The following is a 57,671-nucleotide window of genomic DNA, read 5'->3' on the forward strand; positions in this document are numbered from 1 at the left end:
CTACCCGGAACGCTTGAGAAGTCAAGCACTTGATGATGAGTCAGTCGACTGCCTCTAATCATCATCAAGCGGTGAGGAGCGTTGCTCGATCACCTGCTCCGTAAGGAGTGCGGCGTATTCTAGCGAATCGCCCGCGATTGTCAATCGATGAATTCGAAGCAGACTTCAAAAACATCAAGTAAAACAATCACCTGCAAACCTCTTTCACCGCTGGTAACGCCATGCGTCCCCGGCAGCGGATGCGTACTTTACGCACGAACCGCCGTGAGGGCAAGGGCTTTTTCAAGAGATTGTCATCAGGGTGTCATGCATCTCGTACACCTCCCATCACCTTGGTGCCGATGCTCTATCGACCAGACCGAGAATCGATTGATAGCTGAGCCCGGAGTGCTCACTCAGCCCTATCTCGCAGGTGCGCGAATTGGAAACTCCGTAGTCGCAATCGGCCACTACCTCCTTCAGCCCCTTCAATGCCGAAGCATTAAGCTCCGGGGTACTGAAGCCCTTGTCGCCGGCGAAGCCGCAGCAGGTGATCTCTTGCGGCACGACGACTTCACTGGCGCACTGCCGCGCCAGCGCCACGAACTGCTCCGCCAGCCCCATTCGGACACTGGAGCAGGTGACATGCACCGCGACTTTCGCCTTGAGCGGTGTGATCGAGAGATAGGGCAATAGATAGTCGAGGACCAGCTGCACCGGCTCGACCAGAGTCAGCGACACTTCAAGATGCTCGCGCGCATAGGCCTGAGCCTGTGCCAGGCACGGGCTGGTATCACAGAAGATCGGCAGCCGTCCGCCGTCACTCGCCTCCACCAGCGCCGCTGCCAACTCGGCGGCCTTGGCATCTCCCGCCTCGAACTGCCCCTTGGACTGGAAGGCCATGCCACAGCACAGCGCTTCCCCCCCTTTCGGCAGCACGACCTCGAAGCCTGCCTTGTCCATCAAGGCCAGCGCCATCTCGGTGACACTGCGCGGATCGCGATCATCAGTAGCGACCCCGAAGACACGCGTGGCGCAGGACGGAAAATAGACGACGTGCCCATTCGGCGCCTCACTGCGACCCAAGGGTTGTGCCAGGCGTTTGAGATACGGGCGCGGCGCGGCCGCCGGCATACTGGGAGACCATTGCTGCACCCTGTCACCGGACACCTTGCGAGCAGCCCGGGTCAGGCGACGCATGTTGCGCGTACCGACGACGCCATGCAGCCCATCCGCCAGCCTGAGCACCCCACGCATGCCACTGGTGATATGAGTGAAGTGCTCTCCGGACCACTGCGCCACCTTCACCTTGCCTGGATGATCGGCACCGGCGTTCTCTTCATGACGCAATCCCCGGATCAGATCACCGGTATTGATACCGACCGGACACTGGGTCGCGCACAGGCCATCCCCCGCACAGGTCTCCATGCCCTGATAGGCGTATTCCTTCCTGAGCGCTGCCAGCTGGTCGCGCTGTGCATCATCCGGTGACTCAAGCGCAGCCAGGCGTGCGATCTCCCGACGGATGACGATGCGCTGGCGCGGCGTCAGGCTCAGATTCTTCGACGGACAGACCGACTCACAGAAACCGCACTCGATGCAGCGGTCCACCAGCGGGTCCGCTGCCGGCAGTGGCTTGAGGTTTTCCAGATGCAGGCGAGGATTGCGCGTCAGGATCACTTCCGGGTTGAGCAGGTTGTCCGGATCGAAGACCTCCTTGATTCGCCACATCAGGGCATAGGCATCCTTGCCCCACTCAAGCTCTACATAAGGCGCCATGTTGCGACCGGTGCCATGCTCGGCCTTGAGCGAGCCACCATATTCCTGCCCCACCAGCTGCGCGACGTCATCCATCAGCGCCTGATAGCGCTCCACCTCACCTTCGCGCTCGAAGCCTTGCGGGAAGACGAAGTGAAGATTGCCCTCCAGCGCGTGACCAAACAGGATCGCCTGGGAGTAACCATGCCGCTGGAAGACCTCCGTCAGCGCACCGACGCCTTCCGCCAGCCGCTCGATGGGGAAGGCGACATCCTCGATGATCACGGTAGTCCCCAGATCACGCACTGCGCCGACAGCCGGGAACAGGCCCTTGCGGATCTTCCAGTACAGCGCATAACGCTGCGCATCCTGAGTGAAGGCCCACGACTCGCAGGTTTCGATGCCTTCCAGCACGCGGCCCACCTCGGCCATGCGCGCCTCCAACTCCTGATGATGCGCGCCCCGCACATCCACCAGCAGCGCGACCGCCGCTTCCGGCAGGGTGCGCAACTCGTCCGGCATGCCCGGTGCGTCCTCGACGGAGCGCAGCGCCGCGCGGTCCATCAGCTCCACCGCCGCGACCGGCGCCGTCTTCAGCAACATGGTGGCGCGACAGGCTGCATCGATGTTCGGGTAGTACACCAGCGCCGCTGCCTTGTGCGGCTCCTCGATCACGGTGCGATAGGTAATGGAAGCGATGAAACCCAGCGTGCCTTCCGAACCGATCATCAGATGCTTGAGGATCTCGAGACCATCGGCATAGTCGACCAGTGCATTGAGGCTATAGCCGGTAGTGTTCTTGAGCCGGTACTTGTGGCGGATGCGCTCGGCCAGCTCGGGGTCGGCGCGCACACTGGCCGCCATGCGCTCCAGCTCCGCCAGCAGGCCACCATGGCTGGCACGAAAGGCCTGCACACTCTCCGGCGACGCCGTATCCAGGCAGGTGCCATCGGCGAGAATGACGCGCAGGTCCTCGACGGTGCGATAACTGTTGTGTGCCGTGCCGCAGCACATGCCGGACGCATTGTTGGCCGCGATGCCGCCGATCATGCAGCTGTTGATCGAAGCCGGGTCCGGGCCGATCTTGCGCCCGAAGGGGGCCAGCAGCTGATTGGCACGCGCCCCGATCACCCCCGGCTGCAGGCAGATGCGGCTGCCCTGCTCCAGCACCTGCGCCCCTCGCCACTCGCCGCCCAGCTGGATGAGCACCGAATCCGTCAGCGCCTGCCCGGACAGCGACGTCCCTGCCGCACGGAAGGTCACCGGCAGCTTGCGCGTCCGGCACTCGCGCAACACATGCCCCAGCTCCTGCTCGTCATGCACCCGCACCACCAGCTGCGGCACCAGCCGATAGAAGCTGGCATCCGTGCCGTAGGCCAGGGTACGCAGCGGATCATGGATCAGGCGCTCACCGGGAATGTGCTGCGCCAACGCCTCGCGCAGGGCGTCGTAGGCAGCAGCGCGCGCCTGGGGTGAAGCATGCCCGCACATGGCAGGGTGAGCAGTGGAGTCAGGGGCAGCAGCGACGGTCATGGCCAGTCTCTTTATCAGTCAGGATATCTTTCAGGGTATCAGTCAGCACGGATCACGCTTACGGCAGCAGCGGATCACTCAGACCCACCAGATGGAACGCCAGAATGCCCAGCACGCCGGAGGCCAATAGATAGTAGGCGGTCGGAATCGCCGTCATGCGCAGGGTACGTCCCTCACGCCCCAGCAGACCGACGGTCGCCGAGGCCGCCACGACGTTGTGGATGGCGATCATGTTGCCGGCCGCGGCCCCGACCGCCTGCAGCGCCACCATCAGCGCTCCCGACAGCCCGAGCTGGGCGGCGACATTGAACTGGAACTGGGACAGCATCATGTTGGAAACCGTATTGGAGCCGGCGATGAAGGCGCCCAGCGCGCCGATGCCCGAGGCGAACAACGGGTAAGCCTGACCGAGGCTGTCAGCCACCACGTCCGCCATCACCACCGGCATGGACGCCAGATCGTTCAGATTGACGCCGGAGTTGATCAGGATGCGCACCATCGGAATGGTGAACACCAGCACGAAGCCGGCGCCGACCAGTGTGCGCCAGGATTCGCTGGCCGCCGCCACCAGCTGGCGAGAGGCCATGCGATGCAGCAGCAGCGTGATCAGGGCCACGAAGACCATGATGCCGCCCGGCAGATAGAGCGGCTGTATCGCGCCGGAGATGCCGCTGGCACCCAGCAGGTCAGTGGCACTGAATTGCACGCTGACCAGCCAGCCCTTGAAGTCACTCGATACGCGCGAGGCGACCAGTAGCAGCGCGATCAGCCCATAGGGCAACCACGCCAGCCACAGAGGCAGCGGCTTTCTGCCCGCTGCGGCGGCCTCGACATCATCACGCTCCAGCGTCAGGTCGCCCAGCCAATGCCTGGGCCACTCGGCCTCGGGCGGAAAATCCCAGCTGTCCTTCGGCAATAGAAAGCCGGCACGCGCCGCTGGCACCACGAGGATCAAGCCGACCAGAGCGCCGATCAGTGACGGGAACTCCGGGCCGAGGAAGATACCTGCCGCCACGTAGGGCAGCGTGAAGCACAGGCCGGCGAACAACGCGAACGGTGCTATCGACAGCCCCTCGCTCCAGCTTTTCTTCGCTCCGAAGAAGCGCGTCATCATCACGGTCATGAACAGCGGCATCAGCAGGCCGACGATGCCATGCACGATGGCGACTTCCGAGGTGATCAGCTGCAGGAAGGCCTCCCAGCTGGAATGGTTCGCCAGCAGCTGCTCACCGAGATTGGCCTTGTCGAGGCCCGCATTCACGCCGATCACGATCGGCGTGCCCACCGCCCCGAAGGATACCGGCGTCGACTGGATCATCATGCCCACCATCACCGCCCCCAGCGCCGGGAAGCCGATGGCGACCAGCAACGGCGCCGCGATGGCCGCAGGCGTCCCGAAGCCGGAAGCCCCCTCGATGAAGCTGCCGAACAGCCAGGCAATGATGATGGCCTGTACGCGGCGGTCGGGACTGACGGTGGTGAAGGCGCCGCGGATTACCGCGATCGCCCCGGAATGCTTGAGCGTATTGAGCAGGAAGATGGCGCCGAAGATGATCCACAGCACCGAGACGGTCACCATCAGCCCCTGCAGCGTGGAGGCCAGAATGCGCGTCAGCGACATCTGCCACACGAAATAGCCGATGGCAGCGGTGACGAGGAAGACCAATGGCATGGCGCGACGCGCGGGCCATTGCAGACCGACGAGCAGGATGCCTGCCAGCAGGATAGGGGTGAAGGCCAGCAAGGCCAGCAGTGGCTCGGACATGACGGAAACTCCGCGGGCGGATTGTTGTGATTGTTGTCTGGCACGGCAGTGAAGGACTCGGGGTTGGCGCACCCTTGGGTCAGGCCTTTCGATAAATTGGTCATACCAATTTACCCTGACGTGCTTCGGCATAATCTAGGCGTCGCCTCGAAAGGGGTCAAACATCATGTTGCATAGGGCATCTAGACATTGGTCAAAGCATCTCCATTGCGTAAAATTGGTCTTACCAATTATTGATAGTCCTCATCTCCCACGCGAGGCGTGGTTATCACACATATTGGTAAGACCAATGTCGGCTGTGGCGTGGAATGCCCACGGGCCACACTGATCATCGGCAGCGCCGCAAGCGCCCCTCTCTTGCATGCCGCACTCTGGCCTTCCAGCGCTCGGCGCCGCCTTTCACCTTTGCCGCAAGGACACTTCCATGCGTTACGCCCCCGTCCGCCAACCCCGTATCGCCGATGTACTCACCGAGCGCCTCGAAAGCATGATCATCGAAGGCAGCCTGAAACCCGGCGAGCGCCTGCCACCGGAGCGCACCCTGGCCGAGCAGTTCGAAGTCTCGCGCCCCTCCGTGCGGGAGGCTATCCAGAAGCTGGCCGCGCGCGGACTGCTGACCTCACGCCAGGGCGGCGGCACCTATGTCTCTGAAGAGCTGGCGCGCGCCTGGTCGGACCCGCTCAGTGCACTGCTGGGTCGCCACGGTGAGTTCAATCTCGATCTGCTGGAATTTCGTGATGCGCTGGAGGGCATCAGCGCCTACTACGCCGCCATGCGCTCCACACCTGCCGACAAGGCAATGCTGCGCCAGCGCTTCGAGGACCTGGAGAAGAGCTTCGAGGGACGTGACCCACAGCGCGAGGCCGGTGCCGATGCCGCCTTCCACCTCGCCATCGCCGAGGCCGCGCACAACGTGGTGCTGCTGCATTCCATGCGCAGCCTGTTCCAGCTGCTGGAGAAGAGCATCGTGGCCAACCTGCGCCACCTGTTCGAGAAGCCGGAATCACGCCCGCGCCTGATCCAGCAACACCGCAGCCTGTTCGAGGCGATCATGGAAGGCCGCGCCGAAGATGCGCGCAACGCCGCCCATGAGCATCTGGTCTTCGTCGAGGATTCACTGCTGGAACTGGAACGCGCCGAGACTCGTGCCCAGCGCGCCTTGCGCCGTGCCCAGGCGGCGCCGGATGGCTCATGACGCTCAGTCATGACGCCCTGGCTGAACATGAAGCTCCGGATAAGCAGAGCTTGAGATGAGGGCCTGAACATGAAGGCTTGCCGATGAAGGACACGCGCCTGCCGCAGCTGTGGCGTCTCGTACTGGCGGTCGTGTTACCGCTGGGGCTGATGCTGTGCGTGTGGCAGGCGGTCTCGATGGCGCGCAGCCAGGGGCTGGAGCGCCTGGGGCATGAGGCAGACAACGAACTGCGTCTGACTGCCGCCAGCCTGCGCGGCCAGTTGAATCGACACGCCTATCTGCCCAGGCTGGTGGCAGAGAATGACCAGCTGCGCGACTTTCTGGATCACCCTGAAGATCTCAGCGCGGAAGTGGCGCTCAATCAGCGCCTGGACCGCATGCGTGAGCTGGCCGGCATCTCGGACCTCTATCTGGTCGATGACACCGGCACCACCATCGCCGCCAGCAACTGGCGCTCCGCCAACACCTTCATCGGCCAGAACTACCGCTTCCGCCCCTACTGGCAAGACGCCATCAATGGTGGTGAAGGCCGCTTCTACGGGCTGGGCACCAGCTCAGGAGAACGCGGTTACTTCTTCAGTGCCGCCGTCACCAGCCCCCAGGGGCGACGTGGCGTGGCCGTGGTCAAGGTGCAGATAGAGGCGCTGGAGGCGGCATGGCTCGACCAGAATGCCGACATCATGGTCACTGATCCGCATGGCGTGATCTTCATCGCCAGCCAGGCGCAACGGGTGCTGCGCACGCTGGAGCCACTCAGCGAGGAGACACGCAACCGACTGCTCGATACCCAGCGCTATGCCAATCAGCGCCTGCGTCCGCTGCGCCTGCATCATCGCGAGGCGCTGCCGGAGCTGCTGGGCTCGCCCCTTGAGTCGCGCCGCGACACGACCTCCATCGAATTGTTGCAGCTGACACCGGGGGATCTCTGGCAGCACGCCTGGTTGAGCCTGTCCCAGCCACTGCCGGATATCGGCTGGCGCCTGCATGTACTCAAGCCACTGGCTCCGCTGCGCAGCGGTATCTGGCAGACGGCTGGTCTCGCGGCCGGTGGCTATGCCTTGCTGTGTCTGCTGGCAGGGCTGGGCTGGCAGCGACTGCGCATCCTGCGTGAGCGTCGCCTGTTCGCCGAGCGCGAGCGCCAGAATCTCGCCAGCAGCCAGCAACGGGTGCGCGGCATCATCGACCGCACTCAGGCTGGCCTGTGTATCCTCGATGAGCGGGTGCGGCTGGTGTATCTCAACCCGACGGCCATCGCGCTGTTCGGCTCGCCCTTGAGCGCCGACACCTCACCGGACGACTCAACCCGCCAGCCCAGCGCCCGCGAGGGGCGTGATCTGCGCGAGCTGTTCCTGCCGGCCGAGCGCCACCTGCTGGGCCGCCTGACCCAGGACCGCGCCGTCGGGCCGCTGGAAGTGCATGGCCTGCGCGAGGGAGTCGCGGTGCCACTGGAGCTTTCCTGCTCGCCACTGCCCAGCCCCCATGGTCCACGATGGCTGGTCACGGTCTTCGATGTCAGCGAACGCCGTGCCCAAGCCGAGCAGCTCGCTCAGGCACGTGATGCCTTCGAGCAACGGGTGGTCGAGCGTACCCGCGACCTCGCCGCCAGCAACACGCGCCTGAGTGCCGAAGTCGAGGAACGCACCCGCGCCGAACGCGAGCTGCGCGAGACGCGTGATGAATTGATCCAGACCGCCAAGCTGGCGGTGCTGGGGGAGCTGGCCGCCGGCATCAATCACGAGCTCAATCAGCCTTTGGCCGCCATCCGCGCCTATGCCGAGAACGCGACCGCCTTCCTCGCTCGCGCCCAGACCTCCCAGGTCGAGAGCAACCTGCACCAGATCACCGAGCTGACCCAGCGTATGGGCGAAATCAGCGCGCAGCTGCGTCAGTTCTCGCGCAAGAGCGGTGACCGCCTGGAGGCCATCGACCTCACCACCAGCCTCGACTACGCCCTGCGCCTGCTGCATGCACGCTGCGAGGCGCTCGGCGTGACCCTCATTCGCGAAGCGGGTCCAACGCTGGCCCGGGTGCGCGCCGAGCCGGTACGTCTGGAGCAGGTATTGGTCAACCTGATCGGCAATGCACTGGATGCGCTTGCCGACATGCCCCCCGAGCGCCCGGAGCCCCCCAGCATCCAGCTCAACCTGCATGAGAAAACGGGCAGCGCCGGTGATCAGGTCGTGCTGGAAGTCCACGACAACGGCCCCGGCCTCGAGCCATCGCAACTGGTGCGCGTGTTCGAACCCTTCTATACCCAGCGCGCCGACGGCCAGGGACTCGGGCTGGGGTTATCGATCAGCGCGCGTATCGTCGCCGACCTCGGCGGCACCCTCGAGGCGCACCCCTCTCCACTGGGTGGCGCACTGTTCCGGCTAACGCTGCCGGCGCTCTCGATGCCCTCACAATCCCCGATGCCACCCACCGCCAACCCTTCACAGGAGCCGTCATGAGCGACGTCACGAATACCGACATGCAGGTGCTGGTGGTGGATGACGAACCGCACCTTCGCGACAGCCTGAGCCAGAGCCTGATGCTGGCCGATTACCGCACTCGCCCGCTGGCCAGTGCCGAGCAGGCGCTGGAAATCCTGCGCGCCGAAGCGCCCTTCGAGGGTGTGGTGATCACGGACATTCGCATGCCGGGCATGGATGGCCTGAGCCTGCTGCACGCGGCGCATGCCGTGGATGACGAGCTGCCGGTGATCGTGATGACAGGGCATGGCGACATCGACACCGCCGTCGCGGCCATGCAGGCCGGTGCCTGGGATTTCATCGAGAAGCCCTTCGATCGCGAGCGCATGCTCGATGGCGCGCGGCGCGCGGTGGCCGCTCGCAGGCTGGCGCTGGAGAACCGCTCGCTGCGCGAACAGCTGGATACCCAGCGCAACAGCGCCGGCCCCAGACTGGTGGGCAGCAGTGACCTCATGCAGCGCCTGGATGCTCAGGTGTCACGCCTGGCGGCAGTCGATGCCGACACCCTGCTGTATGGAGAGACCGGTGCCGGCAAGGACCGTGTCGCCCGCTGCCTGCACGAGCGCAGCGCCCGCGCCAGCAAGCCCTTCGTGGCGCTCAACTGTGGCGGCATGCCGGAGACGTTGATCGAGTCGGAACTGTTCGGCCATGAGAAAGGTGCCTTCACCGGTGCCAGCGAGCGCCGCATCGGCAAGCTGGAACACGCCGACGGCGGCACCCTGTTCCTCGATGAGATCGAATCGATGCCGATGTCGTTGCAGATCAAGCTGTTGCGGGTGCTGCAGGAGCGCAGTATCGAGCGGCTCGGCAGCAATACACCACGCCCCATCGACATCCGCGTCATCGCCGCCACCAAGCGGGACCTGCGCGAAGCGGCCAGCGCCGGCGAGTTTCGCGAAGACCTCTACTACCGCCTGAACGTGGTCACGCTGTATCTGCCACCACTGCGCGAGCATGCCGAGGATATCCTGCAACTGTTCCGGCACTTCGCGATCCTGGCCAGCGAACGCACCAGCCTGGAAGTCCCGCCGCTGGACGCCACCACCCTGCAGGCGCTGCTGGCGCATGACTGGCCGGGCAACGTGCGTGAGCTGAGAAACTGTGCGGAGCGCCATGTGCTGCTGGGCGGGCTGGAGGGCAACATCGGCGACAGCATGGCGGAAGGGCGGCCGCTCACCGCGGGCACGAGTGGCACGGCCGTGGACAGCACGAAAGCCACAGGAGAGGCGGACAGAGAAGACATCACCGCCGGCACGGGCGAGCTGGGGAAACTGGAACACAACGTGAAGGCAGCCACGCAGGCGCAATCGCTGCCACAGCGCATGGAGGCGTTCGAGGCCGCGCTGATTCGCGAGGCCCTGGCGACCAGCAAAGGCCAGGTGGTGATGGCCTGCGAACGGCTGGGGCTGCCGCGCAAGACGCTCTACGACAAGCTGAAGAAGCATGGCCTGAGCGCCGAGCCCTATCGTGGTTGAGGCACCGTGGTTGAGGCACCGTGGTTGAGGTATCGTGCCTGATGCACCACAACAGAGGCATCAAAACCAAGGCATCACGACCAAGACAACGCAACGGAGATTCACGCCGACCTTCAGCCAGACAGCATCAGACGCCTGCCATCAGCCGCGAAAGACCTTCGCCGAACACTGACAGCGGCCCCTGTAGATGCATGATGTCCACCAGCACCGATACGGGCGGCAGCCAGGGCGTCATGGCAGCGATCACCGCCACCATCGCCAACGAGTTGCCCGGCTCACGATAATCGAACAGCTTGAAGGCGGTGCCGAAGCTGCGCTTGAGGCGTGCGCCGACCATGTCGACGCTGTACATCTCATCGAGCAACAGGTGAATCATGGCGCCGAACAACAGGGCCGCGCCTTGCCACCAGGCCTGTTCTTCACTCTGGCCCAGCACATGCAGGCTGGCGGCCGTCACGCCCAGCGAGCACAGCAGTGATGCCAGCAGCGAGTGCCAGATGCCGCGATGGACGGTGAAGCGCTTGAAGATGGCGCTGGCCACATAGCGCACGCCCAGATAGGTGGCGCCGCCCGCCATCATCAACGGCCCCGCCAGCAGGCGGTCCTGCAGCAGCAGCACGCAGGCCATGGTCGCCAGTACCGCGAACAGCGTGAACAGGATCCGGATGGCGCGCGAGTTGTCTGAGTCGATATCCGGCAGGATACCGCCGAAGGTGGTCAGACTCGCCAGCGGAACCCCCTCCGCCAGCGACCACAGGCCGCCCTGCCAGCCCGCCGCCGCGACGATGCCGCCGGCAAAGGCCGCTACGGTGATATGGGTACGAAAATTGGCCATGAAATACGGGTCGCGAGCCCTCGACGATGTCACTGGACCAGACGCCACACGCCGGCACTGGATATACGTCCAGATTATGACGCAAGCATTTCATGAAAAACAATGGCTTGTCCTGGTTTGTGCGCGCCACTGCCATCTCTGCCTTCTAAAGCTCGTGGAAAATCCGCCCCTGGCTTGCGGAAAATTCGACCCTGACTTGCGAATAATCCGGCTCTGAAACGAGCACTCCCCCGCTGGCCTGAGCCAACGGGGGAGTGATCATTGCTGCGTCTGCCGCTCTGTGCGAGGGAGATTCAGTCGGCGTAGTCTTCGGCCAGATGCTGATCCTTCAGCTTGACGTAGTTCACCGCCGAATAGGTGAAGAACTCACGCTCACTGTCCTTGATCGGGCGCAGTGCCTTGGCCGGGTTGCCGGCATACACATGCCCGCCCTCGAGACGCTTGCCCGGTGGCACCAGCGCCCCCGCCGCGATGATGACTTCATCTTCCACCACCACGCCGTCCATCACGATGGCGCCCATGCCGACCAGCACGCGGTCGTGAATGGTGCAGCCATGCAACACGGCCTTGTGACCGATGGTGACGTCATCGCCGATTTCCAGCGGATAGCCACCCGGATTGAAATCACTGGCGTGAGTGATATGCAGGACCGCGCCATCCTGCACACTGGTGCGCGCGCCGATGCGGATACGGTGCATATCGCCGCGAATCACCGCCAGCGGCCATACCGAGCTGTCATCCCCGAGGGCGACATCACCCAGCACCACACTGGCCGGATCGACGAAAACCCGCTCGCCCAGTCGCGGCGTCAGGCCCTTGAAGGATCTAATGCTCATGCCTTACCTCCTGAATTAGGCACCCAGCCTACTGCGCCAAACACCGGGATGCCAATAGCGCAACGGCCTGACTCGCGTTGCGATGTTTTCGCCCCCCCGTCCCGACGCCCCGCTTTCAGGTTCGACATGCCCCTCGTATCGCCCCACGCCTGTCGCCGACTCAACGCCAGATTCACGTACCGATGGCACAAGCGGGCTTACTTGAAGAAGCTCCAGCCCAGCACGACGACGACCAGCGGAATCGAGACCCAGCGCAGTACCCAACGCCAGGTGCGGAAGAAGCCACGCGATGTGCCGAGGCCAGCCAGCGCACGATTCTGCGGCATCACCCAGGCCGCGAAGATAGCGATCAGCAGCCCGCCGATCGGCAGGAAGAAGTCCGGCGGAATCGTCGTCACCGCATCGAAGACATTCATTTCGCCCAGCACGTGCACGTCCTTGAGGCTCGAGAAGGACAGCACCGACAACAGCCCCATCGCCCACACCGAGACACCGACCGCCAGTGCCGCGTGGCGACGCTTGAGGCCCCAACCCTCCAGCACCTCGACGATGGGCTCGGCGATGTTGATCGAGCTGGTCCAGGTCGCCAGCAGCAACAGCAGGAAGAACAGCGCCAGCAGCACGCTGCCGCCCGGTAGATTGGCGAAGGCGATCGGCAGGCTGACGAACATCAGGCCGGGGCCGGAGGCCGGGTCCATGCCCTGGCTGAAGACCGCCGCGAAGATGGCGATACCCGCCAGCAGCGCCACACCGATATCCAGCGCCGCCACGGCGATCGCGGCCGTCGGCAGACTCTGGCGCTCCGGCATGTAGGCGCCGTAGGCCATCAGAGCACAGGCGCCGACCGCCAGCGTGAAAAAGGCATGTCCCATGGCATTGAGCATCACGTCCAGCGTGATGGCGCTCGGGTCGGGCATGAACAGCCAGCTCAGCGCGGGACCGAAGCCGGGCGTACTGATGCTGTAACCGGCCAGTGCCAGCAACAACACGTAGAGCAGCGGCATCATCAGGTTGTTGAGGCGCTCGAGCCCGGAAGAGATACCGGCGGCCACCACGCTCATCGTCATCAGCATGAAGACGGTGTGGTTGAAGGTCATCGTGACCGGGTCTTCCAGGAAGGCGCCGAAGGAAGCGCCGATCTCCGGTGGGCTCATGCCGCTGAAGTCACCCTTCAGCGAATCGACCAGATACTCGATCGACCAGCCCGACACCACCGAATAGAACGACAGGATGAAGAACATGGTGATGGCGCCGAACAGTCCCAGCCAGCGCCAGTGCGGGGTGCGGCCACCGCTGACGGCCAGATGGGCCAGCGCCTGCATCGGTCCGCGACGTCCGGCGCGCCCGATCATGATCTCGGCCATCATCACCGGCAGGCCCAGCAGCAGCACGAAACCGATATACAGCAGCAGAAACGCGGAACCGCCGTTCTCGCCGGTCATGTAGGGGAAGCGCCAGATGTTGCCCAGCCCTACGGCGGCGCCGGTCACGGCCAGAATGAAGGCTCGGCGACTGCCCCAGCGTTCGGTGGTTTCGCTCATGTCTGCTCTCGTGGTCTCGGTACGGGGGAAGGATACAGGCCCCACTCGGGGGCCAAGGCCAGCAAGATAGCAGCCGTACCGGCCTCGGCCAATGCGACATGCGCGTGGCAGCGCCCGCCTATCGAGGCGATAGATTGAATAACACGCGCCGAGGCCTCACATTCTTGGTATCACCGCGGCAGCGGTGACGCCGTTTTCACGGCGCAATCGATGCGCAAGTTCTCCTTTATCGCTCACCGCTGCCGCCCACCCGAATGACGCGAGGTACATGATGTCGATCAATCCCCTGCTGGAACGCAACACCCTGCCCCCCTTCGACACCCTCAAGGCCGAGCACGTCGAGGACGCGATCAGCGAACTGCTGGAGCACAACCAGCAGGAGATCGAGCGCCTGATCGAGGCCACCCGCGATGACACGCGCTGGGACAACTTCGCCGCGCCGCTGGAAGCGCTGGGTGACCGCCTGAGCCAGGCCTGGTCGCCGGTCTCGCACCTCAACTCGACCATGAACTCGCCCAAGCTGCGTGAGGCCTATCAGGCCTGTCTCGCCAAACTGTCGGCCTACTCCACCTGGGTGGGTCAGAACAGCGACCTGGCCGCGGCCTATCAGCGCCTCGCGGACAGCGATGAGTTCGCAAGCCTCGAGGAAGCCCAGCAGAAGGCGATCACCAACAGTCTGCGCGACTTCCGCCTCGCCGGTGTCGACCTGCCGCAAGACAAGAAGCAGCGTTACGGCGAGATCCAGGCGCGCCTGTCCGAGCTCTCCAATACCTTCTCCAACCATGTGCTGGATGCCACCCAGGCCTGGCACAAGGATGTCGACGAAGAGGCACTGGCGGGCATACCGGAAAGCGGCCTTGAAGCGCTCAAGGCCAATGCCGAAGCCAAGGGCCTGGATGGCTATCGCATCACCCTGGACTTCCCGAGCTTCTTCCCGGTGCTCAGCTATGCCGACAACCGCGAGCTGCGCGAGGAGGTCTACACTGCCTTCGTCACCCGCGCCTCGGAGAAGGGCCCCAACGCCGGTGAGTTCGACAACGGCCCGGTGATCGAGGAGATTCTAGCCCTGCGTCAGGAGCTGGCCGCGCTGATCGGCTTCGACGACTACGCCTCGCTGTCACTGGCGACCAAGATGGCCGACTCGCCGGCGCAGGTCATCGCCTTCCTGGATGACCTCGCTACCCGCGCCGTGCCGCAGGCGCGTGAGGAGTTCAACGAGCTGGCGGCCTACGCCACCGAGAGCCTCGGCATCGACGACCTGCAGCCGTGGGATGTCGGCTATGCCAGCGAGAAGCTGCGCGAGTCGCGCTACGCGATCAATCAGGAGCAGCTGCGCCCCTACTTCCCGGCGCCGCAGGCCATCGACGGACTGTTCGAGGTCGTCAACCGCCTCTACGGCATCACCTTCAAGCAGCGCGACGTGCCGGTCTGGCACGAGGACGTCAGCTACTACGAGGTGATCGAGAATGACACCCCGATCGCCGGCTTCTATCTCGATCTCTATGCGCGTGAAGGCAAGCGAGGCGGTGCCTGGATGGACGAGTGCCGCGTCCGTCGTCGCCGCGAGGATGGCAGCCTGCAGTTGCCGGTCGCCTACCTGACCTGCAACTTCACCCGCCCGGTGGGCGATCGCCCGGCGCTGCTGACCCACGATGAAGTGGTCACGCTGTTCCACGAGTTCGGTCACGGCCTGCATCACATGCTGACCCGTCAGGAAGTCGCCGAAGTCTCCGGCATCAACGGCGTGGCATGGGACGCCGTCGAGCTGCCCAGCCAGTTCATGGAGAACTTCTGCTACGAGCGTGAAGGGCTGGATCTGATCGCACGTCACGTGGACACCGGCGAGCATCTGCCCGACGACATGCTCGAGCGCCTGCAGGCAGCCCGCAACTTCCAGGCGGCGATGACCATGGTCCGCCAGCTGGAGTTCTCGCTGTTCGACTTCCGCCTGCATCATGAGCTCGACAAGCCGTCTGCCAGCGATGTCCAGGCGCTGCTCGACGAGGTGCGCAGCAAGGTCGCCGTGGTGCCGGCGGTCGAGTTCAATCGCTTCCAGAATGGCTTCAGCCATATCTTCGCCGGCGGATACGCCGCGGGTTACTACAGCTACAAGTGGGCCGAGGTGCTGTCGGCAGACGCCTTCAGTGCCTTCGAGGAAAGCGCGGTCTTCGATACCGCCACCGGCCAGCGCTTCCGTGACGAGGTACTGGCACGCGGTGGCTCGCGTGACGCCGCCGAGCTGTTCCGCGCCTTCCGTGGCCGTGACCCGCAGGTCGATGCCCTGCTGCGTCACTCCGGCATCGGTGCCCAGGCGGCCTGATCTCGCCCCGTCTCGTGATGGCGCAAGCCTGACCACGAGCCGCTGACCATGCGCCCCTGACCTTTACCGGTCGGGGGCGTATCATATGGCGCATCATCCGCCCGAGGCGGGATTGCCAGACCTACCCTGACCCTGACTGGAGGCACCATGTCTACCATCAAGCGCTTCATCGCCGGTGCCGTCTGCCCGCGCTGCGGAGCAATGGACCGCCTGCGCACCTGGGAGCAGAACGAGACACGCTACCGTGACTGCGTGTCCTGCGACTTCTTCGAACAGCAAGCCATCGAGGAGCCGCCGACCCTCGCCGAGATTTCCACGCGCGTGAGCGAGCCCCGCGAGACGCCGGCGGGCGATGAGGTTCAGCCGGTGCGCATTCTGGACCCGGGCAAGCTGCACTGATATCTGCTGTATCACTGCGACATGAAAAAGCCCCGCCAATTGGCGGGGCTTTTTCATGTCATCCCGGCAGGATGATCAATCGACCACGCCGCAGGCGACGCGCGAGCCGCCACCGCCCAGCTTGGGCGTATCGGTGTAGTTGTCACCGCCGGAGTGGATCATCAGCGCATGGCCGCTGAGATCGCTTTCCTTGAGGCGCGGTGCCAGCACCGGCAACGAGATCTTGCCATCGGCATCGACACTCAGCGCCGGAAGATCACCGAGGTGGCCATCACCGTAAGGGCCCTGGTGGGTACCGGTCTCTTCTGGATCGAAGTGGCTACCTGCCGCGGCGGCGGCGACGGTCTCGCCATCCTTCTCGGCCGGTTCGCAGCTGGCATTGGCATGCAGGTGGAAGCCGTGGATGCCGCTCTCGAGCCCCTCGATCTTCGGCGTCAGCAGCAGACCGTCATCGGTATCCTCGGCCATGACACTGCCGACGGACTCACCGACGCCATCACTGCTGACGCGATGCATTTCCACCTCGGTGGCGGCCTGGGCGACGCCGCCGAACAACCAGGCGCCGAGCGCCACCGTCGCGGCGGTCTTGAGGGGCTTTCTGGAAGAGGGCGTAAAGGATGCCGTGTGCTGTGTCTCGTGATTCATGAGCAATCTCTCCATCACTGAGGCCGGCGTCACTGCCGACGCCTTGAGTGGCTTGCGGGCCGCTGTCACGAGCGGCTACCCATCAGACCTCAGGGCGAGCGACGTCACATTCAATGCCGCTCTTCCAATGACTTGCCGTGCACGCCCGGCACACGTGACTCAACGAGAAGCGATACCCAGATTCTCCAGCACCTTCAGACACGGCTCGGCCTGGTTGAGGGTATAGAAGTGCAGGCCCGGCGCGCCGCCATCCAGCAGACGCTGACTCATGCGCGAGATTACCTCGGTGCCGAAGGCCTGAAGGCTCTCGCTGTCATCGCCATAGCTCTCGAGCTGCCGGCGGAGCCAGCGCGGGATGTCCGCACCGCAGGAATCGGAGAAGCGCGCCAGCTTGGTGTAGTTGGTGATCGGCATGATCCCCGGGATGATCGGCTGCTCGATGCCGGCGGCACGCGCGCGCTCCACGAAGTGGAAATAGGCATCGGCATTGAAGAAGTACTGGGTGATGGCGATATCGGCGCCGGCCTGCATCTTGCGCGCGAAGTTCTCGAGATCGCTGTGGTAATTGCCGGCCTGTGGATGGCACTCGGGATAGGCCGCCACCGCGATCTCGAAGTGTTCGCCCGTCTCCTCGCGCACGAATTCGACCAGCTCGTTGGCGTAACGCAGCTCACTGCGCGAGCCCATCCCGGAGGGCAGGTCCCCGCGCAACGCCACCAGGCGCTTGACGCCCTGCTCGCGGTATTGCGCCAGGATCTCACGCAGCTCACCGCGGTCACTGCCGACACATGACAGGTGCGGCGCGGTGCAGATCCCGCTGGCGCTGACCGACTGCACGGTGTTGAAGGTACGCTCACGCGTGGAGCCGCCCGCGCCATAGGTGACGGAGAAGAACTCCGGCTCCAGCGCCGCCAGCTGATCGCGAACCCCCTTGAGCTTTTCACGCCCGGCCTCGGTATTCGGCGGGAAGAATTCGAAGCTGATCCCTAACGGATGTTCGCTTGCACTCATGGGGCGGCCCTCGTGGTCGTCGTGTCCGGCATTGATGTCGTTATCGCCGCACACTTCGCGGTGTGCGTGCAGCAATACACGTCCGGCGCGTCACGCCACCGCCCCTGTACTGCATGTCGAGCATTCTGACCGCCGCCGACGACCCCGGCCAATGAAAGGTTTTCGCCTCAACTTCAATGCCATTCATATAAGAAAGTGCGTGTTTATAACCATTGCTGACAGTGGCGTCCTGCTCCTCAGTCCTGCGCCCTCACCAGCCGCGCAACCACGCGACCCAAAGCCTGATGCGCGACCCAAAGCCTGATGAAGGAAAGGCGCAATGAGTGGCATTCATGGGATGACGCTGACAGGGGCCACACGGCATGATGAGCCAAAAGGACAATGACGCTTCACAAGGAACCGTGATGGACCACATCGATCTGCAGCAACCGCTCTGGATGCTGATCACCTTCGTCGCTCTCGGCGCCCTCTGTGCACGCCGCCTCGCGATCGACCCGCGCCCCATCGCCACCTTGCTGATCTATGTGATCGCGCCGCTGACCTTCTTTCGCGGCCTGGTGCTCGGCGAGCCATCGCTGAGTGATCTGGGCCTGACGCTGGGGCTATTCTCGCTGGCCAGCAGCATCTGCCTGCTGGTGCGCCCGCTGGCCGCGAGGTTCTTCCCGCCGCAGGAAGCCGCCCTGCTCGCCTTCTCCTCGGGAACCGGCAATACCGGCTACTTCGGCCTGCCGGTCGCGATGCTGTTGCTGCCGCCGGAAGGCGTGACCCAGTACCTGTTCTGCCTGCTCGGCATCACGCTGTATGAATTCACGCTGGGCTTCTACGTCAGTGCGCGCGGGCAGTTCTCGATGCGCGAGAGTCTGGTCAAGATCGTGCGTCTGCCGCTGATCTACGCCTTTCTGGCCGCTCTGCTGGTGGGGACACTGGGCCTCGAGGTACCGGGGGCGGTGATGGAGGGACTCGACTACTTCAAGTACAGCTACACGGTGCTGGGCATGATGATCATCGGCATGACGCTGGGCGGTGTCAGCCTGCGCGAGATCGACCCGCGCTTCATTCTGGCCGCGACCGCCCTGCGCTTCGTGATGTGGCCGCTGATGAGTCTGGGCAGCGTGATGTTGCTGGGCAGCCTGTTCGCCCTCGACCCGGTGCTGGCGCAAGTGTTGCTGCTGCTGGGCGTGGTGCCGATGGCCGCCAATGTGGTCGTGCTGGCCATCGAGCTGAATATCCAGCCGGCCAAGGGCGCGATCGCGGTGATGCTGACCACCCTGGCAGCGCCGCTGATCATCCCGCTATACCTGTCATGGATGCTGGCGATCAGCGGCCTGGGGTGAGGCTCAGGCGCCGGCCATCTCGGGCGTGACGGCGTCGGGCGTCGCGGCCGGCACCGGACGCGGCATCAGATGGCGCGGCGCCGTCTCGAGGATCTGACCCTGCCAGTCGATCAGGTGCAGCGCGCCTTGGGCATCTTCCGCCAGCGCGGTGCAGTGCTCGACCCAGTCACCATCGTTGCAGTAGAGCACGCCTTCCTCGACCCGGAAGCCCGCCTGGTGGATATGCCCCCCGACATAGCCATCCAGCCCTTCGAGGCGCGCCTGACGCATGGCGGCTTCCTCGAACTGGGCCACATAGCGCTGGGCGGTGCCGCTGCGCCGCTTGAGCGCGCTGGCCAGCGACCAGTACGGCAGCCCGAACATGCCACGCGCGCGATTGCACCAGCGATTGAGCGACAGGATGAAGCCGTGCATGCCATCGCCCAGCTTGAGCAGCCACGGCGCGATGCGCACATGGGTGTCGAATTCGTCACCGTGGGAGACCAGCAAACGACGACCGCTGCCGGTGGTATGGATCGCGCGCCGCTCGATGCTCACGTTGTGCAGCTTCAGGCCGCACAGGCGCCGGAAGGCGGCATCATGATTGCCGGGAATGTAGATGACCTCGCAGCCGCTGCGCGCCAGACGCAGCACCCGCGCCACCAGCGCCTGCTGGTCCTTGTCGAGCACCGCACGCTTGCGCATCGCCAGCAGGTCGACGATATCGCCGACCAGATACAGGCGTTCCGGGCGCACGCGACGCAGCAGCTTCGCAAGCAGCGCCGCCTGGCAGTCCGGAGTCCCAAGATGCACGTCGGAGATGAACAGCGTACGAACCTGACCGAGAGCGTCGGAAGCAGGCGGCATTTCAGCATGGGGAGCCGATTGCAAAGCGGTCATGTCAGTCACCTCCGGGTTGCCAGGCGGAATCGACAAGCGAGGCCCAGATGGCCCCTGTCGTTGCCCAGCAAGACTGAGGGGAGGCGATGACATACCCGTAACAGCAACATGAAAAAGCGATGACAGCCATTGCCGTCAATCACTTGCGGCATGAATGAAGGGAAGATTGCGGGCTTTCTCACGCCTGAGGGTCGTTGGCCCCCGCCATGGCCCGCCGCCGAGCGCGCTTCTGACGATACATGCGGTCATCCGCGATATGGATCAGATCATCGACATCCACATCTGCCTGCAATACCGGGTCGTGGGTGACACGCCCGATGCTCACCTCGACCGGGAAGGGAATTTGCTGCTCCAGGCGTTGCTCCTGAAGATGGCGCATCAACTGGGTCGTCGCCTGCTGGCTGGCCATATCACAGGCACCGGGCATCACGACCAGGAATTCATCGCCGCCCAGACGGCATGCCAGCCCGTCGTCACCGGCCGCCTGGGCGACGCTCCGGGCCACCAGCTGGATCAAGCGATCACCCTCGGCGTGCCCGAAGCTGTCGTTGACGTGCTTCAGGCGATCGACATCCACGAACAGGATCGACATGCATTGCCGAGTGCTCGTGCTCTCGGCCAGCATCCGCTCGAGAAAATCCAAGCCGAAACGGCGATTGGGCAGCCCCGTCAGCAGATCGTGATTGGCACGGTATTCCAGCTCATGCTGCTGCGTGAGCAGCTGCTGATTCATGTGACTGAGCTCGGCGTTGCGCACTTCCAGTGCCCGGCGCAGCTTGACGGTGCGCTGGAAGGTGGAGCTGCGGGCGTGCGCCAGTGCTGGAGCAATGATCATCGTCGCCAGCGTATATGTTCCGCCGGCCCCGACAAGATCCGTCAATTGCAAAGGGCTCAGCCACAGGAAGATGGGGATGTAGCAAAACATCAACGGCAAGCTGCTGGTCAACTGATAACGCCAGCCCCAGACCAGCCATGCCGGCATGGCAATCAGCATGCAGGTCGAGAAGCTTAGATTCCATAGCGACAGCGTGATGGCATCCTCGATCATCGATGCCCCGAAACAGAAGTACAGATTGGCGCAGACGGCGCCGAGCAATGCGATATCATCTGGTCGCTGGGGATCGTTCCTCAGCAGCGCGAGGCATATCAGGCACACGCCGAGCAGCAGGAATCGTCCGACCCAGAGCGTCGGCCAGGCATTGGGGACCTGGAAATAATCAAATAGCAGAAAACACGACAGCCCCGCCATGGCGAACAGCACGAAGGTGTAGTTGAGGCGCGCACGAAAATGGCGTGACTCATCATCCTCGGTTTCACGTCGGGACAGCAGACGCTCCTGAAGCGACACGGCACTTCCTCTCTGGCAATCAAGGCACCTGCTCATGCTACACCGCGTGGTGGCCTCGCCGTACTGGTGCAGAGGGTTGATCTATAAACGCTACTTCGGTGCAGGCCCCCGCCAGAGTTGTCAGACATGGCGCCATCACGCGCCATGGTGCCGATGATACGCCCCGCCAACACCATCACGATGGGGCCGGAGCCGTGCAGCGCCGAGGCCAGCGCGTAGCCGCCCAGTACCAGCGCCAGGCTCAGCATCACCTCGACCTGACACTGGTCGATGCTGCGCATCAGCTGGTAGACCAGCGCGCCCAACGCCAGCCCGAGCAGAATGCCGCCACCGGCTTCCTCGAGGAACAGAAGCCCCATGTGACCGAGCTCGACCTCGCCACTGCCGGCCGAGGCTGCCCAGAGCGGCTCATGGCTACCAGAGATCGCCGTGGCGTTCACGGTGGCAGAGATAGAGGCGCAGCTCGAACTCACGCTGATGATACTCCGGCTGCATGTGGCAGCAGAGTCGATAGAACGCCTTGTCGTGGGCCTTCTCGCGCAGATGCGCCAGCTCATGCACCACGATCATGTTGAGCAAGGGTTCGGGCAGGCGTCGGAACAGCGATGAGATACGGATCTCATGCTTGGCCTTGAGCTTGCTGCCCTGCACCCGCGACACGAAGGTATGCAGCCCCAGGGCATTGTCGATGACATGAATCCGGTCGTCATAGATCACCTTGCTGATCGGCGCCGAGCTGCGCAGATACTGATTCTTCAGCGTCATGGCGTAGTCATGCAGCGCCCTGGCCCCCTGCAGCTGATGGGGCTCGGGATACTTGCCGAGAAAGAAGTCGGCCGTACGCCCCGAGGCCAGCAGTTCACTCGCCTGCTGCTGGATCTCGGGGGCGTAGCCCTTGAGATAGCGTAGATCAGCCACTGGGCATCTCTCCTGTTGTTGTCCGAAGGAGGGCCAGAGACAAGAAAACCCGCCGAGGCGGGTTTTCTTGTCATGGCATCGAAAGGCGAGGGGCGAGACGTCCGCCACCTGCCAGGCCTGTCGAGCTGGCGGATTTACAGGCCAGCGGCAGCCTTGAGACCAGCGGCACGATCGGTCTTTTCCCACGGGAAAGCGGTGAAGGTTTCGGTCTTCTGCTCGCCGCTCACGTCGGTCCAGCTGTAGCTGTGCTCGAACGGCTCACGACCGAAGTGGCCGTAGGCAGCGGTCAGCTGATACATCGGGTGCGCCAGGTCCAGCATGGTGGTGATGGCGTACGGACGCAGGTCGAAGTGCTCGCGCACCAGCTCGACGATCTTGGCATCGCTGATCTTGCCGGTGCCGAAGGTGTTGATCGAGACGGAGGTCGGCTCGGCGACACCGATGGCGTAGGAGACCTGGATCTCGCACTTGTCGGCCAGGCCGCTGGCGACGACGTTCTTGGCCACGTAGCGACCGGCATAGGCGGCGCTGCGGTCGACCTTGGACGGGTCCTTGCCGGAGAAGGCACCACCACCGTGACGCGCCATGCCGCCGTAGGTGTCGACGATGATCTTGCGACCCGTCAGACCACAGTCACCCACCGGACCGCCGATGACGAAGTTGCCGGTCGGGTTGATGTGGTATTCGGTGGTCTCGGACAGCCACTCGGCCGGCAACACCTGCTCGATGATCTCGCGCTTGACCATCGCGCGCAGGTCTTCCTGGGACACTTCCGGGTCATGCTGGGTGGACAGCACGACGGCTTCGACGGCGACCGGCTTGCCGGCTTCGTCGTAGCGGAAGGTGACCTGGCTCTTCGCATCCGGACGCAGCCACGGCAGCATGCCGTTCTTGCGCAGTTCCGCCTGACGTTCGACCAGACGGTGAGCGTAGTGGATCGGCGCCGGCATGAAGGAGTCGGTCTCGTTGGTGGCGTAGCCGAACATCAGGCCCTGGTCGCCCGCCCCCTGATCTTCCGGCTTGGTGCGATCGACGCCCTGGGCGATATCGATGCTCTGCTTGCCAATCAGGTTGAGGACACCACAGGTCTCGCCGTCGAAGCCGACGTCGGAAGAGGTATAGCCGATATCGGTGATGACACGACGTACCAGCTCCTCGAGATCCACCCACGCGCTGGTGGAGATCTCACCGGCCACGATGGCAACGCCTGTCTTGACGAGCGTTTCGCACGCGACGCGTGCCTGCTTGTCGCGCGCGATGATGGCATCGAGCACGGCGTCGGAAATCTGGTCGGCAATCTTGTCCGGATGCCCCTCGGACACGGACTCGGATGTGAAGAGTGAGTATTCGCTCATTGGTCCTCGACCCTCTTTTCGGATGCGGGGATGATTCGGCCACTGACGGCAGACTGCGTTGACGACCGAGTAGAAACACGCTTGCGGCGCACGATGAGGCTCAACACGGGCGGTTGAGCCTCGGGGGGGCGAGTTTACACGCCACTTATGTGAGTTCCTAGCGCAATGGGGCGCGTGGGGGCGTCCAATCGAGACCTTTTTGCGACAAGCGCTGCATACAGGGTAATAAGCCGTTGCCACCTTTGGACGAGCACACATCCCGGATGCGATTTGCCGCGCCCTGTCATCTCGGTGACAATACCCGCCCGGAGATCACGCTCGGACGCGAGTCCGCGCGTACAAGGTTCACGCGACGCACTGTCCTTTCCGGCGCACTGTTTTCAGGCGCACAGTCCTGAAGGAGACCCAGGCAGCAGCATGCCCTGGCTCTCGGGAGGCACTGGGCGCCCGGCTCAGCACGCCGTGATTCATTGCCCCACTCTTGACGCCCGCAGGCGAGGAGCTACTGCATGCCTTCCCGTTTAGACCTGGCCAACGCCATCCGTGCACTTTCCATGGACGCCGTTCAGAAGGCCAAGTCCGGCCACCCCGGCGCCCCCATGGGCATGGCCGACATCGCTGAGGTGCTCTGGAACGACCACCTCAAGCACAACCCGGCCAACCCGAACTGGGCCGATCGCGACCGCTTCGTGCTGTCCAACGGCCACGGCTCCATGCTGCTCTACTCCCTGCTGCACCTCACGGGCTATCAGCTGAGCCTTGAAGATCTGCAGAACTTCCGCCAGCTGCATTCCAAGACCGCCGGTCACCCGGAATACGGTTATGCGCCGGGCATCGAGACCACCACCGGCCCGCTGGGCCAGGGTCTGGCCAATGCCGTGGGCATGGCGATCGCCGAGAAGACACTGGCGGCGCAGTTCAACCGTCCGGGTCACACCGTCGTCGACCACACCACCTGGTGCTTCCTGGGTGACGGCTGCCTGATGGAAGGCATCTCCCATGAGGTCGGCTCATTGGCCGGTACCCTGGGTCTGGGCAAGCTGATCGCCCTGTATGACGACAACGGCATCTCCATCGATGGCGAAGTCGAAGGCTGGTTCACCGATGACACCGCCAAGCGTTTCGAATCCTACGGCTGGCACGTCGTGGCCAACGTCGACGGCCACAAGCCGGAAGAGATCAACGCCGCCATCGCGCTGGCCAAGAGCCACGCCGACAAGCCGAGCCTGATCATCTGCAAGACCGTGATCGGCTTCGGCTCCCCGAACAAGGAAGGCACCGAGTCCTGCCACGGCGCGCCGCTGGGTGACGACGAAGTCGCCGCCACCCGCGAGAAGCTGGGCTGGGCCCACGCGCCCTTCCATATCCCGGAAGACATCTATCAGGGGTGGGATGCCAGCGAGCGCGGCGCCAAGCTCGAGAGCGACTGGGATACGCGCTTCGCCCGTTACGCCGAAGCACACCCGGAACTGGCCGCCGAGTTCACCCGCCGTCTGGAAGGCAAGCTGCCGCACGCCCTGACCAGCGAGAAGATGATCGAGGATGCCCAGGCCGCCGGCGACAGCCCGGCCTCGCGCAAGGCCTCCTTCGAGTGCCTGAACCAGCTCGGCCCGCAATTGCCGGAACTGCTCGGCGGCAGTGCCGACCTGGCCCCGTCCAACCTGACCTTCTGGAAGGGCGCCCAGGCGATCACCCGCGAAGACTTCAGCGGCAACTACCTGCACTACGGTGTGCGTGAGTTCGGCATGGGCGCTATCATGAACGGTGCCGGTCTGCACGGCGGCTTCATCCCGTATGGCGCGACCTTCCTGATCTTCATGGAATACATGCGCAACGCCGTTCGCATGGCCGCCCTGATGGGTCAGCAGGCCGTCTACGTCTTCACCCACGACTCCATCGGTCTGGGCGAAGATGGCCCGACGCACCAGCCGATCGAACAGCTGACCAGCCTGCGCACCACGCCGAACCTGTCCACCTGGCGTCCGGCGGATGCCGTGGAGACCGCGGCGGCATGGGATGCGGCCATCAAGCGTCACTCCGGCCCGACCGCGCTGATCCTGTCGCGTCAGAACCTGCCGCATCAGAACCGTGACAAGGCTCAGCTGGCCAACATCAGCCGTGGTGGTTATGTGCTGAAGGACGCCGCCAACGGCCAGCCGGAAGTGATCCTGATCGCCACCGGCTCCGAAGTCGGTCTGGCGATGGATGCCGCCGCCGAGCTGGAAGCCGCCGGTCGCGCCGTGCGTGTCGTGTCCATGCCAGCCACCGACCTGTTCGATGCGCAGGACGCGGAATACCGTGAATCCGTGCTGCCGTCTGCCATCACCGCGCGCGTGGCGATCGAAGCCGGTCATCGTGACTACTGGTTCAAGTATGTCGGTCTGAACGGCGACATCATCGGCATGGAGACCTTCGGGGAATCCGCGCCGGCCGGCGACCTGTTCAAGCACTTCGGCTTCACGGTCGAGAACGTGGTCGAACGCGCCAACAAGCTGCTGGGCTGAACACCGCCTGACCCACTTCGTCGATGACGGAGTGGGATGAAGATCGACGCCGCCGCCTCCCGCTGGGAGCGGCGGCGTTTTCGTCTGTGCGACACTCGAGGAGTCCTCAAGCGTCACCGGCTGTCGCCTGTAGTCGACGTGGCTGACACGAGTCGCGGCTTGATGACACGATTCATCTTGCATGAACGGTCATTCTCCAGCGACCGTGCCCATGAAAGACAGCGCAGACGGCGACTACACAACCCCACCAGTTGGGTAGTGTGACTACGCGTCCTTAGACGAAAAAAACCAGAAATCAGGCGCTTGCGCGCCTTTCGCTCTCTCCGCCCAGCAAAGCGATGCGCTACCATGGACCCCCTGAAAAACACTCGGAACACGACATCCTTGAACCACCAGCCGCCTCTGACCACCGCCGACGCCCCCCAGGGAGACAAGGCGTCCCGACGCCAGGGAAATCCTCCCTTGCGAGTGGCCATCAATGGCTACGGACGCATCGGTCAGTGTGTGCTGAGAGCGCTGGTAGAACGTGAAGCACGCGGTGAGTCACTGCCGCTGGAAGTGGTCGCGATCAACGAGCTGTCAGATCTGGACACCATCACCTATCTGACCCGCTACGACACCACCCACGGCCGCTTCCCCGGCACGGTGGAACAGCGCGACGGCCAGCTGGTCGTCAACGGCCATGCGATCAGCATCCTGTCCGAGGCCAATCCAGATTGCCTGCCCTGGCGGGCATTGGGGATTGACCTGGTGCTGGAGTGCTCCGGCAGCTTCAAGGACCGCGCCACCGCCGAGCGGCATCTGGCGGCAGGCGCCGGACGACTGCTGTTCTCCCAGCCCGGCGATACCGACGCCGATGTCGATGCCACCATCGTGTGCGGCATCAACCAGTCGGCGCTGGCCCCCGCCGAGGCGGGGCAGGCAGGCAGCGGCATGCGCATCGTCTCGGCGGCCTCGTGCACCACCAATTGCCTGATTCCGATTCTGACGGTGCTGGAAGAGGCCTTCGGTCTGGAGCGCGGCGTCACCACCACGGTGCACTCGGCGATGAACGACCAGCCGGTGATCGACGCCTACCACCAGACGGACCTGCGCCTGACGCGCTCGGCGATGAGCTCGATCGTGCCGGTGGATACCGGCCTGGCCAAGGGCATCAACCGCCTGATGCCGCACCTGGAAGGACGCTTCGAATGTCTGCACCTGCGCGTGCCGACCATCAACGTGTCCTGCATGGACATGTCCATCGAGGTGAAGCGTGACGTGAGCGCGGATGAGGTCAATGACCTGCTGCGCGAGGCCTGCGCACGACGCCTGCAGGGCCTGATGGGATTGAGCGAGGAGCCGACGGCTTCCATCGACTTCAACCACGATCCGCGCTCGGGTATCGTGGATGCAACCCAGACCCGTGTTGCCGGCGGCCGGCTGATCAAGATGCTGTGCTGGTTCGACAACGAATGGGGCTTTGCCAATCGCATGCTGGACGTCGCCACCCATTGGCACGCCTGCGAGATGACAACGCCTCTGGCGAGGGAAGCTCTCTCCACCGATTCACGACCAAGGAACCCGTCATGAACGTGCAAACGATGACCGCCCTCGACCTGTCCGGAAAGCGTGTGCTGATCCGCGAAGATCTCAACGTGCCGATCCGCGACGGTCAGGTGACCAGCGACGCGCGTATCCGTGCCAGCCTGCCGACCATCAAGGCGGCACGTGACGCCGGCGCACGCGTGATGCTGATGAGTCATCTGGGCCGCCCCACCGAGGGTGAGCCGGAAGATCAGTTCTCGCTGGCACCGGTCGCGGCACATCTGGGCGAGCTGCTGGGCAGCCCGGTGCGCCTGATCAACGACTATCTCGACACGGCACCGGATATCGCCGAAGGCGAGGTCGTGCTGCTGGAGAACGTGCGCTTCAACAAGGGCGAGAAGAAGGACGAGGAATCCCTGTCCCGCGCCTACGCCGCGCTGTGCGATGTCTACGTGATGGATGCCTTCGGCACCGCGCACCGTGCCCAGGCCTCGACCCATGGCGTGGCACGCTTCGCGCCAAACGCCTGCGCCGGCCCGCTGCTGGCCGCCGAGCTGGAAGCCCTCGAGAAGGCACTCGCCGCACCGCGTGCGCCGATGGTCGCCATCGTCGGCGGCTCCAAGGTCTCCACCAAGCTCGACGTACTCAAGGCGCTGTCCGACAAGTGCCATCAGCTGATCGTCGGTGGCGGCATCGCCAATACCTTCATCGCGGCGGCCGGTTACAACGTCGGCAAGTCCCTCTACGAGGCTGACCTGCTCGATACTGCTCGCGCGCTGATGGACAAGGTCGAGATTCCGCTGCCGACCGACGTCGTCGTCGCCACCGAGTTCTCCGACAAGGCTGAAGCCGTCGTGCGCGCCGTCGCCGACGTCCAGGACGACGAGATGATCCTGGATATCGGTCCGGAGACCGCATCACGCTTCGGTGCGCTGCTCAAGGATGCCGGCACCATTCTCTGGAACGGTCCGGTCGGCGTGTTCGAGATCGACCAGTTCGCCAACGGCACCGAGCAGCTGGCGATGGCCATCGCCGAGAGCGACGCCTTCTCCATCGCCGGAGGTGGCGACACCCTGGCGGCCATCGACAAGTACGACGTCGAGTCGCGCGTCTCCTACATTTCCACCGGTGGTGGCGCCTTCCTCGAATACGTGGAAGGCAAGGTACTGCCGGCCGTTGCGGCATTGGAAGCCGCAGCAAGCTGAACCCGCCTGTGTCCTCATTGGCGCAGGCTTAGAGTCACGGCCACAAGGTCGCCCCCCGTCAGCAGACGGGGGGCACCTGACGCTTCTCCACTCGATTCCTCAAAAAGACAGGTGATGTCATGGCATTGATCAGCATGCGCCAGATGTTGGACCACGCAGCCGAGTACGGATACGGCATCCCGGCGTTCAACGTCAACAACCTCGAGCAGATGCGCGCCATCATGGAAGCCGCCGACCACACCGATTCTCCGGTGATCGTCCAGGCCTCCGCCGGCGCACGCAAATACGCGGGCGCGCCGTTCCTTCGCCACCTCATCCTGGCTGCGGTGGAAGAATTCCCGCATATCCCGGTGGTCATGCACCAGGATCACGGTACCTCGCCGGCAGTCTGCCAGCGCTCCATCCAGCTGGGCTTCAGCTCGGTGATGATGGACGGCTCGCTGGGCGAAGACGGCAAGACCCCGACCAGCTACGAATACAATGTCGATGTGACCCGTCGCACCGTCGAGATGGCCCACGCCTGTGGCGTGTCCGTCGAAGGCGAGCTGGGTTGCCTCGGCTCGTTGGAAACCGGCATGGCCGGTGAAGAAGACGGCATCGGTGCCGAAGGCAAGCTGGACCACGACCAGATGCTGACCGACCCGGAAGAAGCCGCCGACTTCGTCAAGAAGACCCACGTCGATGCCCTGGCCATCGCCATCGGTACCTCCCACGGCGCCTACAAGTTCACCAAGCCGCCGACGGGTGACACCCTGTCCATCCAGCGCATCAAGGAAATCCACGCCCGCATCCCCGAGACTCACCTGGTGATGCACGGCTCTTCCTCCGTGCCGCAGGACTGGCTGGAAATCATCAACGAATACGGCGGCAAGATTCCGGAAACCTACGGCGTGCCGGTCGACGAGATCGTCGAAGGCATCAAGCACGGCGTGCGCAAGATCAACGTCGACACCGACCTGCGCCTGGCCTCTACCGGCTCCATCCGTCGCTTCATGGCCCAGAACCCGTCTGAATTCGACCCGCGCAAGTACCTGAAGGAATCCGTGAAGGCGATGCGCGACATCTGCATCGCCCGCTACGAAGCCTTCGGTGCCGCCGGTCATGGCAGCAAGATCGACCCGATCAACCTCGAAGCGATGTTCGAGCGTTACAACCGTGGCGAGCTGGACCCGAAGATCAACTGATCGGGCGGCCCCCGCCAAGGTATCCCTGCCAGCCTGTCCGCACGCGAGCAGGCAGGGAGTGAAGAGAAAGGCGACCCTTCGGGGTCGCCTTTTTTATACGCCTCAGGGTGCCAGCCTCTCGCGCACGCAGGTATCCTTTCGAGATTCCGTTTGGCATTGATCATTCATCACCGTATCGCAGGAGACATCATGGCCTCGCTCAAGGATCAACTGTCCGGGCTTGTCTATTCCACCGAACATGGCGCAACCTGCCCTGAGTGTCGGCGTGCCGAAGCCGAGTGCGAATGTGCCGACCTCGCCGAGCGTGAACGCCTGGCAAGCCTCGATGGCGTGGTGCGTATCCGGCTCGAGACCAGCGGTCGCAAGGGCAAGGGCGTGACCACCGTGAGCGGGATTCCGCTCGCCGAGAAGGAACTCAAGGCCCTGGCCAAGACTCTCAAGCAGCGGTGCGGCACTGGCGGCAGCCTCAAGGATGGCATCGTGGAGATCCAGGGCGATCACCGCGAGACGCTCAAGGCGGAACTCACGCGGATGGGCTATACCGTCAAGCTGGCCGGTGGCTGAACGCCCGCTGCGCGCACCACTGCCTTCCATCTCGCTGCACAAGGGATTTCCATGCTGAACTTCATCACGCCACGCCGGCTTTCGGCTCGCACGCTCTCGCTCTCTGGCCTGCTGCTGGCCACGCTCGGGCTGGGTGGCTGCATGACCGGCCCGGACTTCACGCAGCTGCAGGCGCGCGTGGTGCCGCAGCAGGCCTTCACCGCACCGCCGGATGCGATGCTGGAAGTGCGCCTGGTGGATGTCTCCCGCGCCGACGCCGAGGCTGGACTGATTGCCAGTACCCGCTATGGCGGCCTGCGTGAAGGGCCTTTCCCGGTCAGCCTGCAGTACGATCGCAATGCCATCGAGGAAGGCCATCGCTACGCGCTGCAAGCCGATGTGCGCAGCGATGGCCGCCTGTATTGGATCAATGACAGCGCGGTGCCGGTGCTGGGTGACGCCAGCACCTCACAAGGCGAGGGCGAGGGCGAGGTCGAGATCCCGCTCACGCCGCTGCCGCGGGCACTGGGGCATTGAACATGCCCTCCCTTTCCTTCAGATAGGACATCCCGATGGATTGGCTGGAATACCTGTTACCCGTCTTCTTCCTGACCCCACTGGGTGCCATCGCGCTGGTGGTGCTGGGCATGCGCGGCCTGCATGAGCGGCGCATCCAGTCGCCACTGACCCGCCGTCAGCTGCGCGAACCGGGCCAGAGCCTGCGCGATCGTCTCGATGAGGCCTTCCAGGCGCTGTTTCTCGACGGGGCGCTCGGGCCGCTCATCACCTTGAGCCCGCTGGTCTACGGCATGGGGCGCATGGTGTTCGGTGAAGAGCAGAACTGGCTTGAGTGGGCCGCCTACGGTCTGGCCTGTGCGCTGCTGGTGCTGGTGTTCGCGCTGCGCCTGACGCGGCACTTCCAGCGTATCCGCAAGCTCAAGCTGGGGCTGGCCTGCGAGCTGTCCATCGGTCAGGAGCTCGACCAGCTCATCCGCCCGGAACAGCTCACCAGCATGGTCTATCACGACGTGCCGGCCGATGACTTCCATATCGATCATCTGGTGGTCACCCCCGCCGGGGCCTACGCCATTCGTACCAAGGCGCGCTCACGGCCGCTGGATGCACTGGGCGCACTCAAGGATGAGGTCAAGCTCAAGGATGGTCGCCTGTACTTCCCGGGCTATCGCGAGCGCAAACCGCTGCGCGAGACACGTACCGCACGCGACTGGACGGCCGCCTGGCTGAAGCGTGAGTGCGGTGTCGAGGTTCCGGTGCAGGGGCTGCTGGCCCTGCCGGGCTGGCAGATCGTGCGCGAAGGACCCCAGCGCGAGAATGACCCCGAGGTCGTCAATGGCGAGGGCCTGGCCGAGTGGCTGAGCACCCATTGCATGGCTCCCGAAGAGGGTTGCCCGACCCTGGATGACGCCCTCAAGCAGCGCATCAACGAGGCGATTCTCGACCGCGTTCAGGCCGAGCGCCTCGCCACCAACTGACCCTCCGCCATGCTCCGGCCCCTCGGAGCATGGCAGCGCCAGACAAAGGCTTGCCAAGGCAACCCGCCCGGCGTTAAATACGCGCCGGTCCAGCCTTGGCAACCTTATCGCGCTATCGCAATGATGGCGCTCCTGGCGACATATCCCACATGAAACTCATCACCTTCGACGCTTTTCGCACCCTCGGCATCCCCGGTGTCCGGTATATCAAGCCGGAGCGCATGCTGGATCACCTCGACGAGATCCGCGCCGCCGACATCCTGCTGTTTCCCGAATACTGGCAGATCACCACTCTGGTCTACGGCCTCGGCAAACGCATCTTCCCCAGCCTGCCCAGCTACGCGATCGGCCACGACAAGGTCGAGCAGACGCGCGTCTTTCAGGCCATCTGCCCGGACAATGTGCCGCCGACCGAGATTCGCGGCGCCAGCCGTCAGGCAATCGATGATATCGAGGCGCGCTTCGGCTACCCGCTGATCGTCAAGGAAGTCAAAAGCTCGATGGGTGTCGGTGTGAAGCTGATCCAGTCGCGTGGCGAACTGGAAGAGCATGCGGCGGAGCATCCGGTGCTGTATGCCCAACCGCGCCTGGAGATCGACCGCGACCTGCGCATCGTGGTGGTAGGTGGCGAAGTCATCACCGCCTACTGGCGCGTCACGCCGCTGGGCGGCTATCGCTCCAATGTCAGTCAGGGTGGCGAGACGTCCTACGACAATATCCCGGCCCCCGCCATCGCCCTGGCCCTGCAACTGGCCGAGGCATTGGGTGTCGACCATGCCGGCTTCGATATCGCGATGGTCGATGGCCATCCCATCGTGTTCGAGTTCAATCGTCTGTTCGGCAATCAGGGCATTCCGGACAGCTCGCGTCGCATCGGTGCCGCCATTCGCCGTCATCTAGCGCTCGACAACAGCGACAACGATCCGACACCCCCGCAGCTGACACCGCCCCGCAGGCGCCGCGAGACACTGCTGGAAGCCGGCTGAGCGCTGACCGTTCTGAACGACAGCCCTGAACGACAGCCCTGAACGACAGCCCTGAACGACAGAACGCCGCCCGATGGGCGGCGCTCTGTCGTCTGGTCGCGGCCATTCGACTGGCCAGCTGGCTCATTTCCTTACAGGCGCGAGGGGCGGCTGTGCGGGTCGCCTTCGACATGATCCTTGGGCGGGTCCTGCCGCGGCTTGCCTGCTGCCGGCACGTCCTCGTCGGGGATTTCCCAGGTGCCTTCTTCAGTCCAGGGGTCATCTTCCGGGAATTCCTCGATATTGATTTCCTTGACCGTGTAATCCGGCTGGTAGCGCAGGTCATAGTGCGCGGCACGCACGATGGAGATACACAGCATCAAGGCCACTGCCAATAGCGGCACACCCCCGATGATGGAAGCCGTCTGCAGGGTCTCCAGCCCGCCGATGAACATCAGCACGATGGGCATGAATGACAGCGCGAAGGCCCAGAACAGGCGGTTCCAGCGCATCGGCTCTTCGTCGACTTCCTTCTGGACCACAGCGGCCAGAATGTAGGAGATGGAGTCGAAGGTGGTTGCGGTGAAGATCAGTGCCAGCAGCGTGAAGGCGAAGATCACCACGTAGTCCAGCGGCAGCGTGTGCAGCATCGCGAAGATGGCCGCGGTCGGGCTCTGGTCATTGAGGATGGTGACCACGTCCAGCTGACCGGACAGCTGCAGGTAGAGGCCGTAGTTGCCCATCACCATGAAGAACAGGAAGCAGCCCATGGTGCCGAAGAACATCGAACCGGCGACCATGGCGCGGATGGTGCGGCCCCGCGAGATACGCGCGATGAAAAGCCCCACGCTGGGCGCGAACACCAGCCACCAAGCCCAGTAGAAGATGGTCCAGTCCTGCGGGAAGTGCGTGTCCTCGAAGCCCTTGAACTCGGCGAACGGCTCCAGCCAGGTGGCCATGAGGATCAGGTTGCTCATCACGCGGCCCAGCGCATCCAGACCGGTATTGGCCATGAACAGGGTCGGCCCCACGATGAAGATGAACAGCAACAGGCCGACCGCCAGCCAGAAGTTGATGTCTGACAGCAGCTTGATGCCCTTCTTGAGACCCACGTAGGCGCTGTAGCCGAACAGGGCGGTACACACCAGCAGCACCACGATCTGCGTGGTCAGCGACTTGGGTACCCCGAACAGCTCGTGCACCCCCTCGTTGATCATCGGTGCCGCCAGCCCCAGGGTGGTCGCTCCGCCGCCCAGCATGCCGAAGACGAAGCTGATATCGATCAGCTTGCCCAGCCAGCCATGCGCCAGCTTTTCGCCCAGCACCGGCATCAGCGCTTCGGAAATCTTCAACACGCTGTGGTGACGCACGTAGTAGAAGTAGGCGATCGGCACGGCGGGGATCAGGTAGATCGCCCAGGCCAGCGGGCCCCAGTGGAAGATGCCGTAGGCCGCGGCCCATTCCGCTGCCTCCGGTGTCTTGCCTTCCACATGGAACGGGGGCGACTGGTAGTAGTAGACCCACTCGATCATCGACCAGTACAGGATGGAGGCCCCGATCCCGGCACAGAACAGCATCGCTGCCCATGAGACGATGGAGAATTCGGGCTTCTCCTCGGCATCACCGAGCTTTATCTGACCGATGTCGCTGAAGATGATGTAGATCATGAAGCCGCCGGCCCCCACGCCGAGCAGCAGATAGAGCACACCGAGCTTGCTGGTGACGAAGTTCTTGGCCGCCGATACCCACATCGCGCCCTGCTCGGGGAAGATGACCAGGGGCAGCGTCACTGCCAACAGCAGGAAGATCGAGCCGAAGAAGGTCGGCTTGTCGATCATGTCGAAGGCCTTTTCCGGCCGATCCCCCGCCGTCTTGGCCGATACCGTTCGGGTTTCCTTGCTCATTTATAAGCCTCATTTATCGTTATTGCTGTGCATAATAACAGCTTATCATGGTTGATTGCGATACACGCATCTCCACTGCGTACAATCCTAGTACAACGATCCAAGCGCCTACGTAAAGATAATTTAACGCATGCAAGTCATTCATTGACGCGCGGAGGGCCTTGGCGCCTAGGGCCCAGAGAGGAACAGGAAGCACGACGACAGACTGACAGCGACAGGCAAATCAGCAGGGAAGACACAGCCAGAACAGGCAGCGCAGAGGTGGGCAGCCACAGAGGGGTAAAACGCAAGGAAGGCGCAGCAAAGGCAGCAGATGTCAGGCCGGACAGCAGGCATCCGCCAGGAAACAGCACGGCACCGCTGCCGCTCCCCGGCGGGTAATGATGAGGCTGAAAGTGATGAAGCCTGCAGTGATCAGGCTTTAGATGATCGGGCTGATGGCGCCTCGCTCTCAGTCGCCGCGCAGGCGCCCGCCCATCTCCTGGGCGAGATCCACCGCGAAGTGGTCCGTCATGCCGCCGATGAAGTCGAGCATGCGCCGATAGCTGCGGTAGAGATCCCAGTCCTTGGTCGGCGTGTTCTCGCCGATCAATGCCAGCACACGTTGATGCTTGAAGCTGGAACGTCCCTTGGTATGCAGCTCATGCGCAGCGCCGATGAAGGCCTCGAGCAGGATACCCAGCGTGGTGTAGGCGCCTATCTCCAGCTTGGCCTTGCGCTCGTTGCGGAAGATCTTCTGGCGCGCCAGATTCTTGGCTTCCCGCACGCCCCAGCCAAGGTCGGGGTGGCACAGGTCGAGCAGGTCTTCGCTGAGCGTACCGGCCAGCAGTTCCGTCTCGCGCTGGACGAAAGCCTCGGCGACATCATTGACGGCACGCTCCATCGCCGCGCCTCTCAGCGCCGCCACCTTACGCCGCTGGGAAGTGCCGCGGGCGACCATCTCCTGATATTCGCGCGGCTCGCCACCGCTGATGCCGGTGAGAATCTCGAACACTTCCTCGAACTGCAGGATGCCCATCTCGAGGCCATCTTCCAGGTCCAGCAGCGCATAGCAGATGTCATCGGCGGCCTCGACCAGCCACGCCAGCGGGTGACGGCACCAGCGTCCATCGGCCCGTGCCAGCAGACCGCAACGCTCGGCGACCTGATCCAGCAGCCCACGTTCGCTCTGATAGCAGCCGAATTTGCCGCCCGCCGTGGCGTGCTCCACCGTCCACGGGTACTTGAGCAGCGTGCCCAGCGTCGCTGCCGTCAGGCGCATGCCGCCATGGAACTGGTTGTATTCGATCTGGGTGACGATGCGAAAGCCCTGGGCATTGCCTTCGTAGGTGAGCAGGTCCTCGCGCTCGGCATCGCTCAGCCCGGCCAGCCGACCGTTATCACTGGCGGCCTCGGCGGCGAACCAGTCACGGATGGCATACTCCCCGGCATGCCCGAAGGGCGGGTTGCCGATGTCATGTCCCAGGCAGCCGGTCTGGACGATGACGCCGAGATCCGACGGCGTGATCCAGTCGGGCAACTGCTCCTTGAGCTTCTCGCCGACCATCATGCCCAGCGAGCGACCGACGCAGCCGACCTCCAGCGAGTGGGTCAGGCGCGTGTGGATGTGGTCGTTGTCGGTCAGCGGATGAACCTGGGTCTTGCGCCCCAGGCGACGGAAGGAACCCGCGAACACGATGCGGTCGTGGTCCTTGTGGAAGGGAGTCCGCCCCATCTCACGCGATACGGTGCCCGGTGCGTCATGCAGGCGACTCGGTTCCAGCAGTCGCTCCCAGCTCATCGATGACATCAGGCAACTCCTTGGCAGGCGCCGAGCACTGGCGCCGGCGAGCAGATAACAGGTGAATGACGCGCATGAAAAAGAGAACAGGGATTGTGGCACCCTGTTCTCCTTGTCTCCAGCCCGCTCAAGTCATCCTCAGCTCGCCAAGATTACCCTCGACCCCGCTCAGGCAGTCCTCAGTCCTCGGCCAGCGCCGGCAGCAGCACCTTGAGCTTGCGGGTCAGGGTGTTGCGTCCCCAGCCCAGCAGCTCGGCGGCTTCGCCCTTGCGACCACCGGTATGCTTGAGGGCCGTCTCGATCAGGATGCGCTCGAAGTCGGGCACCGCTTCTTCCAGCAGATGGGTATGACCGGCGGCAAGTGCGCGGTCTGCCCACTCGCGGAAGGCACCACGCCAATCGCCGGAGGCCGCCTCGGTGCCGCTGGCATCGCGCAGCTCCGGCGGCAGGTCCTCGATCATCACTTCTCGCCCCGAGGCCATCACCGTCAGCCAGCGACAGGTGTTCTCGAGCTGGCGCACGTTGCCCGGCCAGTCGAAACGCGTCAGGTGTTTCTCCGCGGCCTCCGTCAGCACCTTGGGCTCGGTCGACAGCTCACGCGCGGCCTCGCCCAGGAAGTGGCTCATCAGACGCGGGATGTCTTCGCGGCGCTCAGACAGGCGCGGCAGATGCACGCGAATCACGTTGAGGCGGTGGAAGAGATCCTCACGGAAACGCCCATCCTCGACCAGCTTTTCCAGGTGCTGGTGCGTCGCGGCGATAATGCGCACGTCGACCTTGACCGGCGTGATGCCACCGACACGATAGAACTCGCCATCGGCCAGCACACGCAGCAGGCGAGTCTGGGTCTCGGCGGGCATGTCACCGATCTCATCGAGGAACAGCGTGCCGCCATCGGCCTGCTCGAAGCGCCCGCGGCGCAGCGCCGTGGCGCCGGTGAAGGCGCCCTTTTCGTGGCCGAACAGCTCCGATTCCATCAGGTCCTTGGGAATCGCGGCCATGTTGAGTGCGATGAACGGCTTGCCGGCGCGCGGCGAGTGCTGATGCAGCGCCTGGGCCACGCGCTCCTTGCCGGTACCGGACTCGCCGTTGATCAGGACGGTGATATGCGACTGTGACAGGCGGCCGATGGCGCGAAAGACTTCCTGCATCGCCGGCGCTTCGCCGATGATTTCCTTGGTCAGTCCTTCCGGCACGGCGGCGGGTGCCTTGGACTCACGGGCATGTGCCACGGCGCGCCGTACCAGCGCCAGCGCTTCATCCACATCGAACGGCTTGGGCAGGTATTCGAAGGCGCCGCCCTGATAGGAAGCCACGGCGCTGTCGAGGTCGGAATGCGCCGTCATCACGATGACGGGCAGGTCCGGGTACTTCTCGCGCACGCGCGCCATCAGGTCGAGGCCATCGGTGCCGGGCATGCGGATATCGGTGATCAGGACATCCGGGCACTGACGCATGATGCTGGCTTCGGCCTGATCAGCACGCTCGAAGGTTTCCACCTCGAGGTCGGGTTGTGCCAGAGCGCGCTCCAGCACCCAGCGAATGGCGCGGTCGTCATCGACGATACAGACGCGGGCAGTCTCGCTCATGTGTGATCTCCAGAAGTGCCGGCTAGCGGAATGAGTAAACGGAATTCGGTATGCCCGGGGCGCGAGTCACACTCGATCAGCCCCTGATGCTGGTGCAGGATGCCCTGGGCGATCGACAGCCCGAGCCCTGAGCCTTCGGCGCGCCCCGAGACCATCGGGTAGAACAGCGTCTCGCGCAGGCTCTCCGGGATGCCGGGGCCGTTGTCGATGATCGCCAGCTCGCACACCAGTCGGTGGCGCTCATGGCCCAGCGTGAACTGACGACGAGCGCGGGTCCGCAGCGTGATCTCCCAGGGCGCCTCTTCGCCCTCGTGCGTATCCGGACGGGGCTGCTCGTTGAGCGCCTGGGTGGCGTTGCGTGCGATGTTGAGTACCGCCTGGATCAGCTGGCCTTCGTCGCCGATCACCTCCGGCAAGCTCGGGTCATAGTCGGCCGTCAGCTTGATGTGATGCCCTTCCGCCGCCAGCAGGGAGCGCACCCGCTCGGTCACCGAGTGGATGTTGACCGGTGACTGCAGCGGTGGCCGGTTCGGCCCCAGCATGCGGTCGACCAGATCCCGCAGGCGGTCCACCTCCTCGATGATGATGCGCGTGAATTCCACCATCTGCGGTTCGGGCAGGTCACGCTCGAGGAGCTGGGCAGCGCCACGAATGCCGCCGAGCGGGTTCTTGACCTCATGCGCCAGCCCGCGTGTCAGCACCTTGACCGCCTCCTGGCGGGCGATCAGCGCTTCTTCGCGCGAGATCTGCATCAGGCGGTCACGCGGTTCTATCTCGACCAGCAGTTCATTGGCGCTGATGGGCGTCGCGGTGAAATCCACCGTCAGCGCTTCATTGGCTGCGTTGATGATCTCGGCCTCACGCTGGGTGTAGGGATGCTGTTCCTCCAGCGCCTTGCGCAGCACATTGACCAGGGTGTCATCCAACCCCGGCATGTTGTCGGGCGTACTGCCCTTCACGCGCACCAGACTCACCGCCAGCAACGTCTCCGCGGCGGGATTCATCCAGACCATCTGCAGTTGTGAGTCCAGCACCACCACGGCAGTGTTGAGGTGTTCGAGCAGTCGTTGATGCATGGGTTTGTTCGCCATCTGCAGTACGTCTCCCTGTTCTGCAATAACCGCGCCAGTCTGGTGCAGGCACCGAAAACACGGCGTCCGATGCTGTGCAACCATTTCTGGCCCCTCATATTGGCACCAAAATGGTGCAGGCGAGAAATCGCGCTCGAGCTCGTGTTGCTTCACTCCGCCATCAGGCAACCCGATATCGACTGGCCCAGACACGAAAAAGCCGCCCGAGGGCGGCCTGTCAGCGAAGGTGAAACGCGCGATGAAAGAAGGCCGCCCAGACGCTGCTAGCCTCCGCCAGCATTGGCAGGATTGTTCGGGTTACGAGGCAGATTGACGCTGGCGCGTTGCACATAGACCACCTTCGGCTCGCTGGTCTGGCGTACGCGACCGGTGGAATCCAGCAACTCCGCCTGGATGACATGCTTGCCACGCTCCAACGCCGGCACCATGAAGACGGTACTGTGCATGGCGGATTGAGACGGCGCGCCATCCACGGTCACGCGCACCTTGTCTTCCGGACGCAGCTTGGGCTCGATCCCCAGGCGTACCGCCAGATTGCCCGCCTGTCCGGTCTGCAGCGTTTCCTCGTTGGACGGGCTCTGGATGGTGAAGGTGGTATAGCCACGGAAAGCCACATCCACCGCAGGCGCCCGGGTGCTCTCGCTGGATGAGGAAGAACTCACGCGCGACGGCGTGCTGCGCCGCGGCGGCAGGGATTCCGTCGATGGCACCACGCTGAGCGGCGTCAGCTGCACCTTGCTGCCGCCCGCAGGCTGATCACTGAAGACCACGTTGCCATTGGCATCGACGTGGCGATAGACCTGAGCCGCCTGAAGATCGAACGACAGGCTCGTCAGCATCAGCGTCGCTGCCAGCAGCAGGCACTGCAGTGGCTCGGGGCGCGCTGCTGGCAGTGCACGCGAGTCAGTCGCGGGGTTCGCGACGCGCAGGGAGGATACGAAGGGCCACATCCGAAGATTCCTGAAGAGAGTCATGGGAGGCCAGAAGCCGCAGGCAGCTCCAGCGGGATTGGGTCTATCGGCAGGCGATCCTGCTGCCTGTTGACAAGGCTAACAAGTTACAAAGCTTACCGCGTTGATGCCAGCATTTGGGGCCCTCGACAAGACGCCTGTGGGCATTGACTGTCACGCAAGGCTACCACCGCGCCCTGCAGGTCTGTCAGCAGCATTGCCGATATCAGGCAAAAGGATCAGAGCAAAGAGCCAGAACGAAAAACAGGGCCACACCTGTCGGTATGGCCCTGCTGTCGTCATCGTCGTGGGCTTGCCTCCACCTGGAAGGCACTCCGCCAGATGGCGTGGCTAGCGAATGACTGCCTCAACCTCTGCAGCGCCTGGGCGTTGCTGTACTTGGGCGTTGCAGTGCTTAGGCGTTGCAGTGCTTAGACGCTGTAGTACATGTCGAATTCGAGCGGGTGAGTCGCCATGCGCAGGCGCTGGACGTCTTCGCCCTTCAGCTCGAGATAGGCATCGATCATGTCGTCTGTGAAGACGCCGCCCTGGGTCAGGAACTCACGATCGCCGTCAAGCGCGGTCAGGGCCTGTTCGAGGCTCTCGGCCACAGTCGGGATGGACTTGGCTTCTTCGGCCGGCAGGTCGTAGAGGTTCTTGTCCATCGCGTCACCCGGGTGGATCTTGTTCTTGATACCGTCGATACCGGCCATCAGCATCGCGGAGAACGCCAGGTACGGGTTGGCCGTCGGATCCGGGAAACGCGCCTCGACACGCTTGCCTTTCGGGCTGGCAGTGTACGGAATGCGGATGGAAGCGGAACGGTTGCGGGCAGAGTAGGCCAGCATGACCGGCGCTTCGAAGCCCGGCACCAGACGCTTGTAGGAGTTGGTGGACGCATTGGTGAAGGCGTTCAGGGCACGAGCGTGCTTGATGATGCCGCCAATGTAGTAGAGAGCCATTTCGGACAGACCCGCGTACTCGTCACCGGCGAACTGGTTGTCGCCATCCTTCCAGAAGGACTGGTGAACGTGCATGCCTGAACCGTTGTCCCCGACCAGCGGCTTGGGCATGAAGGTCGCGGACTTGCCGTAGGCGTGAGCCACGTTGTGGATCACGTACTTGAGTTCCTGAACCTCATCGGCCTTCTTGACCAGGGTATTGAACTTGACGCCAATCTCGTTCTGGCCGGCGTTCGCCACTTCGTGGTGGTGAACTTCGACTTCCTGACCGATGGCTTCCAGGGTGTTGCACATGGCAGCACGGATATCGTGGAAGCTGTCGATCGGCGGGACCGGGAAGTAGCCGCCCTTCAGACGCGGACGGTGACCCAGGTTGCCGCCTTCCGGCGTGGAATCGGTCGCCCAGGCACCTTCTTCGGAAGAGATCTTGAACATGGAACCGTTCATCTCGTTCTTCCAGTGCACTTCGTCGAAGATGAAGAATTCCGGCTCCGGACCGAAGAAGGCGGTGTCGCCCAGACCGGTAGACTTCAGGTATTCCTCGGCGCGCTTGGCGACGGAGCGCGGATCGCGCTCATAGCCCTGCATGGTGGCCGGCTCGATGACGTCGCAGCGCAGCACCAGGGTAGTGTCTTCGGTGAACGGGTCGAGGAAGGCAGTGCCGTCGTCCGGCATCAGGATCATGTCGGATTCGTTGATGCCCTTCCAACCTTCGATGGAGGAACCATCGAACATCTGGCCGTTCTCGAAGAATTCCTCATCCACTGCACGCGCCGGGATGGAGACGTGCTGCTCCTTGCCCTTGGTGTCGGTGAAGCGCAGATCAACCCACTTGACTTCGTGTTCTTCAATCAGGGCAAGTGTCTTCTCAGCCATGGTAATTCTCCGATGGAGCCGGCGGCTCTGGTTACAGTTGGTGTCAGCGTTGTCTGGGGTTATTGCTCTATTTTGTAAGCCTTTTCTCTCATGGTCGGCGTCGTTATGCCAGCCATCAGACAGGATGCTCTAACAATGCAGTGAGCGTGCCAGAATGGCGCACGCCGCATCGTCGATTTCAGTAAGCTAATGAATATGCTAAAAAAAAACATCACCATCTTCATGCATACAGCACGAAAACCCGACCAAGGATGGGCCGACAAGGTGCAAAAATTCTTGCCGCGCAGTGCAGATTCATCATTTGGGTGCACCAAAAAACGTCATTGCTCCACATTGGTGCAAAATACTGGATCTCAAGTATTTCTCCGCTCACACCCGATGATCACGTCAGCATCAGATTGCGGTCATTTCTTCCTTTCCTCCTGATGTTGGCCTCGACTCACAAGTTTTTTTCATGCGCGACAGGGGGGCGGAAAAGACTTGAGAGACAATCATTTGGGCACTTCAGACCAATTGAAGGCACTCGCTGACTCGCCTCGTGAATGCACGATGCTGGCAGGAGGCATGCCATGCCCCCTATAATGCGCCCCAAATCACAAGCGCCCGGTACGCGAGCGCCCATTTTCCGCACAGGTTCCCGTCGTGATCGAGAAACTTCGCAACATAGCCATCATCGCCCACGTTGACCACGGTAAAACTACCCTGGTCGACAAGCTCCTGAGTCAGTCTGGCACCCTGGACCGCAAGGCCGAGGGTCAGGAACGCATCATGGATTCCAACGACCAGGAAAAAGAGCGCGGCATCACCATTCTCGCGAAGAACACCGCGATCCAGTGGAACGACTACCACATCAACATCGTGGATACCCCCGGGCACGCTGACTTCGGTGGCGAAGTCGAGCGCGTGATGTCCATGGTCGATTCCGTACTGCTGCTGGTCGATGCCGTCGATGGCCCGATGCCGCAGACGCGCTTCGTGACCCAGAAGGCATTCGCCCAGGGCCTGAAGCCGATCGTCGTCGTCAACAAGATCGACCGTCCGGGCTCTCGTCCTGACTGGGTCGTTGACCAGATCTTCGATCTGTTCGACAACCTGGGCGCGACTGACGAGCAGCTCGACTTCCCGATCATCTACTGCTCTGCCCTCAACGGCATTGCCGGTATGGACCCGGAAGACCTGAAAGACACCATGGACCCGATGTTCCAGTCCATCGTCGACATCGTCGAGCCGCCGAAGGTCGAGCTGGACGGTCCGTTCCAGATGCAGATCTCCGCACTGGACTACAACAGCTACGTCGGCGTCATCGGTCTGGGCCGCATCAAGCGCGGCGCCGTCAGCCCGGGTCAGCAGGTGTCCATCATCACCAAGGAAGGCGCTGTCCGTAAGGGCAAGATCGGCCAGGTCATGACTCACATGGGTCTGGACCGCGTGCAGACCGACAAGGCGACTGCCGGCGATATCGTCTGCATCACCGGTATCGAGAACCTCGCGATCTCCGACACCATCTGCGACACCGCCACTGTCGAGGCGCTGCCGCCGCTGACCGTCGATGAGCCGACCGTCTCCATGACCTTCCAGGTCAATGACTCTCCGTTCGCCGGTCAGGACGGCAAGTTCGTCACCAGCCGCAACATCCGTGAGCGTCTGGATCAGGAACTGATCCACAACGTCGCACTGCGCGTCGAACAGGGCGAGACGCCGGAGAAATTCGTCGTCTCCGGTCGTGGTGAGCTTCACCTCTCCGTTCTCATCGAATCCATGCGTCGTGAAGGCTTCGAGCTGGCCGTGGGTCGTCCGGAAGTCATCATCAAGGAAATCGACGGCAAGAAGCAGGAGCCGTACGAAGAAGTCATCATCGACTGTGAAGAGCAGCACCAGGGCTCCATCATGGAAGAGCTGGGCTACCGCAAGGGCGAGCTGACCAACATGAACCCGGATGGCAAGGGTCGTGTGCGTCTGGACTTCATCATCCCGTCTCGCGGTCTGATCGGCTTCCGTGGCCAGTTCCTGACCCTGACCTCCGGTACCGGTATTTTGACCAGCCGCTTCGATCACTACGGTGACCTGAAGGAAGGCGCAGGCGTCGAGCGCCGCAACGGCGTCATGATCTCCATGGTGCCGGGCAAGGCGCTGTCCTACGCCCTGTACACCCTGCAGGAACGTGGCAAGCTGATCATCGGTCACGGTACCGAAGTCTATGAAGGCATGCTGGTCGGTATTCACAACCGTGCCAATGACCTGGTCGTGAACCCGACCAAGGCCAAGAAGCTCGATAACATGCGTTCTACCGGCAACGATGAAAACATCGTGCTGACGCCGCCGATTCGCTTCACCCTGGAACAGGCGATCGAGTTCCTGGATTCCGATGAGCTGGTAGAAGTCACTCCGCAGCACATCCGTATCCGCAAGAAGTACCTGAAAGAGAACGAGCGCAAGCGCGCCAGCAAGTAAGCTGGCCCAGCCCGCCCCCTGTCTGATGTCAGGGGGCATCGTGCTCAAACGCAAAAGACCCGCCAACTCGGCGGGTCTTTTGCGTTTGAGCACTTTTCGTTGTTGCCGTAAAGGGCTGCATGACTACCTCTCTAATACTTGTGAATGTCATTGCAGAAAGTGCGTCGCTATTAGGGCTCGCAGAATAAGGCAACTTTGCGCGATACCTTGGCCTGAGGCATCTCTAACACTTAAATGAGGGTTATATGAGGCATATTAGTGTTGTGCATATAGCGTCTTCATTCAGAGCATGCCACTCGCGGCCAACGCCCCTGCGCAACGTCATGCCTTGATCTATTGATAGCGCGCAATCACACGACACCGAGCAAGGATAAATCGTCGAATTATGATGATGCGTCGCGTTTGAACGACGCAAAAACGAGACGTCGATGCGCAGTCACTAGGGTCAACGCAACGGAGCAGGTATCTTCTGCCGGAGTCTTCTTCATGCATATCCTGCAGTTAACGAAGGCTTGTTCGCCACACGCCACCCGGAGCAGGGTCCTCTTACCGATCCTCGTGAGCACTCGCCATGTGTCGCCATTGCCAAGCCAGATGTGTGCAATGCGTCACGAATACGCTCCAGAAGACCCGTATGAAAGGATTCAGCAATGAGCATCAAGCAACGCCTCGAAGTCCTGCCATGGGACACGCTGGCGCGTTACCGCCTGATCGAGATCATCGCCTTGTGGGAGGGGCGAGTCACTTCGCGTCATCTGGGCAACGCCTTCGGTATCGCCAGGCAGCAAGCCTCGCGCGTCATGAAGACCTACCGCGAGACGGTCGCCGAGAACAATCTCGAGTATGACCCCGTCATCAAGGGCTACCGTCCGTCGGCGAATTTCTGCCCCATGCTGACGCGGGGTGAGGTCGATGAATACCTGCAATTGCTTGGCAATCACGACAATCTGAATCCACATTTCACCGGGCTGGGGCTAGGCCAGGCAAATACCGAGGCCCTGCGTCTGCCGTCGCGCAGCGCCAGCCCGCCGGTGGTCAGAGCCTTGATCGAAGCCGCCAGTCAGGGCGCGCGTCTCGAGGTGACCTACGCCTCTCTCAACTCTCCCCAGGGAGAGGAGCGCATCCTGTGCCCACATACGCTGGTCTACGCCGCCGGCCGCTGGCATGTGCGCGCCTTCTGCGAGAAGAACCGCGCTTTTCGCGACTTCGTGCTGTCTCGATTCCGCGCGGTGCCGGAGCTGTTCGGTGAAGCCCTCGAGGGCAGCCAGCGCGAGTGCGATGAAGGCTGGGAGACGCGCGTCACCTTGAAACTGGGCGCCGACCCGCGCCTGACACCCGCCGAGCGCGGCCTGATAGAGCAGGACCACGGCATGGTGGATGGCGAGCTGCACCTGCCGACACGCGGCGCTTTGGTGCAGTACGTCCTGCGTGAACTTGGCATCAATCCGGACCATCTGGAAGAGTCTCCGCGCGCCCAGCAGCTGGTCGTGCTCAATCGCGACGAGATCACTGACTGGCTGTTCGTCAGCTCCAGCGCCTGACGCGGGAGTGAGCGGGTCTGCCCCTTGCTCTTTCCTGGCTCTCCCAATGCCCGACCACTGTCCAGCCATGGCCCAGTCATAGCCCTCGCGCTGACCTCAAGTTGCCTGAATGGACTATCCATCGCCGAGCGAAGTTTATATGATGACTTCTGCACACAGTCCTTCGCCCTTCCCGGCGGAGGGCTGTTTTTTTGGTGTCCAGCAAGGCCTTGCTCGCAAGGGGCTGACACCACGACTGACAGGAGGTCTCATGGCCACACTTCCCTCGATCATCATCAATCGTCTGGACGCCGAACGCCTCGAGCGCCTGATTGATCGCGTTGCCGCCGCCGACCGTCAGGTGGCAGAACAGCTTGAGGACGAGCTGGAGCGCGGCGAGGTCGTCGAGCCTCACGAGGTGCCCGCCGATATCGTCAGCATGAACAGCCGCGTGGAGTTCACGGACCTGACCCGCCAGCAGACTCTGGTGCGCACGCTGGTCTATCCGCATGCGCTGCCCGGCCAGCAGGATGGCCTGTCGGTGCTGGCGCCACTGGGGGCTGCCCTGCTCGGCCTCAAGGTCGGTAGCCTCATCGAGTGGCGGCTGCCGGATGGCAGCCTGCATGAGGTGCGTATCGAGGCGCTGCATTACCAGCCGGAAAGTGCCGGCGACCTGCACCGCTGAAACGCCTAGCGCATCAGCAGGCGGCGGATAAGACCATGGATGGCGCGCGCTGTCGGCCCGTCGGCATAGGGCGGATACATCAGTCGTGCGCCATTCATGCGCCCCTTGGCGAAGATTCCCTTGGCCTTGCTGAGCGTCTGGAAGCCTTCCCTGCCATGATAATGCCCCATGCCGGACGGCCCGATGCCGCCGAACGGCATGTCATCCTGCGCCACATGCAGCAGGGTGTCGTTCAGACACATTCCACCCGCATGCGTCCCCTCGGTGACCCGCTGCTGTTCATGTTTGTCGTGGCCGAAGTAATACAGCGCCAGCGGCCGGGGCCGGGCGTTCACATAGGCCATCGCGACGGATAGCATATCCGCCGCGCCCTTCTCGCTGGACCCAGTCTTCTCCCTCGACTCGCGATCAGCCTCGTTCGCGTCCTGCACGACGGCCAGGCCGACGATCGGCAGCAGCGGGCCGAAGATCTCTTCCTGCATCACGCGCATCTCATCCGTCACATCGAGCAACGCCAGCGGCGGCATCAGACGCTTCTCGACCAGCTCCGGGTCGTTCCAGTCAGGGCTATCGACCAGCGGCCTGAGTGTCGCGCCCTTCGCCAGGGCGTCCTCGAGCACTTCGCGCAAGCGCTGGTACTGACGCTGATTGATGATGCGCGAATAGTCCTGCGTCTCGCAGAAGCGCGGATAGAAGCGCTGGAAGGCCTTGCCCAGCGCCGTGACCAGCAGCGGGACCTGGTCGTCACTGCACAGCACGTAGTCCGGCGCGACGCAGGTCTGGCCGGCGTTCATGCCCTTGCCGAAGGCCAGCCGCCCTGCCGCTTCACGACGCTGCGCCTCATCCGCCATCAGCTCACGCGACATGATCACCGGCGACTTGCCGCCCAGCTCCAGCGTCACGGGGGTCAGGTTATGCGCCGCGGCACGCATCACATGCTTGCCGACCGCCGTGCTGCCGGTGAACAGCAGATGGTCGAAGGGCAAGGCCGAGAAGGCCGCCGCCACATCGGCCTCCCCCGTCACGACTGCCACCTGCACCTCCTCGAAGGCATCGAGCAGCATCACGCGCAGCGCCTCGGCGGTCTCGGGGGTGAACTCGCTCATCTTGATCATCACCCGATTACCGGCGCTCAGGGCGCTGATCAAGGGGCCGATCGCCAGATAGAGGGGATAGTTCCAGGGCACGATGATGCCGACCACGCCCAGCGGCTGATAGACGACGCGCGCAGAGGCCGGCTGGAAGGCGGCGCTGACATGGCGCTTCGAGGGCTTCATCCAGCCCTTCAGGTGACGGCGCGCATGACGAATGCCTTCATAGCTCGGTACCAGTTCGGCCAGACGCGTCTCATGGGCGCTGCGGTGGCCGAAATCGGCGCTGATCGCCGCGATCAAGGCCTCCTCGTGTGACTTGAGCGCATCACGCAGCGCGGTCAGCCAGGCCTGTCGCTCGTCGGCGCTGGGCATCGGCGACAGGCCATAGGCGGCGCGCTGGTCTTCCAGCAGCGCCTGCATGCGCGTGATTTCCCGACTGGCAGCCTCGCGGCTCTCAGTAGACGAGCCAGCAGGCGAGGCAGCAGATTCAGCCGAGGTAGCAGACTCAGGCGAAGCAGGATCAACAGGGGTGGCAGTCGTCATGAGAACATCCAGTGAGGGCCGGCGGAGCCAGCAGCGAAGGCAGATAGCCACAAGTATGGCATACCAGCCGATAGCGACCGGCGCGAGGAGAATCGCCGGCGTGGTTCACCCCGTTTTAGAACACTCGTTTGATGGCGTCAAAGAAAGTCGCCTGCGCCGCTATCGCGCGCCGCAATGCAAAAAGCCCCCGCACCGTGAGGTACGAGGGCTTTTCGGGTGTCGACCGGCAATGCCGGTGACGGGAATTCGTTGGCGCGCCCAGCAGGATTTGAACCTGCGACCCCTGCCTTCGGAGGGCAGTACTCTATCCAGCTGAGCTATGGGCGCGCATGCCAGGGTTGCAGTGAACCGAGGCGCGCTTATGGTAACGTCTTGATTCTACGATGTCGAGATATCCCGCCAGCCATGCGGTTGCTGCGCCTCCGGCGAGCGCTATACTGGCTCGATACACAGCCCCAAAAGGTGCACGCCATGCAAGCTCGCCGGCCAGCTGATTTTCCCCTCAAGCGCTCTCCCCTGTCATTCTCATTGAGCGCGATGCTGTTCAGCGTGCTTGTCAGCGCATCCGCACAGGCCGCAGACAACTCCCGCGAGGCGATTGCCGAGCGACTCAAGCCGGTGGGCGAGCTATGCGTGAAGGGCGACGCCTGCGCCGGTGATGCCTCGGCAGCAAGCTCACAGCCGGCGGACAGTGGCGCTGGCGGGCAAGCCAATGCCGCCAGCGCGATAGACGGCGAGAAGGTCTACGGTGGCATCTGCATGGCCTGTCACACCACTGGTGCCGCCGGGGCCCCGCGCCTGGGCGAGGCCGGCGACTGGGAAGGCCGTCTCTCCAAGGGCGACGAGACGCTCTACACCCACGCCATCCAAGGCTTCAATGCCATGCCGGCCAAGGGCGGCAACCCGGCGCTTTCCGATGAGGAAGTGAAGGCCGCGGTGGATTACCTGCTCGATTCCGTGCGCTGAACCTCAGCGCACAGCACCCGACGGTAAACATCAGCCCAGCAACGAACGCAGGCCCGCGATGGCATCCCGTCCGCGGGCCACTTTCTTCTCCTGATCCTGCGGCTTGTCGGCCCGCCCTTCCCACTCGAGGTCTTCCGGCGGCAGCTCGTCCAGGAAGCGGCTCGGTACACAGTCCATCATCTCGCCGTAGGTCTTGCGCTGGCGCGCCAGCGTCAGCACCAGAGTACGCCGCGCCCGCGTGATGCCCACGTAGGCGAGGCGGCGCTCCTCCTCCACCGTGTCCATCTCGATGGAGTTGCGGTGCGGCAGCAGGTCTTCCTCCAGCCCCAGCACGTAGACATGCGGAAACTCCAGGCCCTTGGAGGCATGCAGCGTCAGCAATTGCACGCGGTCCGAGTCATCTTCCTCGGCCTGCTGCTCGAGAATGTCGCGCAGTACCAGGCGTGAGATGGCCGCCGCGACATCGCCAGTCTCAGTATCGCCGATCATCGCCTCGCTGCCTTCGAGCTCCTCCACCTCTTCCTGCGGATTGCCGCTGATCGACTTCTCGAGCTGATCGACCAGAATCCAGACGTTGGCCATGCGCCGCTCGGCGATCTTGGGCGCACTGGCGTTCTGATACAGCCAGCCTTCGTAATCCACCTCGCGGAACAGCTCGCGGATCGCGCTGATCGACTGGCCGGCGTCCATCTCGCGGCGCACGCGGTCCAGCGTGTGGGTGAAGCGGCCGAGGCGGTCCAGCGCCCGCTCGCTCAGCTGCTCGCGCAGGCCCATCTCGCTGCAGGCGGCGTAGAGCGACACACCACGCCCGGTGGCGTAGTTGGCCAGCTTCTCCAGCGTGCCCGGCCCGACTTCCCGCCGCGGCACATTGACGATGCGCAGGAAGGCGTTGTCGTCCGCCGGGTTGATCAGCAGACGCAGGTAGGCCATCGCGTCCTTGATCTCGTTGCGCCCGAAGAAGGAGGTGCCGCCGGAGAGCTTGTAGGGAATCTGGTAGTGCTGCAGCTTCAGTTCCAGCAGGCGCGCCTGGAAGTTGCCGCGATAGAGCACCGCGAAGTCACGCCATTCGGCGCCTTCCTTGATGCGCCGCGTGAGAATCTCGCCCGCCACGCGCTCGGCCTCGGCCTCTTCGTTGCGATTCATGATGATGCGGATCGGGTCGCCATCGCCCATCTGCGACCACAGCGTCTTGTCGTAGACGTGCGGGTTGTTGGCGATCAGGGTGTTCGCCGCGCGCAGAATGATGCCGGTGGAGCGATAGTTCTGCTCCAGCTTGATCAGGTTCAGGCGCGGGAAGTCCTCACCGAGGGTGACGAGGTTCTCGGGGCGCGCGCCGCGCCAGGCGTAGATCGACTGGTCATCATCGCCCACCACCGTGAAGGTCTGGCGCTCCTGCATCAGCATCTTCACCAGCAGGTACTGGCTGATGTTGGTGTCCTGATACTCATCGACCAGCATGTAGTGGATGCGCCGCTGCCAGCGCGCCAGTACCTCGGGGTGATCACGGAACAGCACCACCGGCAGCAGGATCAGGTCATCGAAGTCGACCGCGTTGTAGGCCTTGAGATGCCGGTTGTAGGCCTCGTAGATCACCGCGGCGTACTGGGCGTCTTCATCCTCGGCATGCGACAGCGCCGCCCCGGGCAGGACCAAGTCATTCTTCCAGGTGGAAATCTGACTCTGCACCGCGTTGATCTGCTCGGCGTCGGTGTCGGCTTCCTTGTGCATCAGCTCCTTGATCAACACCTTGGCGTCATCGGTGTCGAACAGCGAGAAGCCCGGCTTGTAGCCCAGCGTCTTCAGCTCGCCGCGGATGATGGTCAGCCCGAGAGTGTGGAAGGTCGAGACGATCAGCCCGTGGCCCTCTCGGCCCTTGAGCATCTTGCCGACACGCTCCTTCATCTCGCGCGCCGCCTTGTTGGTGAAGGTCACGGCGGCGATGTTGCGTGCCTTCATGCCGCATTCCTGCACCAGATAGGCGATCTTGGTCGTGATCACGCTGGTCTTGCCTGATCCGGCACCGGCCAGCACCAGACAGGGGCCATCGATGGCGCGCACGGCTTCCTGCTGGCGGGGGTTGAGCTTGGCGAGGCGATCACGGATCTCGGTCATCACGGTGTCCTGCTGGGCGAAGAAAGGGAGCGGAAATGCATCTCACGCGGGGCGATGGTCGATCAATCTAGGGCTGGCCGATCAATCGCGTGCTGGTCGATCAATCAAGGATTGCGGCGCCGGCGAAATCGAGCTGACGCCAGCTCTCATAGACGACCACGGCGACGGCATTCGACAGGTTCATGCTGCGGCTGTCGGCCAGCATCGGCAGGCGCAACACCTGCTCACGGGGCAGACTGTCGAGCATCGCCTGTGGCAGGCCGCGGGTCTCGGGGCCGAACACCAGCGCATCACCGGCCTGGAAGCTGGCCTCATGCGGCGCGGTGCGCCCACGCGTCGAGAGCGCGAAGACCCGCGAAGGCCTCACGCTCGCCACGAAGGCATCGAGGCTGGCATGGCGCTGCACACGTGCCCACTCATGATAATCGAGTCCGGCGCGGCGCAGGCGCTTGTCATCCAGCTCGAACCCCAATGGCTCGATCAGATGCAGGCGGTAACCGGTGTTGGCACACAGCCGGATGATGTTGCCGGTATTGGGCGGAATCTCGGGCTGATAGAGCACGATATCGAGCATGAGCAGACTCGCGGCAGAAGGCGAAAACAGGGGGCTGGCCGGCGATGATCACCTGGCCATGACAACGCAAAGCGGGCCCCGAAGGGCCCGCCATCTTACCGCAATGCGTGACTCACGCGGAGCACGCGTTGCCGAGAACCATGCTCAGAACTGCAGACGCATGCCGACCAGCGGGCCGGAATCCAGTGTGCGTTCGTCACGGTTCTCGAAGTCGGCCTTCACCTTGCGATAGCCGACATAGCCCTCGACGTTGTCGATGACCTGATAGCGTGCGCGCAGGCCGTATTCGTAGCTGTGCTCGAGGTCGTTGCTGGTCGCGACGTCCGGGGTCACGTAGCCGTAGCCACCCAGCGAGACGCGCGGTGCGCCCGGCAGGTAGTAGTAGCCGTAGCCGCCGAGACCCAGACCGCCGCCGTCACCGTGGTCGGTGTCGTACTGGCTCCAGCGTGCGCCGAGGCCCACGTCGTATTCGCTGGTGCGCTCGGTGCCCAGCAGCTGGACGTGGCCGGCCGTGACGTCGTCGTGGTCATCGCTGGACAGGATACCGCCGCCGAGCTGGACGCCATTGCTGATCTCGCCATTGATTTCGCCCTGAACGGCTTCACTATTCAGGTTGAGGTCAGCGTTGCCGGCCATGGCCGGGGCGGACAGACTGGCCGCGAGGATGGCTGCCGAAAGGCCGAGAATGTTACGGTGAGCTGTCATGTATGCACCTCTGTACGTGACTGGGAAGGTAATGCTGCGCGGGTCATGAACGCTCTCAGGCGCCCTGGAGACCGTATTGCGCACGATAGTCGCGAATCGCGACCGCATGCCCAGACAGTTCCTGCTGTGCGTATTGTTCCAGATATTCGAGCACCTGGTCGAGCGTCACGATACTGACCACGGGCATGGAGAAACGTGCCTCCACTTCCTGAATGGCGCTGTTCGCCTTCAGGCCTCCCTCACCATCGGGAGCGCGCTCCTGGCGGTCCAGTGCGATCACGACGCCCGCCGCCTTGGCACTCTCGGCGTGGATGATCTCCATCACTTCGCCGATGGCGGTGCCGGCGGTGATGACATCATCGATGATCATCACGCGGCCTTCGAGGGGCGCGCCGACCAACGAGCCCCCTTCACCGTGGGTCTTGGCTTCCTTGCGATTGAAGGTGAACGGCATGTCTCGATCATGATGGTCAGCCAGCGCCACGGCCGTCACGGCACCCAGCGGGATACCCTTGTACGCCGGACCGAACAGCACATCGGCCTGCAGGCCTGATTCGACGATGGCACGCGCATAGAAGCGTCCCAGACGCGCCAGGGCCTGTCCGGAGCGGAATAGACCAGCATTGAAGAAGTAGGGGCTCACCCGCCCGGACTTGAGCGTAAACTCGCCAAACCGCAGCACGTCCTGCTCGATGGCAAACTCAATGAACTCCCGCTGGTAGTCCTGCATCCGATATCACCTTTGAATTCGTTAGCCATTTACCAAATCGTCTAAAGCTCGGGTATCATACAGGCGCGACGAACCAGGGACCACGTATGAAAATCGCTACAGTTAACGTCAATGGTATTCGAGAAGCGGTCAGCCGCGGCTTCCTCGACTGGCTTGCCAGTCAGGACGCCGACGTCGTCTGCATCCAGAACCTCAAGGCCAAGAGCTTCGAGCTCGACGACAGCATCCTCTACCCGGAAGGGTACGAAGGCTACTTCCTGGACGCCGAAAAAGACGGCTTCTCAGGGGTTGGCCTCTATTGCCGCCAGATTCCCAAGGCCATCATGTATGGACTGGGCTTCGAGCAGTGCGATAACGAAGGCCGCTACCTGCAGGCCGATTACGACCGCTTCAGCATCTGCTCTTTCCTGATGCCTGACGGAAGTGATCCGGCTGCCAAGGGCGCCTTCATGGAGCAGTATCAGGAATACCTCAGCAAGCTGCGCCGCAAGCGTCGTGATTACATGATCTGCGGCACCTGGCATGTGGCCCACAAGACTGTCGACCTCGCCAACTGGTCCGACAATCAGATGACGCCGGGCTTCAAGCCGGAAGAACGCGCATGGATGGATCAGGTCTTCGGCCCGATCGGCTTCATCGACGCCTTCCGCGAAGTCAATCGCGATGCCGACCAGTACTCCTGGTGGCCAGCGCTGGACAGTGACCAGCCGCGCGCCCGTCAGGAAGGCTGGCGCCTCGACTATCAGGTCATCGACCCGAACCTGCGTCGTCATATCAAGGACGCCTGGATCGACACCGATGCCACCTTCAGCGAGTTCGCACCGGTCATCGTCGAGTACGACCTCGAGCTGTGATGTACGCTGTCACCCCTTGAGCGTTCGGCCTCGGGCCACCCTGCCAGTCGCATGATGTGCCTTCGGGCACTGACGAAAACGCCCCCATCGCTTGCGCGGTGGGGGCGTTTTCTGTCTGGCATCAAGCGCTCATGACATGACACTCATGGCATCGCTCTCATGGCATGGCCCTGATGACACAGCGCCGTGTCGCAGGACTCAGGCGTCGGCCGGCATGCCGAGTGCGGCGCGCTGCGCGGCGAACAGCTGCTCACCGGTACGCTCGGCGAGATCCAGCAGGGCATTGAGCTCGGCGCGATCGAAGGCCGCTCCTTCGGCCGTACCCTGCACCTCGATCAGCCCCTTGCCTTCGGCCATCACGACATTCATGTCGGTATCGGCCTTGCTGTCTTCCGGGTAGTCGAGATCGGTGACCGGCACACCCTTGTAGATGCCGACCGAGACGGCGCTGACCAGACTCACCAGCGGATCGGTCTTGATCTTGCGCTCACGCTGCAGGCCCTGCAGCGCATCGACCAGTGCCACACAGCCACCGGTGATCGCCGCGGTGCGCGTGCCACCATCGGCCTGCAGCACATCGCAATCGATGGTGATGGTGTATTCGCCCAGCTTCTTGAGGTCCACTGCGGCGCGCAGCGCACGGCCGATCAGACGCTGGATCTCCACCGTGCGGCCACCCTGCTTGCCACGCGCCGCTTCACGATCATTACGGGTGTGGGTCGCACGCGGCAGCATGCCGTACTCGGCGGTCAGCCAGCCCTTGCCGGAACCACGCAGCCAGCGCGGCACGCCCGCCACGACAGAGGCGGTGCACAGCACGCGGGTCTCCCCGAACTCCACCAGCACCGAACCCTCGGCGTGACGAGTGAACTCACGGGTCAGGCGGATCTCGCGCGGCTGCTCCGGGGTACGGCCACTGGGACGGATCACGTTGGCTTCGCTCATGGGGATTCCTTGTTGCAGTATTCGGGAGGCCAGAGTCTACACGCCGCAGCCACGGGCGACGACCTTCGCGCCGCGCGGGCCTGACCCGCGCCTGATCACTGGGCGCTCAAGAGCGGCACGCGTACACTTCAGGCTATCAGCGCGGTCGCTCATGCGCCGCCTCTCTCTCGACAGCCAACCGACAAGGAGCACGTCATGGTCCACAGCATGACCGCCTTCAGCCGCCAGACCCATGAAGCCGACTACGGCACCCTGACGCTGGAGCTGCGCTCGGTGAACCAGCGCTATCTCGAACCGCACTTCCGCCTGCCCGACAGCCTGCGCGAACTCGAAAGTACCTTCCGCGAAGGCCTGCGCAAGCGCCTCAACCGCGGCAAGGTCGAACTCTCGCTGCGCTTTGACGCCGAAGCCGGTGCCGACAGCCTCGCTGTCGATGCCAGACGCCTGGGCGAACTCAGCCGCGTGCTCGCCGAAGTCGGCCAGCACTGCCCGGACGCCCCGCAGCCCTCACGCCTCGCCCTGCTCGACTACCCCGGTGTGCTGGTGCGCGAAGGCGCCGATCAAGAACGCATCAAGGCCGATGCCCTCAGCCTGTTCAAGCGCGCGCTGGACGAGCACATCGAAGGCCGCGCTCGCGAAGGCGAACGCCTCGCCGAACTGATCAGCGCACGCCTCGATGGCGTCGACACCCACGTCGCCGAAGTTCGCCGCCTGATGCCCGACATCCTCGCCCGTCAGCGCGACACCCTGCTCGCTCGCCTCGAAGAAGTTCGCGCCACCCTCGACCCGCAACGCCTGGAAGCCGAACTGACTCTGATGGCCCAGAAGGCCGACGTCGATGAAGAACTCGACCGCCTCGACACTCACGTCGGCGAAGTCCGTCGTCAGCTCACCCAGAAAGGCCCCATCGGCCGCCGCCTCGACTTCCTGATGCAGGAACTCAACCGCGAAGCCAACACCCTCTCCTCCAAATCCGTCGTCGCCGACACCACCCGCTGCGCCGTCGAGCTCAAGGTGCTGATCGAACAGATGCGTGAGCAGATTCAGAATATTGAGTGATATCCCGCCAAAGGAGTTAGCAGGATGAGCAGACCCGAACCATGGAGTGGTGAAGAAGTCACAGCGATTGTCGAAACGTACAAGAAGATGCTGATTGCAGAACTGTGTGGCCAGCATTACGTGAAAACAGACCACAATCGTGAGCTTGCCGAGAAATTAAATAATCGCTCAAAGGCTTCTATCGAATTTAAGCATCAAAATATCAGTGCCGTACTGCGTGATGCCGACTGCCCCTATATCAACGGCTACAAGCCGATGAGTAACTATCAGGGCATGCTGGTCGATGTTGTTGAGCGCCACCTGCTGCGTACTGAGCTATTCGATCAGGCAGCACGCAATGCAGCAGACCGGCCGGTCATTGATGCACCGGCCCCCAAAGATACTTCCATCATTGTCACACCACCGGAGTCCAAGACGCCTCAGACCAGCGTGCAGGAGGCCAAGCAGCGTTACGCGACGCCCACACCGGTTAAGCGCGACTACTTGGCACGAGAAGCCCGCAACCATGCTCTAGGGAGTGCTGGCGAACGCTTTGTGGTGGCCTTTGAGAAGATGCGCCTCAGAAAAGAAGGCCGCACATCGCTGGCCGAGAAGGTCGAACATGTGGCGGAAACCCAGGGCGATGGCTTGGGCTATGACGTTCTGTCCTTTGATGCGGATGGACGAGAGCGTTGGATCGAGGTGAAGACGACGGCATTTGCCAAAGAGTGCGCTTTTTTTATCACGCCAAATGAACTCAAATGCTCGCAAGCCAATCCTGAGCACTACCATCTTTTCCGCATTTTTAGCTTCTTAACCCAACCCAACATTTACTGCTTGAGGGGTGACCTCTACCCGCAATTGACGCTCAACCCGCAGAGCTATCGCGCGCACCTGCTGTGAATGTCTGGTGCCCGTCCCTCAGCAATTGAAACTTTGCCCGACAAGCGCCATCTTGTCTGCATCCCTCGACTGAGGGCTTTTCCGCTCAAGGAGTCAGGCATGTCTATCGAACAAGTGCTGTACCGTGCAGAAGCCACCACCACTGGGGGTCGTGAGGGTAAGTCGCGTTCTTCCGATGGGGCGTTGAATGTCACCCTGAGCACGCCGAAGGAGCTGGGCGGTGGTGGCGGTGAAGGCACCAACCCGGAGCAGCTGTTCGCGGCGGGTTACTCTGCCTGCTTCATCGGTGCCATGAAGCACGTGGCCAGTACTGACGGCGTGACACTGCCGGAAGGCTTGGAGATCACTGGCAAGGTGGGCATCGGCCAGATTCCGGCCGGC

At 63.3% G+C, this 57,671-nt stretch carries 46 protein-coding genes, 1 tRNA gene and 1 pseudogene (1 of these 48 running past the window's edge); 23 read left to right on the forward strand and 25 right to left on the reverse strand.

What is annotated here, in order from left to right; genetic code table 11:
• Nucleotides 1-327 precede the first annotated feature (327 nt).
• Both FLM52_17050 and FLM52_17055 read right to left on the reverse strand, forming a co-directional pair.
• Nucleotides 328-3,228 (reverse strand): FAD-binding oxidoreductase, encoded by a 2,901-nt coding sequence (locus FLM52_17050; GenBank protein NVN57432.1) that lies wholly within the window; start codon nucleotides 3,226-3,228, stop codon nucleotides 328-330.
• 100 nt (nucleotides 3,229-3,328) lie between these two features.
• Nucleotides 3,329-5,035, reverse strand: coding sequence for an L-lactate permease (locus FLM52_17055; GenBank protein ID NVN57433.1), 1,707 nt, complete (start codon nucleotides 5,033-5,035; stop codon nucleotides 3,329-3,331).
• Between the two features lie 424 nt (nucleotides 5,036-5,459).
• Between FLM52_17055 and FLM52_17060 the strand changes: the two genes are divergently transcribed.
• From FLM52_17060 to FLM52_17075, 4 genes and pseudogenes are all read left to right on the forward strand, one after another.
• Complete coding sequence (locus tag FLM52_17060) at nucleotides 5,460-6,230, forward strand: FCD domain-containing protein (protein NVN57434.1); 771 nt, start codon at nucleotides 5,460-5,462, stop codon at nucleotides 6,228-6,230.
• Nucleotides 6,231-6,313: 83 nt separating this feature from the next.
• The gene (locus tag FLM52_17065; GenBank protein ID NVN57435.1) at nucleotides 6,314-8,680 is read left to right on the forward strand and encodes a PAS domain-containing protein; all 2,367 of its coding nucleotides are present in this window, start codon (nucleotides 6,314-6,316) and stop codon (nucleotides 8,678-8,680) included.
• Nucleotides 8,677-9,828, forward strand: a pseudogene (locus FLM52_17070) (sigma-54-dependent Fis family transcriptional regulator). Before FLM52_17065 ends, FLM52_17070 begins: the two are co-directional and overlap by 4 nt.
• A gap of 27 nt (nucleotides 9,829-9,855) precedes the next feature.
• Nucleotides 9,856-10,176, forward strand: coding sequence for a hypothetical protein (locus tag FLM52_17075; GenBank protein NVN57436.1), 321 nt, complete (start codon nucleotides 9,856-9,858; stop codon nucleotides 10,174-10,176).
• Nucleotides 10,177-10,303: 127 nt separating this feature from the next.
• Here the strand turns inward: FLM52_17075 and FLM52_17080 are convergent, their stop codons facing one another.
• From FLM52_17080 to FLM52_17090, 3 genes are all read right to left on the reverse strand, one after another.
• Entirely contained in the window at nucleotides 10,304-11,011 is a 708-nt protein-coding gene (locus FLM52_17080; protein ID NVN57437.1) for a hypothetical protein, read from the reverse strand.
• 293 nt (nucleotides 11,012-11,304) lie between these two features.
• Nucleotides 11,305-11,847 carry a gamma carbonic anhydrase family protein gene (locus FLM52_17085; GenBank protein NVN57438.1) on the reverse strand — a complete coding sequence of 181 codons (543 nt, stop codon included), beginning with the start codon at nucleotides 11,845-11,847 and terminating at the stop codon, nucleotides 11,305-11,307.
• A 197-nt stretch (nucleotides 11,848-12,044) separates the two neighbouring features.
• Complete coding sequence (locus FLM52_17090) at nucleotides 12,045-13,388, reverse strand: sodium-dependent transporter (protein NVN57439.1); 1,344 nt, start codon at nucleotides 13,386-13,388, stop codon at nucleotides 12,045-12,047.
• 271 nt (nucleotides 13,389-13,659) lie between these two features.
• On the opposite strand from FLM52_17090, the gene prlC reads away from it, so the two are divergent.
• Nucleotides 13,660-15,708, forward strand: coding sequence for an oligopeptidase A (gene prlC / locus FLM52_17095; GenBank protein NVN57440.1), 2,049 nt, complete (start codon nucleotides 13,660-13,662; stop codon nucleotides 15,706-15,708).
• Between the two features lie 147 nt (nucleotides 15,709-15,855).
• The gene (locus FLM52_17100) at nucleotides 15,856-16,107 is read left to right on the forward strand and encodes a YheV family putative metal-binding protein (GenBank protein NVN57441.1); all 252 of its coding nucleotides are present in this window, start codon (nucleotides 15,856-15,858) and stop codon (nucleotides 16,105-16,107) included.
• 75 nt (nucleotides 16,108-16,182) lie between these two features.
• On the opposite strand, the gene FLM52_17105 is transcribed toward FLM52_17100, so the two are convergent.
• Both FLM52_17105 and metF read right to left on the reverse strand, forming a co-directional pair.
• A complete protein-coding gene (locus FLM52_17105; protein ID NVN57442.1) occupies nucleotides 16,183-16,752 on the reverse strand; it encodes a superoxide dismutase in 570 nt (189 codons plus the stop codon).
• Between the two features lie 159 nt (nucleotides 16,753-16,911).
• Nucleotides 16,912-17,763: a methylenetetrahydrofolate reductase [NAD(P)H] gene (metF, locus tag FLM52_17110; protein NVN57443.1), complete on the reverse strand. Its 852-nt coding sequence runs from the start codon at nucleotides 17,761-17,763 to the stop codon at nucleotides 16,912-16,914.
• 404 nt (nucleotides 17,764-18,167) lie between these two features.
• Between metF and FLM52_17115 the strand changes: the two genes are divergently transcribed.
• Nucleotides 18,168-19,097, forward strand: a complete 930-nt coding sequence (locus FLM52_17115) for an AEC family transporter (protein ID NVN57444.1) — start codon at nucleotides 18,168-18,170, stop codon at nucleotides 19,095-19,097.
• A gap of 3 nt (nucleotides 19,098-19,100) precedes the next feature.
• Here the strand turns inward: FLM52_17115 and FLM52_17120 are convergent, their stop codons facing one another.
• The 5 genes from FLM52_17120 to FLM52_17140 all read right to left on the reverse strand — a co-directional run bounded on the left by FLM52_17120 (nucleotide 19,101) and on the right by FLM52_17140 (nucleotide 23,597).
• Nucleotides 19,101-19,943, reverse strand: coding sequence for a UDP-2,3-diacylglucosamine diphosphatase (locus tag FLM52_17120; GenBank protein NVN57445.1), 843 nt, complete (start codon nucleotides 19,941-19,943; stop codon nucleotides 19,101-19,103).
• Nucleotides 19,944-20,154: 211 nt separating this feature from the next.
• Entirely contained in the window at nucleotides 20,155-21,360 is a 1,206-nt protein-coding gene (locus tag FLM52_17125; GenBank protein NVN57446.1) for a diguanylate cyclase, read from the reverse strand.
• Nucleotides 21,357-21,683: a hypothetical protein gene (locus FLM52_17130; protein ID NVN57447.1), complete on the reverse strand. Its 327-nt coding sequence runs from the start codon at nucleotides 21,681-21,683 to the stop codon at nucleotides 21,357-21,359. The genes FLM52_17125 and FLM52_17130 overlap by 4 nt, the downstream gene beginning before the upstream one ends.
• 55 nt (nucleotides 21,684-21,738) lie before the next feature.
• Nucleotides 21,739-22,242, reverse strand: a complete 504-nt coding sequence (locus FLM52_17135) for a M48 family metallopeptidase (protein NVN57448.1) — start codon at nucleotides 22,240-22,242, stop codon at nucleotides 21,739-21,741.
• A 134-nt stretch (nucleotides 22,243-22,376) separates the two neighbouring features.
• Nucleotides 22,377-23,597 carry a methionine adenosyltransferase gene (locus tag FLM52_17140; GenBank protein NVN57449.1) on the reverse strand — a complete coding sequence of 407 codons (1,221 nt, stop codon included), beginning with the start codon at nucleotides 23,595-23,597 and terminating at the stop codon, nucleotides 22,377-22,379.
• Nucleotides 23,598-24,106: 509 nt separating this feature from the next.
• Between FLM52_17140 and tkt the strand changes: the two genes are divergently transcribed.
• From tkt to FLM52_17180, 8 genes are all read left to right on the forward strand, one after another.
• Nucleotides 24,107-26,101, forward strand: coding sequence for a transketolase (gene tkt, locus FLM52_17145; protein NVN57450.1), 1,995 nt, complete (start codon nucleotides 24,107-24,109; stop codon nucleotides 26,099-26,101).
• 348 nt (nucleotides 26,102-26,449) lie between these two features.
• Nucleotides 26,450-27,673: an erythrose-4-phosphate dehydrogenase gene (locus FLM52_17150; GenBank protein NVN57451.1), complete on the forward strand. Its 1,224-nt coding sequence runs from the start codon at nucleotides 26,450-26,452 to the stop codon at nucleotides 27,671-27,673.
• Nucleotides 27,670-28,833, forward strand: a complete 1,164-nt coding sequence (locus tag FLM52_17155; GenBank protein ID NVN57452.1) for a phosphoglycerate kinase — start codon at nucleotides 27,670-27,672, stop codon at nucleotides 28,831-28,833. Before FLM52_17150 ends, FLM52_17155 begins: the two co-directional genes overlap by 4 nt.
• 119 nt (nucleotides 28,834-28,952) lie before the next feature.
• Nucleotides 28,953-30,017, forward strand: a complete 1,065-nt coding sequence (locus FLM52_17160; GenBank protein NVN57453.1) for a fructose-bisphosphate aldolase class II — start codon at nucleotides 28,953-28,955, stop codon at nucleotides 30,015-30,017.
• A gap of 189 nt (nucleotides 30,018-30,206) precedes the next feature.
• A complete protein-coding gene (locus FLM52_17165; protein ID NVN57454.1) occupies nucleotides 30,207-30,581 on the forward strand; it encodes a translation initiation factor Sui1 in 375 nt (124 codons plus the stop codon).
• A gap of 51 nt (nucleotides 30,582-30,632) precedes the next feature.
• Entirely contained in the window at nucleotides 30,633-31,097 is a 465-nt protein-coding gene (locus FLM52_17170) for a hypothetical protein (protein ID NVN57455.1), read from the forward strand.
• Nucleotides 31,098-31,132: 35 nt separating this feature from the next.
• Complete coding sequence (locus FLM52_17175; protein NVN57456.1) at nucleotides 31,133-32,053, forward strand: NERD domain-containing protein; 921 nt, start codon at nucleotides 31,133-31,135, stop codon at nucleotides 32,051-32,053.
• Nucleotides 32,054-32,202: 149 nt separating this feature from the next.
• A complete protein-coding gene (locus FLM52_17180) occupies nucleotides 32,203-33,039 on the forward strand; it encodes a hypothetical protein (protein ID NVN57457.1) in 837 nt (278 codons plus the stop codon).
• A 131-nt stretch (nucleotides 33,040-33,170) separates the two neighbouring features.
• Here the strand turns inward: FLM52_17180 and FLM52_17185 are convergent, their stop codons facing one another.
• From FLM52_17185 to FLM52_17210, 6 genes are all read right to left on the reverse strand, one after another.
• Nucleotides 33,171-34,922, reverse strand: a complete 1,752-nt coding sequence (locus tag FLM52_17185; GenBank protein ID NVN57458.1) for a BCCT family transporter — start codon at nucleotides 34,920-34,922, stop codon at nucleotides 33,171-33,173.
• Nucleotides 34,923-35,373: 451 nt separating this feature from the next.
• Entirely contained in the window at nucleotides 35,374-36,711 is a 1,338-nt protein-coding gene (locus tag FLM52_17190; GenBank protein NVN57459.1) for a deoxyguanosinetriphosphate triphosphohydrolase, read from the reverse strand.
• A 170-nt stretch (nucleotides 36,712-36,881) separates the two neighbouring features.
• Nucleotides 36,882-38,291 (reverse strand): nitrogen regulation protein NR(I), encoded by a 1,410-nt coding sequence (gene ntrC / locus FLM52_17195; protein NVN57460.1) that lies wholly within the window; start codon nucleotides 38,289-38,291, stop codon nucleotides 36,882-36,884.
• A complete protein-coding gene (locus FLM52_17200) occupies nucleotides 38,288-39,367 on the reverse strand; it encodes a PAS domain-containing protein (GenBank protein ID NVN57461.1) in 1,080 nt (359 codons plus the stop codon). The genes ntrC and FLM52_17200 overlap by 4 nt, the downstream gene beginning before the upstream one ends.
• Before the next feature lie 278 nt (nucleotides 39,368-39,645).
• Nucleotides 39,646-40,221, reverse strand: coding sequence for a DUF4124 domain-containing protein (locus tag FLM52_17205; protein ID NVN57462.1), 576 nt, complete (start codon nucleotides 40,219-40,221; stop codon nucleotides 39,646-39,648).
• A 542-nt stretch (nucleotides 40,222-40,763) separates the two neighbouring features.
• Nucleotides 40,764-42,170: a glutamate--ammonia ligase gene (locus tag FLM52_17210; protein ID NVN57463.1), complete on the reverse strand. Its 1,407-nt coding sequence runs from the start codon at nucleotides 42,168-42,170 to the stop codon at nucleotides 40,764-40,766.
• Between the two features lie 642 nt (nucleotides 42,171-42,812).
• Between FLM52_17210 and typA the strand changes: the two genes are divergently transcribed.
• The 3 genes from typA to FLM52_17225 all read left to right on the forward strand — a co-directional run bounded on the left by typA (nucleotide 42,813) and on the right by FLM52_17225 (nucleotide 46,826).
• Nucleotides 42,813-44,621 carry a translational GTPase TypA gene (gene typA, locus FLM52_17215; protein ID NVN57464.1) on the forward strand — a complete coding sequence of 603 codons (1,809 nt, stop codon included), beginning with the start codon at nucleotides 42,813-42,815 and terminating at the stop codon, nucleotides 44,619-44,621.
• Nucleotides 44,622-45,271: 650 nt separating this feature from the next.
• Nucleotides 45,272-46,162 carry a WYL domain-containing protein gene (locus FLM52_17220; GenBank protein NVN57465.1) on the forward strand — a complete coding sequence of 297 codons (891 nt, stop codon included), beginning with the start codon at nucleotides 45,272-45,274 and terminating at the stop codon, nucleotides 46,160-46,162.
• Between the two features lie 250 nt (nucleotides 46,163-46,412).
• A complete protein-coding gene (locus tag FLM52_17225; protein ID NVN57466.1) occupies nucleotides 46,413-46,826 on the forward strand; it encodes a nucleoside diphosphate kinase regulator in 414 nt (137 codons plus the stop codon).
• A 5-nt stretch (nucleotides 46,827-46,831) separates the two neighbouring features.
• Here the strand turns inward: FLM52_17225 and FLM52_17230 are convergent, their stop codons facing one another.
• Complete coding sequence (locus FLM52_17230) at nucleotides 46,832-48,340, reverse strand: coniferyl aldehyde dehydrogenase (protein ID NVN57467.1); 1,509 nt, start codon at nucleotides 48,338-48,340, stop codon at nucleotides 46,832-46,834.
• 373 nt (nucleotides 48,341-48,713) lie between these two features.
• Nucleotides 48,714-48,790, reverse strand: a tRNA-Arg gene (locus tag FLM52_17235).
• 78 nt (nucleotides 48,791-48,868) lie between these two features.
• On the opposite strand from FLM52_17235, the gene FLM52_17240 reads away from it, so the two are divergent.
• The gene (locus FLM52_17240; GenBank protein ID NVN57468.1) at nucleotides 48,869-49,429 is read left to right on the forward strand and encodes a cytochrome c5 family protein; all 561 of its coding nucleotides are present in this window, start codon (nucleotides 48,869-48,871) and stop codon (nucleotides 49,427-49,429) included.
• A 30-nt stretch (nucleotides 49,430-49,459) separates the two neighbouring features.
• On the opposite strand, the gene rep is transcribed toward FLM52_17240, so the two are convergent.
• The 4 genes from rep to pyrE form a co-directional block, all read right to left on the reverse strand.
• Nucleotides 49,460-51,541: a DNA helicase Rep gene (gene rep / locus FLM52_17245; GenBank protein NVN57469.1), complete on the reverse strand. Its 2,082-nt coding sequence runs from the start codon at nucleotides 51,539-51,541 to the stop codon at nucleotides 49,460-49,462.
• A gap of 100 nt (nucleotides 51,542-51,641) precedes the next feature.
• A complete protein-coding gene (gene trmL / locus FLM52_17250; protein ID NVN57470.1) occupies nucleotides 51,642-52,115 on the reverse strand; it encodes a tRNA (uridine(34)/cytosine(34)/5-carboxymethylaminomethyluridine(34)-2'-O)-methyltransferase TrmL in 474 nt (157 codons plus the stop codon).
• 144 nt (nucleotides 52,116-52,259) lie between these two features.
• Nucleotides 52,260-52,820, reverse strand: coding sequence for a hypothetical protein (locus FLM52_17255; protein ID NVN57471.1), 561 nt, complete (start codon nucleotides 52,818-52,820; stop codon nucleotides 52,260-52,262).
• Between the two features lie 55 nt (nucleotides 52,821-52,875).
• The gene (pyrE, locus tag FLM52_17260; GenBank protein NVN57472.1) at nucleotides 52,876-53,550 is read right to left on the reverse strand and encodes an orotate phosphoribosyltransferase; all 675 of its coding nucleotides are present in this window, start codon (nucleotides 53,548-53,550) and stop codon (nucleotides 52,876-52,878) included.
• A gap of 86 nt (nucleotides 53,551-53,636) precedes the next feature.
• On the opposite strand from pyrE, the gene xth reads away from it, so the two are divergent.
• A complete protein-coding gene (xth, locus tag FLM52_17265; GenBank protein ID NVN57473.1) occupies nucleotides 53,637-54,404 on the forward strand; it encodes an exodeoxyribonuclease III in 768 nt (255 codons plus the stop codon).
• Nucleotides 54,405-54,602: 198 nt separating this feature from the next.
• Here xth and FLM52_17270 read toward each other — a convergent pair whose 3' ends face one another.
• Nucleotides 54,603-55,349, reverse strand: coding sequence for a ribonuclease PH (locus FLM52_17270; protein NVN57474.1), 747 nt, complete (start codon nucleotides 55,347-55,349; stop codon nucleotides 54,603-54,605).
• Nucleotides 55,350-55,544: 195 nt separating this feature from the next.
• Here FLM52_17270 and FLM52_17275 point away from each other — a divergent pair, with 195 nt between their 5' ends.
• From FLM52_17275 to FLM52_17285, 3 genes are all read left to right on the forward strand, one after another.
• The gene (locus FLM52_17275; GenBank protein ID NVN57475.1) at nucleotides 55,545-56,408 is read left to right on the forward strand and encodes a YicC family protein; all 864 of its coding nucleotides are present in this window, start codon (nucleotides 55,545-55,547) and stop codon (nucleotides 56,406-56,408) included.
• 87 nt (nucleotides 56,409-56,495) lie between these two features.
• Entirely contained in the window at nucleotides 56,496-57,290 is a 795-nt protein-coding gene (locus FLM52_17280; protein ID NVN57476.1) for a DUF3883 domain-containing protein, read from the forward strand.
• Nucleotides 57,291-57,389: 99 nt separating this feature from the next.
• On the forward strand, nucleotides 57,390-57,671 hold the 5' portion of the coding sequence (locus FLM52_17285; protein ID NVN57477.1) for an organic hydroperoxide resistance protein. The gene runs 147 nt beyond the window's last position; only the first 282 of its 429 coding nucleotides appear in the window; its start codon is at nucleotides 57,390-57,392; its stop codon lies off the right edge, out of view.

This window comes from bacterium Scap17 (assembly GCA_013376735.1).
Lineage (GTDB): Bacteria > Pseudomonadota > Gammaproteobacteria > Pseudomonadales > Halomonadaceae > Cobetia.

Bases quoted from the DNA above. Each gene is read 5' to 3' on its own strand.
- FLM52_17050 (NVN57432.1), bottom strand. From the start codon at position 3,228: ATGTGCGGGCATGCTTCACCCCAGGCGCGCGCTGCTGCCTACGACGCC.
- FLM52_17055 (NVN57433.1), bottom strand. From the start codon at position 5,035: ATGTCCGAGCCACTGCTGGCCTTGCTGGCCTTCACCCCTATCCTGCTG.
- FLM52_17060 (NVN57434.1), top strand. From the start codon at position 5,460: ATGCGTTACGCCCCCGTCCGCCAACCCCGTATCGCCGATGTACTCACC.
- FLM52_17065 (NVN57435.1), top strand. From the start codon at position 6,314: ATGAAGGACACGCGCCTGCCGCAGCTGTGGCGTCTCGTACTGGCGGTC.
- FLM52_17075 (NVN57436.1), top strand. From the start codon at position 9,856: ATGGCGGAAGGGCGGCCGCTCACCGCGGGCACGAGTGGCACGGCCGTG.
- FLM52_17080 (NVN57437.1), bottom strand. From the start codon at position 11,011: ATGGCCAATTTTCGTACCCATATCACCGTAGCGGCCTTTGCCGGCGGC.
- FLM52_17085 (NVN57438.1), bottom strand. From the start codon at position 11,847: ATGAGCATTAGATCCTTCAAGGGCCTGACGCCGCGACTGGGCGAGCGG.
- FLM52_17090 (NVN57439.1), bottom strand. From the start codon at position 13,388: ATGAGCGAAACCACCGAACGCTGGGGCAGTCGCCGAGCCTTCATTCTG.
- prlC (NVN57440.1), top strand. From the start codon at position 13,660: ATGTCGATCAATCCCCTGCTGGAACGCAACACCCTGCCCCCCTTCGAC.
- FLM52_17100 (NVN57441.1), top strand. From the start codon at position 15,856: ATGTCTACCATCAAGCGCTTCATCGCCGGTGCCGTCTGCCCGCGCTGC.
- FLM52_17105 (NVN57442.1), bottom strand. From the start codon at position 16,752: ATGAATCACGAGACACAGCACACGGCATCCTTTACGCCCTCTTCCAGA.
- metF (NVN57443.1), bottom strand. From the start codon at position 17,763: ATGAGTGCAAGCGAACATCCGTTAGGGATCAGCTTCGAATTCTTCCCG.
- FLM52_17115 (NVN57444.1), top strand. From the start codon at position 18,168: ATGGACCACATCGATCTGCAGCAACCGCTCTGGATGCTGATCACCTTC.
- FLM52_17120 (NVN57445.1), bottom strand. From the start codon at position 19,943: ATGCCGCCTGCTTCCGACGCTCTCGGTCAGGTTCGTACGCTGTTCATC.
- FLM52_17125 (NVN57446.1), bottom strand. From the start codon at position 21,360: ATGAGCAGGTGCCTTGATTGCCAGAGAGGAAGTGCCGTGTCGCTTCAG.
- FLM52_17130 (NVN57447.1), bottom strand. From the start codon at position 21,683: ATGGGGCTTCTGTTCCTCGAGGAAGCCGGTGGCGGCATTCTGCTCGGG.
- FLM52_17140 (NVN57449.1), bottom strand. From the start codon at position 23,597: ATGAGCGAATACTCACTCTTCACATCCGAGTCCGTGTCCGAGGGGCAT.
- tkt (NVN57450.1), top strand. From the start codon at position 24,107: ATGCCTTCCCGTTTAGACCTGGCCAACGCCATCCGTGCACTTTCCATG.
- FLM52_17150 (NVN57451.1), top strand. From the start codon at position 26,450: ATGGACCCCCTGAAAAACACTCGGAACACGACATCCTTGAACCACCAG.
- FLM52_17155 (NVN57452.1), top strand. From the start codon at position 27,670: ATGAACGTGCAAACGATGACCGCCCTCGACCTGTCCGGAAAGCGTGTG.
- FLM52_17160 (NVN57453.1), top strand. From the start codon at position 28,953: ATGGCATTGATCAGCATGCGCCAGATGTTGGACCACGCAGCCGAGTAC.
- FLM52_17165 (NVN57454.1), top strand. From the start codon at position 30,207: ATGGCCTCGCTCAAGGATCAACTGTCCGGGCTTGTCTATTCCACCGAA.
- FLM52_17170 (NVN57455.1), top strand. From the start codon at position 30,633: ATGCTGAACTTCATCACGCCACGCCGGCTTTCGGCTCGCACGCTCTCG.
- FLM52_17175 (NVN57456.1), top strand. From the start codon at position 31,133: ATGGATTGGCTGGAATACCTGTTACCCGTCTTCTTCCTGACCCCACTG.
- FLM52_17180 (NVN57457.1), top strand. From the start codon at position 32,203: ATGAAACTCATCACCTTCGACGCTTTTCGCACCCTCGGCATCCCCGGT.
- FLM52_17185 (NVN57458.1), bottom strand. From the start codon at position 34,922: ATGAGCAAGGAAACCCGAACGGTATCGGCCAAGACGGCGGGGGATCGG.
- FLM52_17190 (NVN57459.1), bottom strand. From the start codon at position 36,711: ATGTCATCGATGAGCTGGGAGCGACTGCTGGAACCGAGTCGCCTGCAT.
- ntrC (NVN57460.1), bottom strand. From the start codon at position 38,291: ATGAGCGAGACTGCCCGCGTCTGTATCGTCGATGACGACCGCGCCATT.
- FLM52_17200 (NVN57461.1), bottom strand. From the start codon at position 39,367: ATGCATCAACGACTGCTCGAACACCTCAACACTGCCGTGGTGGTGCTG.
- FLM52_17205 (NVN57462.1), bottom strand. From the start codon at position 40,221: ATGCTGACGAGCCTGTCGTTCGATCTTCAGGCGGCTCAGGTCTATCGC.
- FLM52_17210 (NVN57463.1), bottom strand. From the start codon at position 42,170: ATGGCTGAGAAGACACTTGCCCTGATTGAAGAACACGAAGTCAAGTGG.
- FLM52_17220 (NVN57465.1), top strand. From the start codon at position 45,272: ATGAGCATCAAGCAACGCCTCGAAGTCCTGCCATGGGACACGCTGGCG.
- FLM52_17225 (NVN57466.1), top strand. From the start codon at position 46,413: ATGGCCACACTTCCCTCGATCATCATCAATCGTCTGGACGCCGAACGC.
- FLM52_17230 (NVN57467.1), bottom strand. From the start codon at position 48,340: ATGCAGGCGCTGCTGGAAGACCAGCGCGCCGCCTATGGCCTGTCGCCG.
- FLM52_17240 (NVN57468.1), top strand. From the start codon at position 48,869: ATGCGGTTGCTGCGCCTCCGGCGAGCGCTATACTGGCTCGATACACAG.
- rep (NVN57469.1), bottom strand. From the start codon at position 51,541: ATGACCGAGATCCGTGATCGCCTCGCCAAGCTCAACCCCCGCCAGCAG.
- trmL (NVN57470.1), bottom strand. From the start codon at position 52,115: ATGCTCGATATCGTGCTCTATCAGCCCGAGATTCCGCCCAATACCGGC.
- FLM52_17255 (NVN57471.1), bottom strand. From the start codon at position 52,820: ATGACAGCTCACCGTAACATTCTCGGCCTTTCGGCAGCCATCCTCGCG.
- pyrE (NVN57472.1), bottom strand. From the start codon at position 53,550: ATGCAGGACTACCAGCGGGAGTTCATTGAGTTTGCCATCGAGCAGGAC.
- xth (NVN57473.1), top strand. From the start codon at position 53,637: ATGAAAATCGCTACAGTTAACGTCAATGGTATTCGAGAAGCGGTCAGC.
- FLM52_17270 (NVN57474.1), bottom strand. From the start codon at position 55,349: ATGAGCGAAGCCAACGTGATCCGTCCCAGTGGCCGTACCCCGGAGCAG.
- FLM52_17275 (NVN57475.1), top strand. From the start codon at position 55,545: ATGGTCCACAGCATGACCGCCTTCAGCCGCCAGACCCATGAAGCCGAC.
- FLM52_17280 (NVN57476.1), top strand. From the start codon at position 56,496: ATGCTGATTGCAGAACTGTGTGGCCAGCATTACGTGAAAACAGACCAC.